This is a genomic window from Cellulomonas fimi, assembly GCF_012952065.1.
Taxonomy (GTDB): domain Bacteria; phylum Actinomycetota; class Actinomycetes; order Actinomycetales; family Cellulomonadaceae; genus Pengzhenrongella; species Pengzhenrongella fimi_A.
This window is the reverse complement of record NZ_JABCJJ010000006.1, coordinates 1-56,583: the sequence shown is the minus strand read 5'-3', so window position 1 is coordinate 56,583 and position 56,583 is coordinate 1. Positions and strand designations below refer to the sequence as shown.

Sequence of the window (56,583 nt, the reverse complement as noted above, 5' to 3'; positions counted from 1 at the left end):
TCGGGCATGAAGTACCAGGACGGGCCGGTGTCGAACCGGAACCCGTCGAGCTCGAGCGTCCCCGCCCGCCCGCCCACGCGCTCGTGCCGCTCGAGCAGCGTCACGTCGGCCCCGCCGCGCGCGAGCAGCGAGGCCGTCGCCAGCCCCCCGATCCCGCCGCCGACGACGACGACGCGCCGCCCCCGCCCCGCGCCGTCGGGCCCCGGCAGCGCCGTCACGAGACGACCGCCGTCATGCCGTGCGACCGACGACGCGCGCGCTCACGGCGGCACGCGCGTCGACCGCCTCGTGGGCGACCGCCCGCGCGACGACCGACACCTTGGTCCGACCCGGCAGGTGAACCCGGCGGGCCAGCAGCTCGCGGGGCGGCGTGGCCGCGAGCTCGGCGGTGAGCCGGTCGTAGAGGCCGAGGGTCGCGGCGACCGCGAGCCGGGCGCGCGGCGGCAGGCTGGGGAGCGCGGCGCGCGCGGTCGCGACGTCGGCGGCGATCTCGGCGAGGATCGCGTCGAGCGTCGGCTGGTCGAGGTTCTCGGGCGTGACCCCGGGGAAGTAGCGACGACCCAGCTCGGCGTAGTCGGCGCCGAGGTCGCGCAGGAAGTTGATCTTCTGGAACGCGGCACCGAGCGCGCGCGCCCCGGCCTGGGTGGCGGCGTCGGGCACGGTGAGCGGGTCGCCCGGCCGACGGGCGGCGTCGAGGAAGACCGCGAGGCACATGAGCCCGACCACCTCCGCCGAGCCGTAGACGTAGCGCTCGTAGCTCGCGCGGTCGTGCTCGCGCACGGTGAGGTCCGTGCGCATCGACGCGAAGAACGGGTCGACGAGATCGTGGCCGATGCCCGTGCGGCGCGCGGTCTGCGCGAAGGCGTGCACCACGAGGTTGGTCGAGTAGCCGGAGTCCAGCGCACGAGCCGTCTGGTCCTCGAGCTCGTCGAGCAGCGCGGCCGCGTCGTCGCCGCGGCGGGTGTCGACGATCTCGTCGGCGATCCTGACCAGCCCGTAGACCGCCTCGATCCCGCGGCGGGCGCTCCTGCCGAGGAGCTTCGTGCCGATGCCGAACGACGTCGAGTAGCCCGCCAGCACGGCCCGGCTCGCCCGCGCGGCGGTCTCGTCGTAGAGCTCCACGCCCGTGCGCGGACGCATCAGCGGGCGTCCCGCGAGCGCGCGCGCCGTGCCTGAGCCATCCGGTGTCTCCTCGTGCCGATCGGGATCCTCAGCATACTGAGCATCTTTGCACCGAGCATCTTTGCACCGAGCATCTCTGCACCAGCTGAGCACCTCTCGACCCGCCACCGGCGGCGGTTGCTCGTACGCTCGGCCCATGACGTGGCTCGTGACGGGCGGGGCGGGGTACATCGGCGCGCACGTGGTGCGGGCGTTCGGCGACGTGGGACTGCGCACGGTGGTGGTCGACGACCTGTCGAGCGGCCACGCGCAGTTCGTGCCCGACGACGTGCCCCTGGTCCGCGGCCCGATCGGCGACACCGCGCTCGTCCGCCAGGTGCTGGCCGAGCACCAGGTGACCGGCGTCGTGCACGTCGCGGGCTTCAAGTACGCCGGGGTGAGCGTCGAGCGCCCGCTGCACACGTACGAGCAGAACGTCACCGGGACGCTGTCCGTGCTCGAGGCGATGGCCGCCGAGGGCGTCGACGCGATCGTCTTCTCCTCGAGCGCGGCGACGTACGGGACGCCGCACACGGACCTCGTCACGGAGGAGACCCCGACGAGCCCCGAGTCGCCGTACGGCGAGTCCAAGCTGATCGGCGAGTGGCTGCTGCGGGACCAGGCGCGCGCCGTCGGGTTGCGGCACACGTCGTTGCGGTACTTCAACGTCGTCGGGTCGGGCTACCCGGACGTGTGCGACACCAGTCCCCACAACCTGTTCCCGCTCGTGCTGGACGCGCTGGTCGCGGGCCGGACGCCGCGGATCAACGGCGTCGACTACGACACCCCGGACGGGACGTGCGTCCGCGACTACATCCACGTGGCGGACCTCGCGGTGTCGCACGTCGCGGCCGCCCGACGGCTCGAGGCCGGCGAGCCGCTCGAGCCCGTCTACAACCTGGGCAGCGGCGACGGCGTCTCGGTCCGGCAGATCATGACCGCGATGGCGGACGTGACAGGTATCCGCTTCGAGCCCGAGACCGGCCCGCGGCGTCCCGGTGACCCGGCGCGGATCGTGGCGTCGGGCGACCTGGCGGCCCGGGACCTCGACTGGCAGATGCGCCACTCGCTCGAGGACATGGTGCGCAGCGCGTGGGACGCCCGTCGCGCCGCGGCCGACGCGGACGCGGAGTCCCACGACCCGACCGCCTGATCCGCCACCGCTTGCCTGATCCGCCACCGCCCGACGGACGTGTCAGACCTGCCGCGGTCCACGGCACGCGCACGGCCTGACACGCCCGTCGCCCCCCCGACGTGTCAGACCTGCCGCGGTCCACGGCACGCGCCCGGCCTGACACGCCCGTCGCCCCCCCCCCCGAAGTGTCAGACCTGCCGCGGTCCACGGCACGCGCCCGGCCTGACACCTTCGTCCACGCCTCGACGTGTCAGACATCACGCGGTCCACGGCGCGCGCCCGGTCTGACACCTCGTGTGCGGGAGGGGGTCGGGGTGGGGCGTCGGGTCAGCGACCGAGGGTGCGCAACTGCGGCAACCGGCTCGCAGCCTCCTCGAGGACCGCTTCCGAGCCCGCGTAGACCCCCTCCGCGCGCGGCCAGTGCACGACGACGTCGGTGAAGCCGAGCGCGGCCGCTCGCTCGACGCCCTCCTCGAGCACCGCGAACGACTCGAGCGAGAAGACCGGCGCACCATCGATGTTGAGGTACCGCTCGAGGGTCGCAGGATCGCGACCGGCTTCCCGGGCGACCTCCTCAAGCTGCTCGACCATCTCGGCCAGCCCACGCCACCAGCGCTCCTGCGCCTGGGCGACGGTGCGCCTCGGCTGTCCCTCGTCGTCGGGCATCGAGGGCCCGAACGTCGCCCACCCCTGGCCGTGCTTCGCGGCCACCGCCATCGCGCGCGGACCGTTCGCCGCGACGACGAAGGGCACGCGCGGCTGCTGCACGCACCCGGGGAGCATGCGCGCTCCGTGCGCCTCGTAGAACTCGCCGACGTGGTCGGTCATCGGCTGCGTCAGCATGAGGTCGAGCAGGGCGGTGAACTCGGCGAACCGGCGCGTGCGGACCGCCGGCGTGGGCGGCGCGCCGAGCACCCGCGCGTCGAACCCCGTGCCCCCCGCGCCCACGCCCAGGAGCAGCCGCCCCTCGCTCACGTCGTCGAGACCCATGACGTCCTTCGCGAACGGGACCGGGTGCCGGAAGTTGGGGCTCGCCACCCACGTGCCCAACCGGATCCGTTCGGTCACGGCGGCCGCCGCCGCGAGCAGGGGCACGGTCGCGAACCACGGCTCGTCGACGAGCGAGCGCCAGGACAGGTGGTCGTAGGTCCACGCGTGGTCGAACCCGTACTCCTCGGCGCGGAGCCAGCGGCGACGCGCCTGCGGCCATCGCTCCTGCGGCAGGAGCACGACGCCGAACCTCGTCCCGGCCGTCATGCCCAGCCCAGCTCGTGCAGGCGCTCGTCGTCGATGCCGAAGTGGTGCGCGATCTCGTGGACGACCGTGATCGCGACCTCGTCGACCACCTCGTCGCGCGACTCGCACATGGCGAGGGTCGGCCGCCGGAAGATCGTGATCCGGTCGGGCAGCGAGCCAGCCGCCCAGAACTCGCCTCGCTCGGTCAGCGGGAAGCCCTCGTAGACGCCCAGCAGGTCGGGGTCCTCGGGCGGGGCGTCGTCCTCGACCAGCACCACGACGTTGTCCATCTGCGCCGCGAGCTCGGTCGGGATCTCGTCGAGCGCATCCCGGACGGCGTCCTCGAACTCGGCGCGCGACATGTCGACCACCCGCTCATCCTGCCCCGCGCCGACCCGCTTTGGTTCTTCCGGCCCATCTGCCCTATGCTTTCCGAGGTCTTACGACGCCTTCGACGTCAAGGGCGTTGCTCGCCCCCATCGTCTAGCGGCCTAGGACCCCGCCCTTTCACGGCGGTAGCACGGGTTCGAATCCCGTTGGGGGTACTGTTCCAGTGCGTGATGTTCGCAGGTTCCTTGTGCTGCACAAGGCCCCGTAGCGCAGTTGGTTAGCGCGCCGCCCTGTCACGGCGGAGGTCGCGGGTTCGAGTCCCGTCGGGGTCGCTGACATGCGCCCGGCCCACCAGGCCGGGCGCAGTCGGTTCGGCCATGTAGCTCAGTTGGTAGAGCGTCCGACTGAAAATCGGAAGGTCAGCGGTTCGACCCCGCTCGTGGCCACCACCCGGACCGCAGGTCGCGCATCGCGTGACCTGCGGTTCTTTGCGTCTGCAGGACCGAACGGATCGCGCAGAGCGGACGTTGCCGACACACTAGGGGCGGGAGCTCGGCGACTCGAGGGATGTGATCAGCGTGGACGACACGCAGTGGACGACACCAGGCACAGGCGGGCGGCCGTCGCTGGGTGAGCTGTTCAGCCGGCTGTCGGAGCAGTCCTCCCGCCTCGTGCGCGCGGAGATCGACCTGGCCAAGGCAGAGCTCGCCCAGAAGGCGAAGGCGAGCGGCATCGGCGCGGGCCTCCTCGCCGGGGCGGGCTTCTTCGGCTTCTTCGCCTTCGCGGTGCTCCTCACGACGGCGATCCTGGCGCTCGCGCTCGTCGTCGAGCCGTGGCTGGCCGCGCTGATCGTCGCCGTCGCGCTGCTCGTGATCGCCGCGGTCCTGGCCCTGCTCGGCAAGCGCTCGCTCGATCGAGGCATGCCGCCGGTGCCGCAGCGCGCGACCGAGAACGTCAAGCAGGACGTCAACGCCGTCAAGGAAGGTCTCCGTTCATGAGCAGCCCCGCCGGCAGCCCCACGCCCCGTGACATCGAGGCCGAGCTCGAGCGCAACCGCGCCGAGCTGGCCGCCACGATCGACGAGCTGACCTACCGGCTCGATCCGCGCGTCAAGGCGAACGAGGCCGTGGGCCGGGCGAAGCAGATGCTGCACGACGCCGGCACGGACCCCGCGACGGCACCCGAGGCGCGGAACCGGGCACGCGTGGTGCTGGGCGTCGCCGCGGCGGCGGTTCTTGGCCTGGTCGTCGCGGTAGCCCGCAAGGACTGATCCCCACCCAGGCCGGCGCCGACCGCCAAGCGCGCCGATCGCGACGAACGCGACGAACGCCGAGTGCGACGCTTTCCCGGCTCCTCATGGCGAGGGGGCGGCGCAACGTCTCACTCGGCGTCGAGATCGAGGTCGAGGCCGACTCGGGGCGAGCAGACCAAGGGGCGAGCAGACCAAGGGGCGAGCAGACCAAGGGCGAGCAGACCGGCGTGGGCGGGACAGACGAAGGGCACGTCCGTGACGGGACGTGCCCTGTGGAGCCCGGTCAGCGCTGGAGGGGGCGCCGGGTCGAGGCGTCAGTCGGTGGGGCGCTGGTTGGGGACCCCGTTGAGGAGCTCGCGCACCTCGGTCTCCCGGTAGCGACGGTGGCCACCCAGCGTCCGGATCGAGGTCAGCTTTCCTGCCTTGGCCCAGCGCGTGACGGTCTTGGGGTCCACGCGGAAGAGCGTGGCGACCTCCGACGGGGTGAGCAGGGCTTCGGACTCCGGAGCCGACATGGGTTGCCTCCTAGGCGATCGAGTAGGCCATGACCCGGCAGGCGTTCAGAAATTTCACCCGACCGGGAAGGTCATACCTACTGGTATAGCAAACCGGGCGAAGCGACGCGCATCGGGCCCAGCGTCGCCCGCGCCACTCCACACGCACGCCACACGGCGTCGAAAGCGGTCGTCACGGCGCCCTACCGGGCATTCGACCCGAATCGGACACGTGTGCGACGCGGGGTGCTGCGCCGCGCGCGTTCGCTGCCAGCGTAACGCGGTCCACGATCCGAGACATTGGCGCGCGGCCTGCGAGGCCGACCGAGCGCCGGCCCCGCACCCCGGATCACGGCGCTGCCGACGGCTTCGGACGGCGTCCCGGACCCCCCGCCGGGCCCAGCGCGCGAGTGGTCGGAATGCCCGCGGACCATGTAACGTTCATCCGGAGCAGACAATTTTTCAGCACCCCGGGGCCGCACGTGTCGAGCACGGAGCCAGCCCCGCTTCTACGTGAGGGGGTCGAGGCCATGGGGCGCGGCCGTCAGAAGGCTAAGCAGACCAAGGTCGCCCGGGAGCTGAAGTACTTCAGCCCCGACACGAACTACCGGGCGCTCGAGCAGGAGCTCACGAGCCCGGGCCGGACCGACCTGGTCACGGACAACCGCAGGGCCCCCGTCGACGCGAAGGACGAGCCCGACGCCGACGTGTACTCACGCTGGGACGAGCGCTGACCTCAGCGCCCCCTGTCGCGCGTCGACGGCGGACCACGCGCCACCGTCAGGTCGTCCGGTAGCTCCCGGTCATCCGCACCGCGCCGCCCTTGACCCCCTTGGAACCGCGCACCACGTCGCGACCCTCGGCGCCGTCGTCGGGCCCGATGGTCCCCAGCACCCAGGCCGGGAGCCCGCGGCCGGCGAGGTGGGCGAGCGCGGCGTCGGCCCCCGCGGGTGACGTGACCGCGACCATGCCGACGCCCAGGTTGAGGGTCGCCTCGAGGTCGTCCCACGGGACGCCGCCCAGCGAGCGCACGACGTCGAAGATCGGCGGGACCGTCCAGCTGGCCCGGTCGACGCGCGCCGCGAGCCCGACCGGCAGCACCCGGGCGAGGTTCGCGGCGAGCCCGCCGCCGGTGACATGGCTGTACGCGCGCACCTCGGCCGCGGCGTCGCGGGCCAGCGAGAGCAGGTCCGCCGCGTACACGCGCGTCGGCTCGAGCAGCTCGGCACCCAGCGTGCGGCCGAGCTCCGGGACGTCGCGGTCGAGGGACCAGCCCGCCACCTCGACCACCTTGCGGACCAGCGAGTACCCGTTGGAGTGCAGGCCGGACGACGCGACGGCCAGCACGACGTCGCCCTCGCGCACCTTCTCCGGTCCGAGCAGGTCGGCCGCCTCGACCACGCCGACGACGGCACCCGCGACGTCGTAGTCGTCCGGACCCAGCAGGCCGGGGTGCTCCGCGGTCTCCCCGCCGACGAGCGCGACACCCGCGACCTCGCACGCCGCTGCGATCCCCCGGACGACGTCCGCGATGCGCTCGGGCACGACGCGGCCGCACGCGATGTAGTCGGTCATGACGAGCGGCTCGGCGCCGCACACCACGATGTCGTCGACGACCATCCCGACCAGGTCGAACCCGATCGTGTCGTGGACGTCCATCGCCTGGGCGATCGCGACCTTCGTGCCGACCCCGTCGGTGGACGAGGCGAGCAGCGGGCGGTCGTACGCCTTGAGCGCGCTCGCGTCGAACAGCCCGGCGAACCCGCCGACGCCGCCGAGCACCTGCGGCCCGTGCGTGCGCGCGACCGCGGCCTTCATCAGCTCGACCGCGCGGTCCCCCGCGGCGGTGTCGACCCCGGCCGAGGCGTACGTCACCCGGCGGGGCGCATCCGACGTCGTCACGGCTGCTCGAGCGCCGTCGCGCCCCCGCTCGACGCGACGAGGGTGCGCAGGCCGTCCTCCGGGGCGCCCAGCGGCAGCTCGCTCTGGTCGACCAGGTAGTTGCCGATGCGGGCGGCCGGCGGCAGCTCGATCGGGTAGCTGCCCGTGAAGCAGGCGGCGCACAGCTGCGCGGCCGGCTGCTGGGTCGCCGCGATCATGCCTTCGAGCGAGATGTAGCCGAGCGAGTCGGCGCCGAGGGACTGGCCGACCTCCTCGGGACCCAGGCCGGTCGCGATGAGCTCGGCCCGGGACGCGAAGTCGATGCCGTAGAAGCACGGCCACTTCACGGGCGGCGACGAGATCCGCACGTGCACCTCGGCAGCGCCGGCCTCGCGCAGCATCCGGATCAGCGCGCGCTGGGTGTTGCCGCGGACGATCGAGTCGTCGACGACGACGAGCCGCTTGCCGCGGATCACGTCCCTGAGCGGGTTGAGCTTGAGGCGGATGCCGAGCTGGCGCAGCGTCTGGGACGGCTGGATGAACGTCCGCCCCACGTAGGCGTTCTTGGTCAGCCCCTGCCCGAACGGGATGCCGGACTCCGCCGCGTAGCCGACCGCCGCCGGCGTCCCCGACTCGGGCACCGGGATCACGAGGTCGGCGTCGACGGGGAACTCGCGCGCGAGCTGCCGACCCATGTCGACCCGCGCCGCGTGCACCGACCGGCCCGCGATCGCCGTGTCCGGCCGGGCCAGGTAGACGTACTCGAAGACGCAGCCCGCGCGGTCGGCGGGCGCGAACCGCTGGCTGCGCAGCCCGTCGGCGTCGATCGCGACGAGCTCGCCGGGCTCGATCTCACGGACGTACGACGCGCCCACGATGTCGAGCGCCGGCATCTCGCTCGCGACGACCCAGCCGCGCTCGAGGCGGCCGAGCACGAGCGGCCGGACGCCCTGGGGGTCCCGCGCCGCGTAGAGGGTGTGCTCGTCCATGAAGACGAGCGAGAAGGCCCCGCGGAGCCGGGGGAGCACCTCGAGGGCCGTCGCCTCGAGCGTGTGGTCGGGGTCCCCGGCGAGCAGCGCGGTGACGAGGGCCGTGTCCGTCGTGTTCCCGCGGGCCAGCTCGCCGCGCCGCTGCGAGCCGTAGCGCTCGGCGACCAGGTCGACCAGCTCGGCGGTGTTGGTGAGGTTCCCGTTGTGGCCCAGGGCGATCGTGCCGCCGGCCGTCGCGCCGAGCGTCGGCTGCGCGTTCTCCCACGTGCTCGCGCCGGTGGTCGAGTAGCGCGTGTGCCCGATGGCGAGGTGCCCGGTCAGCGCGTTGAGCGCGGTCTCGTCGAACACCTGGGAGACGAGGCCCATGTCCTTGTAGACGAGCAGCTGCTCGCCGTTGGAGGTCGCGATGCCGGCCGACTCCTGACCCCGGTGCTGGAGCGCGTAGAGGCCGAAGTAGGCGAGCTTGGCGACCTCTTCGCCGGGCGCCCAGACGCCGAAGACCCCACACGCGTCCTGCGGGCCCTTCTCGCCGGGGAGGAGGTCGTGGGAAAGAAGTCCGTCTCCGCGGGAAGCCACGATTCCATGGTCGCACAGGGGGCCGACGTCGACGCGGGGGTCCCAGGGTGTGAACGCCTCAGCGGTGATGCACGCCACGGCGGTCGGCGAGCACCGCGGCGCCGGCGCCGAACAGCGCTCCGAACGACGCGAGCCCCACCACGACGATGCCGATCACGGCGCCGCGGGGGCCGCCCTGCTGGTACGGCGCGAGCAGTCCGGCGACCAGCCCGACGACGGCGCCCAGCAGTGCGCCCGCGCGCACGAAGGCGGCGTACCGCGGGGCGCGGCGGACGGTGGCCGGCTCGGCGATGCGCTCCAGGGTCTCGACGTCGGGCGTCAGGTGCGGATCCGGCGTCTCGCCGGGCGTCTCGCCGGGCGTCTCGCCGGGCGTCTCGTCCGGTGTCACGCCTCGCGCGGCGTCGGGGGCGCCGGCGGCGTGCTCGTCGCGGTGGTCGTCGGGGCTCGTCACGGCAGGCGACCCTACCCGCCCGCACGTACCCGCCCGCACCTACCGCCCGCACCTACCCGCTCGCTCCTGCGATGCCGCGATCGCGCACGGCCTGCAGCGGGAGGAGCGAGGCGAGGTCGGCCCGCTCACCCGACGCCGACACCCGGCCCTGCCCGACGGCGTCGACCCAGCGCAGCTCGCCCGTCACCAGCGCGAGCCACGTCGCGGGGTCTGTCTCGACGACGTTGGGCGGCGTGCCGCGCGTGTGCCGCGGGCCCGCGACCGCCTGCACCGCGCCGTCGGGCGGGACCCGGACCTCGACCGCCTTGCCCGGCGCGACGTCGGCGAGCTCCTCGAGCGTGAACCGCACCGCGGTCCGCACGGCCTCGCGCGGGGCGCCTCCCGGGTCGGCCCGCCACACGGCGAGCGCCGCCCGACCCGCGGCCGGGTCGGTGCGGCGGCGGGGTGGCATGACGTCCAGGCTAACCAGGGTCGACGTCCCGGCCCTCGACCGATCCCCGGATCCGCTCCGCGCACCGGCGCCGGCTCACCCTTCACCATGACGCCGGCGCTGGCGGGCCCTGTCAGAGCACCACGGTCCTGTCAGATGACCCCGAGCGCGAGCATCGCGTCCGCGACCTTGGTGAAGCCCGCCACGTTCGCGCCCAGCACGTAGTTCCCGGGCTGGCCGTACTCCTCGGCGGTCTCGGCGCAGCGGTCGTGGATACCGATCATGATCTCGGCGAGCCGGTCCTCGGTGTGCGCGAACGTCCACGAGTCGCGCGACGCGTTCTGCTGCATCTCGAGCGCCGACGTCGCGACGCCGCCCGCGTTCGCGGCCTTGCCCGGCGCGAACAGGACGCCGGCCTCCTGGAGGAGCGCGACGGCGTCGGGCGTCGTCGGCATGTTGGCGCCCTCCGCGACCGCGACGAGACCGTGCCCGACGAGGCCGCGCACGTCGTCGACCGTGAGCTCGTTCTGCGTCGCGCACGGCAGCGCCACCTCGACCGGGACGTCCCAGATCCGGCCGCCCTCGACGAACTTCGCGGAACCACGACGGTCGGCGTAGTCGCTCACGCGGCCGCGCTCGACCTCCTTGACCTCACGCAGCAGGTCGACGTCGACGCCCGCCTCGTCGACCACGTAGCCGGACGAGTCCGAGAACGCGACGACGCGAGCGCCCTGGTCCTGGGCCTTGGCGATCGCGTAGGTCGCGACGTTGCCCGAGCCCGAGACCGAGACGCGGAGCCCGTCGAGCGACTGGCCGGCCGTCGCGAGCATGCGCTCGGCGAACAGGACCGTGCCGAACCCGGTCGCCTCGGTGCGGACGAGCGAACCGCCCCAGGTGAGCCCCTTCCCCGTGAGCACGCCGGACTCGTAGCGGTTCGTGATCCGCTTGTACTGGCCGAACATGTAGCCGATCTCGCGGCCGCCGACGCCGATGTCGCCCGCGGGCACGTCGGTGTACTCACCGATGTGCCGGTAGAGCTCGGTCATGAGCGACTGGCAGAACCGCATGACCTCGCCCTCGGTCTTGCCGCGCGGGTCGAAGTCCGAGCCGCCCTTGGCCCCGCCGATCGGCATGCCCGTCAGGGCGTTCTTGAAGATCTGCTCGAAGCCCAGGAACTTGACGATGCCGAGGTAGACCGACGGGTGGAACCGCATGCCGCCCTTGAACGGCCCGAGCGCCGAGTTGAACTCGACGCGGAACGCGCGGTTGATCTGCACCTGGTTGTGGTCGTCGACCCACGGCACCCGGAAGATGATCTGCCGCTCGGGCTCGCAGACGCGCTGGAGCACCGCGGCGTCGGCGTACTGGGAGTGCTTGCGGATCACGGGGCCGAGGGAGTCGAAGACCTCACGGACGGCCTGGTGGAACTCCGCCTCGCCAGGGTTACGTGCCAGGACCTGGGCGAAGACGGGCTCGAGCTGCGGTTCCACGAAAGTTGTCTGCCTATCGCTGGGAGTCAGGAGAAGTATCGGGGCAAGGTGCCCTCGAACGCCTCACGAGCTTCGGTGAGCGGGATCGAGAACAGGCCCTCGACCTCGACGGCCGGTCCGGCCTCGGGGTCGCCCTGCCCGGCGTCGTCGGTGGTGACGCCGAGCTTGAGCAGGGGGAACCCGCGCGCGCCGCACAGGTCCTGGAAGCGGACCTCCTCGGACCGCGGGACGGCGACGAGCACACGCGCGGTGGACTCGGAGAGCAGGGCCTCGAACGGCGTGACGCCGTCACGCTCGCACAGCGCGTCGATCGACACGCGCACGCCGGTGCCGTGGCGGAGCGAGGCCTCGACGAGCGCCTGCGCCAGCCCGCCGTCGGACAGGTCGTGCGCCGCGTCGACCAGGCCGTCGCGCGAGGCGTTGGCCAGGATCTCGGCGAGCCGGCGCTCCGCCCCGAGGTCGACCCGCGGCGGCAGCCCGCCCAGGTGGCCGTGCACGACGTCGGCCCACGCGGACCCGTCGAGCTCGGCACGCGTGGTGCCGAGCAGGTAGACCGCCTGGCCGGGCGTCGTCCACCCCGATCCGGTGGCCCGCGCGACGTCGTCGAGGACTCCCAGGACGCCGACGACGGGGGTCGGGTGGATGGACGAGTCGATGCGGCCCGGCTCCCCGGTGCCGTTGTACAGCGAGACGTTGCCGCCGGTCACGGGCACCTCGAGCGTCTGGCACGCGTCGGCGAGCCCGCGGATCGCCTCGACCAGCTGCCACATCGCGTCCGGGTCCTCGGGCGAGCCGAAGTTGAGGCAGTCGGTGACGGCGAGCGGCCGGGCGCCGGTCGTCGCGACGTTCCGGTGGGCCTCCGCGAGCGCGAGCTGCGCGCCCGCGTACGGGTCGAGCTTGGCGTAGCGACCGTTCGCGTCGGTCGCGAGCGCGACGCCCAGGCCCGTGCGCTCGTCGACGCGGACGACGCCGCCGTCGTCGGGCTGGGCCAGCTTGGTGTTGCCCTGCACGAAGCGGTCGTACTGGTCGGTGACCCACGCTTTGGAGGCGAGGTTGGGCGAGGCGAGCAGGCGCAGCACGGTGGCGCGGAGCTCGTCGGGCGTCGCGGGGCGCTCGAGCCCGGCGGCCTCGGTCGTGTCGGCCTGGAGCGCGTCCTGCCAGGAGGGGCGCGCGTAGGGACGGGCGTAGACCGGGCCCTCGTGCGCGACCGTGCGCGGGTCGACGTCGACGATCCGCTCGCCGTGGTGGTCGATGACGAGCCGGCCCGTGTCGGTGACCTCGCCGATCACCGCGGTCTCGACGTCCCACCGCGCGGTGATGGCGAGGAACTCGTCGAGCCTGTCGGGGCGGACGACCGCCATCATGCGCTCCTGCGACTCCGACATGAGGATCTCGCCAGGCGTCAGGGTGGGGTCGCGCAGCAGGACGCTGTCCAGCTCGACGAACATGCCGCCGTCGCCGTTGCTCGCGAGCTCGCTCGTCGCGCACGAGATGCCGGCCGCGCCGAGGTCCTGGATGCCCTCGACGACCTTCGCGGCGTAGAGCTCGAGGCAGCACTCGATGAGCACCTTCTCCATGAACGGGTCGCCGACCTGGACGCTCGGGCGCTTGCTCGGCTTGGTCTCGTCGAACGTCTCGGACGCGAGGATCGAGGCCCCGCCGATGCCGTCGCCCCCGGTCCGCGCGCCGAAGAGCACGACCTTGTTGCCGACGCCGGACGCGTTGGCCAGGTGGATGTCCTCGTGCCGCAGCACGCCGAGGCACAACGCGTTGACCAGCGGGTTCCCCTGGTACGACGGGTCGAACACCACCTCCCCGCCGATGTTCGGCAGCCCCAGACTGTTCCCGTAGCCGCCGACGCCCGACACCACCCCGTGCACGACGCGGGCCGTGTCCGGGTGCTCGATCGCGCCGAAGCGCAGCTGGTCCATGACGGCGACCGGGCGGGCGCCCATCGAGATGATGTCGCGCACGATGCCGCCGACGCCGGTCGCGGCGCCCTGGTACGGCTCGACGAAGCTCGGGTGGTTGTGGCTCTCGACCTTGAACGTCACGGCCCAGCCGTCGCCGATGTCGACGACGCCGGCGTTCTCGCCGATGCCGACGAGCAGGTGCTCCTTCATCGCCTCGGTCGTCTTCTCGCCGAACTGGCGCAGGTGGTTCTTGGACGACTTGTAGGAGCAGTGCTCCGACCACATGACCGAGTACATCGCGAGCTCGGACGCGGTGGGGCGCCGCCCCAGGATGTCGATGACGCGCTGGTACTCGTCCGGCGTGAGACCGAGCTCGGCGTACGGGAGCTGGACCTCCGGGGTCGCGGCGGCGTGCTCGACAGTGTCGAGCGGCGTGCGGTGCGGTGCGGTGGTCATCGAGCCCCTGCCGAGAGGAAGTGCGGGAGAGCTTCCAGGCTACCGGCGCGTCGCCGGGTGGACGGACGCGGTACCGGGTACCGGACACCCGCCCGCGCGAGGGACACTGCTCGGATGATGGACCTGCACACGCTCGCGCTGTTCGCGCTGGCCGCGCTCGCGCTCATCGTCGTGCCGGGACCGTCGGTCGGGTTCATCCTCGCGACGACGCTCCGGCGCGGGCGGTCGGCCGGGCTCCGTGCGACCGCCGGGATCGAGCTCGGCTACCTCGTGCACGTGACGGGCGCCGTCGTCGGGGTCTCCGCCGTGATCGCCGCGAGCGCGACCGCCTTCACCGTGGTCAAGGTCGTGGGCGCCGCCTGGCTGCTGTGGCTCGCGGTCCGCACGTGGCGCGCGCGCACGCCCGGGACCGTGGACCAGTGGGGAGCCGGGCCGGTCGGTGCGGGTGACGGCTCGGCTGCGGGTTCTGAGCTCGCGGGCGCTGAGCAGGCGGCTGCCCCGGGCGGCGGCGAGCTCCGAGCCGGACTCCTGGTCGGGGCCCTGAACCCCAAGACCGCGCTGTTCTACCTCGCGTTCCTGCCGCAGTTCGTCCGGCCCGACGCCGGGCCGCCGTGGCTGCAGCTCCTCACCCTGGGCCTGGTGTTCATCGGGCTGGCCTGGGCCGTCGACTCGCTGTGGGCCGTCGGCGGCGAGGGGCTGCGGCGGCTACTTCCGCGCGTCCGGCTCGCGCTGCTCGACCGCGTCTCGGCGGGCGTCTACGCGGCCCTCGGGCTCGTGACGCTGACCGCACGCCGGGTCGCGTGAGGCGCCCGGCAGGCGTCGGGCTCGCGCTCGTCGCGCTGGTCGGCCTGGCCGCGTGCGCGCCGTCGACCCCGGACGCACCGACCGACGCGAGCACCGGCGAGGTCGCGCCCGGCCCCTCCGACCCCGCCACGTCCCCAGCGCCCGCCGTACTGCACGCGACGTCGTCCGCCGACGACGTCCGCGCCGCCGGCGCGTCCCTGACCTCGGGTCCGGTCACGCTCGCTCTCGCGGCCCTCGGCACCGCCGAGGTCGAGGCCGGGCTCGACGGTTCGCTCGTGGTGTCGCTGGCCGTGCCCGACGCCGAGGGTCCGTTCGCGCTGGTCGCCGCCCCGGCGGGATACCGGTTCGAGACGTCGGCCGACGGTTCCGTGGCCGTGCTCGACGCCGCCGGGGAGCTCGCCGGAGGCCTCGCGCGACCCGGCGTCGGGGGCACGGGATCGGGCGGTGCGGCGTTCGAGTCGCCGGCACCCGACCTCCTGCGGCTCGTCCCCGGCCCCGGTCCCGCGACCGAGCGGGTCACGATCTGGTTCGGCACCACGCTCGTCGAGTCGCTCTCGTGGGGTGAGCGCGAGGGCGGACGGTCCCTCGCCGTCGACCCCACCGACTGGGCGCGCGCAGCCGGGCCCGCCGTCCAGGAGGCGACGTGGGCGGCGGTCGTCGCGGCCGAGCCCGAGGCCGACACGGCCGGGATGCGTGCCCAGTTCCTCTGCCACGCGCTCGGCGCGCGCGACAAGGAGACGTGGAACCTCGAGCCCTGGCGCCCGGAGGTCGACAGCCTCGAGATGCTGGCCGCCCGCTGCAACCCGACCTGACCCGGCAGGGCACCGGCGACAAGCCACGCCCAGGCAAGCCGGCCGGCCGAGTTCGCTGGTCCCGGCGTCAGTTCGCTGGTCAGGATCAGCGAACTCGGCACCGGACCAGCGAACTCGCGGACGCCCGGCGGAGGGCCCGCCCGGCGGCCGTGCGGCGGCGGCGGCGCGTCAGGCGGTCACGGCCTCGGTCTCTGTCGCGGCCCTGGTCTCGGTCGCGGCCTCGGACTCGGTCTGCTCGGTCTGCTCGGTCTGCTCCGTGGCCTCCGACTTGAGCGTCGCCGTGCCGACCGGCACCTTCCCGAGGGACGGCTCGGCGATCGCCGTGTCGGTCGACCGGGGCAGCAGCTTCTCGGCGATCGGCGCGTCACCCGACGCACGCTGCGCCCGGTAGTAGGCCCGCGCCTCGTCCTGCCGCTCGCGCTCGATGCCCGTCGCGATGGTCGCCCGCACGTGCTGCGGGCCGTACCCGAACGCGTCCACGAGGTCCTGCGCGTGGGGGCGCAGGCGGGCGAGCAGCCGGTCGATGTACGACGTGACCGTGCGCGCCCGTCCGGCCGACATCCGCCCGTTGATGAGGTACCACGCGAGGTTGCGCTCGATGACGCTGAGGCCGAACAGGTCGCGGAGCCAGGTGAGCACCTGCCGGGTGCCCGCGTCGTCGACCTTCGCCAGGCCCGCCGTGAACGCCTTCCACTGGAGCAGGTCGGCGTGCGCGCGCGCCGCCTCGATGAGCTCGTGCTGGTGGGCGTTGAACAGCGCGGCCGCGTCCTCGCGCGACGCCTTCGAGGCGGGTCGCAGCGCGTTGGCGATCTCCGCGACCATCGTGTCGACCCGGTCCGTGAGCAGCTCGCGCTGCGTCTCGGCGTCGCGCAGCTGACCCGCCGACCGGCGCACGTTGCCGCCGTCGGCCAGCGTCTGCACCGCGCGCAGCAGCGGCGTCCTGTGCAGGGCGGCGTCGGCCGCCCGGTTGGCGACGAAGCGTGCGACGCCGCCCGCGTCGATGTCCTTGAACTCGCGCGCGTAGTCGGCGAGCAGGCGCTTGGCGACGAGCTGGAGCAGGACGGTGTTGTCGCCCTCGAACGTCACGTAGACGTCCATGTCGGCGCGCAGGCCGGTGAGCCGGTTCTCCGCCATGAAGCCCGCACCGCCGCATGCCTCACGCGCCGTCTGGAGGGTGCGGAGCGCGTGCCACGTCGACGTCGGCTTGAGGGCCGCGGCCATGGTCTCGAGGTTCTCGCGCGTCTCGTCGGTGTCCTCCTCGCCCGAGAACACCCGGTCGAACGCCTCGAGCAGCTCCTCGTGCGCGAACGTCGACGCGTAGGTCTCGGCCAGCAGCGGGAGCAGACGGCGCTGGTGCTCGGCGTAGTCGAGCAGCACGACCTCGTCGGTGTCCGAGCCGGCCGTGAACTGGCGCCGCTCGTTGCCGTACGTGATCGCGATGATGAGGGCGAGCTTGCTCGCGTTGACGGCGGCGCCGTCGAGCGAGACCCGGCCCTGGACGAGCGTGCCGAGCATGGTGAAGAACCGGCGGCCGGGGCTCGCGATCGGCGACGAGTACGTGCCGTCCGCGGCGACGTCGCCGTACCGGTTGAGCAGGTTGGTGCGCGGGACGCGGACGTGGTCGAAGTGCAGGCGACCGTTGTCGATGCCGTTGAGGCCGCCCTTGAGACCGTCGTCCTCGCCGCCGACCCCGGGCAGGAACTCCATCGTCGCGGCATCCCGGATCGGCACGTAGAACGCGTGCACGCCGTGGTTCACACCCGTGGTCACCAGCTGGGCGAACACCACCGCGGCGACGCCGTGCTCGCCCGCGTTGCCGAGGTAGTCCTTCCACCCGGCGCGGAACGGCGTGTGGAGGACGAACTCCTGGGCGTCCGGGTCGTACGTCGCGGTCGTCGCGATGCTCGCGACGTCCGAGCCGTGCCCGATCTCCGTCATCGCGAACGCGCCGGGCACCTCGACCGACATGGCGCCCGGCAGGAAGCGACGGTGGTGCTCCTCGGTGCCGAGGTGCAGGATCGCGGAGGCGAACAGCCCCCACTGCACCCCCGCCTTGATCTGCAGCGACGGGTCCGACACGACGAACTCCTCGAACCGCGCCAGGCTGCCCGCGTGGTCGTCCTTGCCGCCCAGCGCTGCCGGGAAGGCCCGGAGGACGTCGGCCTCGGCCGCCAGCAGCTGGAGCTGCTCGAGCACGCGCGCACGGTGCTCCGCCATGGTCTGACCCTCGATCCGGGTCAGGCGCGGGTCGGCGCCCCAGGCGCGGGCGGCACGGCGCATCTCCGCCCAGCGGCCGAGCAGGAGGTTCTCGAGCGCGGGTACGTCGATGGTCGGGCTCTCGGTGGCGAGGTCGGAGCGGTCGGTCGTGGTGCTCATCAGGACTCCTGTCCGGGTGCGGGTGCGTGAGTCGTCGACGCGGTCGTGCCGTTCTCGGCCGCGGCGGGGGGCGCCGGGTGGTCCGCCGTGGTGGTCGCGGGGGCGCCGTCGGCCCCGGTGGGGGTGCGGCCGCGCGCGAGGATGCCGACCGGCCCGGCCCACAGCCAGGCCGCGACCTGCGCCGTGAGCGCCTCGCGGTCGAGCGCTCCGGGCTCGTCCCGGTTGCGGAGCCAGCGCTCACCGGCGCCGCGCACGAACCCGACCGCGCCTGCCCCCCAGGTGTCGGCCATCACGCGGTTCGCCGGGTCGGCCGGGGAGCCGGCCTCGGTCAGCGCGCGCGCGAACGGAGCGGCGACGAGGTCGGTGACGGCCTCGAGGAAGTGGCCCAGGGGCGACGACGGCTCGAGCGACCCCTCGCGTGTCACGAAGAAGTACACGTTGGGCGACGACTCGATCATCTCGAGGTACACGCCGACCATCGCGCGCAGCGCCTCGCGCGGCGTCGCGTGGGAGTTGAGCGCGCCCTCGAGCGCCTCCTGGATCTCCACGACGACGTCCTTCGCGACGGCGAGCTGCAGCCCGCCCTTGTCGTGGAAGTACCGGTAGACGATGGACTTGGACGTGCCGGCGGCGGCGGCGATCTCCTCCATCGAGACGTCGGGCCCGCCGTGGTGCACGACCTTGCGCGCCACCCGGACGAGCTCGGCGCGGCGGGCCTCGCGGTGGTCGGCCCAGCGCGTGGAGCGACCGTCGCGGGTGGCGTCGGTCGGGGAGAAGGAGGAGGCCGTCGTCGTCGAGGGCCCGGGTGTGATGCGGCTCACGAGACGGATGGTATCAGGTACTGTAGGTGCTGGAAACTGTCGCGAGGGCGCCCGACACGTTCGGCGGCACCGTCCACGCCCGCACCTCACGAACACTCGACGACGACGCGAGAGGACCTGCCATGGCAGCACCCCGCACGAACTCCACCACCCCCTCGGGCGCGCCGCGCCCGGCCACTGCTGCGACCCCCGGCACGACCGCCGGGGTGCCGGGCCCGCTCGCGCCGCGTCGCGCCGTCGTCGTCGGCGGCAACCGCATCCCGTTCGCCCGCGCGGGGGGTGCCTACGTACGCGCGAGCAACCAGGACATGCTGACCGCGGCGATCGACGGCCTGGTCGCGCGGTTCGGCCTCCAGGGCGAGCGCATCGGCGAGGTGGCCGCGGGCGCGGTGCTCAAGCACTCGCGCGACTTCAACCTCGCGCGAGAGTCCGTGCTGGGCTCGGCGCTCTCGCCCGAGACGCCCGCGTACGACCTGCAGCAGGCGTGCGCGACCGGGATCGAGGCGGTCGTCCAGCTCACCAACAAGATCCGGCTCGGGCAGATCGAGTCGGGGATCGCGGGGGGCGTCGACTCGACGTCGGACGCGCCGATCGCGGTGAGCGACCGGCTGCGGCGCGCGCTGCTCGACCTGTCGCGCGCGAGGACCACGGGGGCGAAGCTCGCCGCCGTCGCGAAGCTCCGCCCGAAGGACCTCGCCCCCGCCGCGCCTCGCACCAACGAGCCTCGCACCGGGCTGTCGATGGGCGAGCACCAGGCGCTCACGACGGCGCAGTGGAACATCACGCGCGAGGCGCAGGACGAGCTCGCGCTCGCGAGCCACCAGCGGCTGGCCGCCGCGTACGACGCCGGGTTCTTCGACGACCTCGTGACGCCGTTCCGCGGCCTGCCGAAGGACCAGAACCTGCGCGCGGACACGTCGCTCGAGAAGCTCGCCAAGCTCAGGCCGACGTTCGGCCTCGGCCTGAGCACCCCGGCGACGATGACCGCCGGCAACTCGACGCCGCTGACCGACGGCGCCTCGACCGTGCTGGTCGCCTCCGACGAGTGGGCCGCGGCGCACGACCTGCCCGTCCTCGCGACGTTCGTCGACGCCGAGGCGGCCGCCGTCGACTTCGTGCACGGGAAGGACGGGCTGCTCATGGGTGGCGCGTTCGCCGTCCCGCGGCTCCTCGCCCGCAACGGGCTGACGCTCGACGACTTCGACATCGTCGAGATCCACGAGGCGTTCGCCGCGACCGTGCTCAGCACGCTCGCGGCGTGGGAGGACGAGGAGTTCTGCCGCGCGCGGCTCGGGCTCGAGGGCGCGTTCGGCAAGGTCGACCGCGACCGGCTCAACGTGCACGGCTCGTCGCTCGCGGCCGGCCACCCCTTCGCCGCGACCGGCGGGCGCATCGTCGCGACGGCCGCGAAGATCCTCGCGGAGAAGAAGGCCGCGCTGGACCCGTCCGAGGGCGACCGGCCCGTCCGCGCCCTGATCTCGATCTGTGCCGCCGGCGGCCTGGCCGTCACCGCGATCCTGGAGGCAGCGTGACCGACACCTACCTGAACCTCGTCAACACGGGGCTCACGAAGAAGCTGGCCAAGAAGCTCGGCCTGCCCCGGCCGGTGCCGCTGGTGCGCTGGAAGCCCGGGCAGCCGCTGGTCGCCGGGCCGGTGCTCGTCGTCGGCTCGGAGCACAGCGAGAAGGACGCCGACGCCGTCGCGACCACGCTGCTCGAGTGGGACCTCGACGTGCGGCGCACGGTCGAGCCGGGGCAGCGGTACGCGGGCGTCGTCGTCGTGCTCACCGGGATCCAGCACCCCGACGAGCTGGGCGGGCCCGTCCTGAGCGTCGGCGGGATGCTGCGCGAGCAGCTCGCCCCGGCCGGGCGGGTCGTCACGCTCTCCCGGCCGGCGGTCGCGGACGACGCGCCCGCCGTGGCCGCGGCCCGGCAGGGCGTCGACGGGATCCTGCGGTCGCTCGCCAAGGAGCTGCGCGGTGGTTCCACGGGGAACGGGATCGTGCTGTCCGACGGCGTCGGCGTGGGCGCACCGTCCGTGCTCGGCGCGCTGCGGTTCTTCCTGTCGACGCGGTCGGCGTTCGTGGACGGGCAGCTGCTGACCGTCGACAGCCCGGCCGGGTCGGTGCCGCAGGACTGGGAGCGGCCGCTGGTGGGGCGGGTCGCCGTGGTCACGGGTGCGGCGCGTGGGATCGGCGCCGCGATCGCCGAGACGCTCGCGCGCGACGGCGCGACGGTCGTCGTGGTGGACGTGCCCGCGGCGGGCGAGTCGCTCGCGCAGGTCGCCAACCGGGTGCGGGGGACGGCGCTGCAGCTCGACATCACCGCGCCGGACGCGGGCGAGCGCATCGTCGAGCACGCGGTGAAGCGGCACGGCCGGATCGACGTCGTGGTACACAACGCCGGGATCCTGCGGGACAAGCTGCTCGCGAACATGAAGCGCGACCGCTGGGACTCGGTCATCGCGGTCAACATCGCCGCGCAGCTGCGGATCAACGAGCAACTGCTCACGTCGGGCGAGTTCACGCACGAGCCACGGATCGTCTCGCTCGCCTCGACGAGCGGCATCGCGGGCAACCGCGGGCAGACGAACTACGGGGCGTCGAAGGCCGGCGTCATCGGTATGGTCCGCGCGACCGCGCCGCTGCTCACCGCGTTCGGCGGCACCGCGAACGCCGTCGCACCCGGGTTCATCGAGACGGACATGACGGCGAGGATCCCGCGCGTCCCGCGCGAGGTCGCGCGGCGGGCGAGCTCGCTCCAGCAGGGCGGCAAGCCGGTCGACGTCGCGGAGACGGTCGCGTTCCTCGTCTCGCCTGCCGCGGGCGGCATCGTCGGCCGCACGCTGCGGGTCTGCGGGCAGAACCTGGTGGGCCAGTGAGCGCTCGGGCGGCGGCCCGGCGCGTGCCCGGAGGGATCTGAGCGTGGGACGAGCAGAACCCTCCGGAGGCCGCCCGCTGGTCGAGGTCGCGCTGCCCGGGGTGCCGGGGCTCGGCGGGCTCTACGCGCGCGGGCTCGCGGCGTCGGCCCGGAAGGCGGTGGGGGCGCGTGTCGGCGCCCTGGGGATCGGCGGCCGTGCGCGCGGCGCCTTCGGGGCCGGCGGCGGCCTGCCCGACGTCGCGTACCTGGTTCGCGACGTCCGCGCGGACGCCGAGCGGCTCACGGAGTACCAGCACCTGCTCGGCGAGAGCGCGTCCGACGTGCTGCCGGCGGGGTTCGTGCACGTGCTCGCGTTCCCGGTAGCGACCGCGCTCATGACGCGCGCGGACTTCCCGCTGCCGCTGCTCGGGATGGTTCATCTCGCGAACCGGGTCGAGCAGCGGCGGCCGGTGACCCTCGGGGACACGCTCGACGTGCGAGCCCATGCCCGCGGGCTGCGCGCGCACCGGTCGGGCACGCAGGTCGAGCTCGTCACGGAGGTCCGGGTCAGCGGGACGGGCGCGGACTCCGTCCCCGCGTGGCGCGGGGTGTCGACCTACCTCGCGAGGGGTGTCCGGATCGCCGGTCTCGACACCTCGACACCCGACGTGTCCGACGTGTCAGACGTGTCAGACGTGTCAGACGTGTCAGACGTGTCAGACGATGCGCGCTCCAGGGACCGCGGCGGGTCTGACACGTCGCGGGAGCGCGCGCCGACCTCCCACGTGTCAGACGAGGCGCGCGTCGGGGACCGCGGCGGGTCTGACACGTCGCGGCGATCGGCGTTCGAGCCGCCGTTGCCGACGGGACAGTGGCGCCTCGCGGCGGACGTCGGCCGCCGCTACGCGGGCGTGTCGGGCGACGTCAACCCGATCCACCTGTCGGCGCCGACGGCCAGGACGCTCGGCTTCCCGCGCGCCATCGCGCACGGGATGTACACGGCGTCGCGCGCGCTCGCGACCGTCGGGGCGGCCCGCACCGACGCGTTCACGTGGTCCGTCGAGTTCGCCAAGCCGGTCCTGCTGCCCGGCACGGTCGCGGTGCGTGTGGCCGAGGAGCGTGACCGTTTCGAGTACGCGGTCTGGAACGGTCGGTCGGGCAAGCTCCACCTCACCGGAGACGTCGTCCCGCACTGAGGCTCCCTCCCGGGCGGCTCTCGGCGCGGGCGACTCCGCCTCGACGCGCGGCTCGACGTGGCGCCCAGGGCAGCTGTCCGTCCGCGCGGAGCATGGGAACCGTGGTGCAGGAGGTGCTGCCCAGAACCGGCATCCGGCCCCACGCGCCCCAGCCGTCACATGCTCCGCGCGGACGGACGGGCGACCGCGGGAGATCGGCGCTGCGGGAGATCGGCGCTGCGGGGGATCGGCGCTGCGGAGGGAACGGCGCTGCGGAGGGAACGGCGCTGCGGGAGATCGGCGCTGCGCGTGGGATCGTCGTCGGGTGGAACCGCGCCTCGCCGACGTGAGCCTCCCGGACCTGCCGCCCCTCGCGGGCGACCTCGCGCCGGACGGCGAGTACGACGGCGTCGAGCTCCGCGACCGCGACCTCACCGGGCAGGACGCCGAGAACGCGCGATTCCTCGACGTACGCATCACCGGCTCAGTGCTCGACGACGTCACGCTGAGCCGGGCCCAGCTCGCCGGCTCGGTGCTGGACGACGTCCGGGCCAGCGAGCTCGACGCCGTCGGGTCGGTGTGGCGCGACGTGGTCCTGACGGGCTGCCGGCTCGGCGCGGTCACGGCCCACGCGTCCCAGCTGACGCGCGTCCGGATCAGCGGAGGCAAGCTCGACTACGTCAACCTGCGGGACGCGGCCCTGACGGACGTGCTGATCGAGGACTGCTTCGTCGGCGAGCTCGACCTCGGCGGCGCGCGCCTGACACGAGTGCGGCTCGCCGGGGTGCGTGTCGGTCAGCTCGACGTGACGCGGGCCCGGTGCGACGGCTTCGACCTGCGCGGCGGCGATCTGCGCGAGGTGCGCGGCGTCGCGGACCTGCGCGGCGCCGTCGTCGGCGAGCAACAGCTGATCGAGCTGGCGCCCGCGCTGGCCGCCCATCTGGGGATCGTCGTCCGGTCGGGCTGACACGCGGGGCGACCGGAGCACGACCTGCTCCCTCACGCACCCGCGCCCGGTCTGCGTCCGCGTTCAGGCGACCAGGGCGCGCACGACGGAGGTGAACATCGCCAGGCCGTCGGTCCCCGTGCGCGGACCGGTCGCGCCGTCGGGTCCGTAGCCGGGCTCGACCGCGTGCTCGGGGTGCGGCATGAGGCCGACGACGTTCCCGGCGGCGTTCGTGATCCCGGCGATGTCGTGGCGCGAGCCGTTCGGGTTGTCGTCGGCGTAGCGGAAGACGACGCGGCCCTCGGCCTCGAGCTCGGCGAGCGTGCGCTCGTCGGCGACGAACTGGCCGTCCTGGTTCTTGAGCGGGACCGTGATGCGCTGGCCGGCGCGGTAGTCGCGGGTCCAGGCGGTGTCGGCGTTCTGGACCGTGAGCACCTGCTCGCGGCACAGGAACGTGCGGCCGTCGTTCTTGATCATCGAGCCCGGCAGCAGGTGCGCCTCGCACAGGATCTGGAAGCCGTTGCAGATGCCGAGGACGGGCAGGCCCCCGCGCGCGGCGTCGACGATCGAGCTCATCAGGGGCGCGAAGCGGGCGATCGCCCCGGCACGCAGGTAGTCGCCGTACGAGAAGCCGCCGGGCAGGATCACGGCGTCGACGCCCTGGAGGTCGGGATCGGCGTGCCAGAGGGCGACCGCCTCGCCGCCCGCCAGCCGGACCGCGCGCGCGGCGTCCCGGTCGTCGAGCGTGCCGGGGAAGGTGACGACGCCGACGCGCATCAGAGCGCGGGCCCCGTCGAGGCGGCGGTCGTGGAGCCGGCGGTCGCGGCGGCGTCGGCCTCGATGTCGGCGACGCGCACGACGTCCTCGATGACCGGGTTCGACAGGACGGTCTCGGCCGCCTCCTGGGCCGCGGCGAGGACGTCGGGGGTCACGTCGCCCTCGACCTCGAGCTCGAACCGCTTGCCCTGGCGCACGTTCGTGAACTGACCGAAGCCGAGCCGCGGGAGCGCACCGGCGACGGCCTTGCCCTGCGGGTCGAGGATCTCGGGCTTCGGCATGACATCGACGACGACTCGTCCCATGCGGGGCACTCCTGTGAACGGGGGATGAGCGGGTGGGGCTTCCTCAGGATACCGAGTGCGGCGACCTGGCCCCCGAGCCGTCCACGTCCGCCCCACGACCTGGCAGAGCTGCGTGACGCTCACGCCTCACGTGGTTCTCACAGGCCAATGAGCGGGGGCTCCGACAGGTTCGGGAGCGGGTTCGGCACGAACCCGGGGTACGGGCACAGCTCGACCGCCGGGCGATCCGGCTCGGGCGTGCGACCCCGGCTCGCGATCCACCACACGTCCGCGAGCGCGATCGACGTGCCGCCGTCGGGCAGGCCACGCACCACCGCCGTCGCGAGCAGGAACGTCGGCAGCAGCACGGCGACCCCCACGCCGATCGGGACGCTCAGCCACAGCACGAGGCGGCCGCTGATCTCGAGCCACGCGACCGTCGCTCCGACGGCCACCCAGTAGGCGAGCCGGAGGACGCCGCGGACGCCGAGCGGTCGGAGCTCGCGGTGCACTTGGTCGACGCCGAGCGGCAGGAGCCGCCGCAGTCGCCGGTGCCCGACGACGGCGCCCACCATCCCGACCGCCAGTGCCACGGCGAGGACGGTCAGCCAGACGACGCGGTCGTCACCCACGGGTCCGACGAGCGACTGGATTCCGCCCACGTAGCCGGGCGGCGCGGGAGACGGAACTGGTTCCCACACGAGCAGGATGATCTTCGGGGCGGCCGCCACGGCGGTGAACGTGAGGAGGCCGAGCGCCAAGAGGAGCCCGACGGCGCCGGGGAGCCCGGTGCGCGCATCGACCCGCTGCCGGGGCGCGTAGACCTGGACCAGCGCGCCGGGGACCAGCGGTTCGCCGTGGCGCAGCTGTGCGTGCTTGAGCAACGCCTGGCCGCGCCGGTACCCGGACCCGATGACGAGGGACCCGAGCAGGAGCGCGACGAAGAACGCCAAGAACCAACGTGGTGGAGGCCAGCCGTTCACCACGGTGAAGAACGGGACCATCCACCACTGCGTCGTCAGGTACTGCCGCACCGGGTACACCGCGCCCTGGATGTCGTCGTACGCCCACGGGCGGTACGGCTGCGGGAGGCGGCGGTCGAAGAACCGGTACAGGACCCACGGCCCGACCGGCGGGTGCTCGCGCCATCGGGTCGCCCAGCCTCCGCGGACCAGACCGAGCACCTCCCTCCGCGCGAGCCGCGTCGCATCGCGCGGAGCCAGGTCGACCAGCACCTCCACGAGCTCCGCTCCCCGTGCCGTCCGCCAGCGCCGTGGGTACGCGCGCATCCACAGCGCGACGGACCGCGCGAACCGCGGGTCGACCCCGCGCGCCGCCATCACGCACCGCCGAGCGCGGGAGAAGCGCCGAGCACGCGCTGCGCCCGGCGGGCGAGCGCCCGCAACCGAGCGGTCTCTGCCGCGAGCGCCTCGTGACCGGACTCGGTCAGCCGGTAGTAGCGCCGCAGCCGTCCGTCGACGACGACCTCACCGGACGCCTCGGCGTACCCCGCTACGACGAGCCGGTCGAGGATGCCGTAGAGCGTCCCGGCGCCGAGGTTCACCGCACCGTCGGAGAGGACGCGCACGGCCTGCACGACGCCGTACCCGTGCCGTGGCTCCTCGGCGAGCGCGAGCAGCACGAGGTAGGCCTGCTCGGTCATCCTGAACGCCGTCACAGGCCGATATATATCGCGCGACAACCTATGCCGACAAGAGGCTGCCTCACGGCGCCACGACCGTCATCCCCGCGGCCGCCGACGCGCCGCCCATCGCCCGGAGCGCGTCGGGCGCCGCGTCCAGCCCGATGACCCGCCCGACCAGCCGCTCCGGTCGCAGCTCACCGGACGCGATCCGGTCGAGCATCGGGGGGTACTCGTGCGCCGCCATGCCGTGGCTGCCGTACAGCTCGAGCTCCCACGCGACCACCCGGTCCATCGGCAGCGGCGGCCGCGCCTGCCCGCCGAGCAGCAGCCCGACCTGGACGTGCCGGCCGCGCCGCCGCAGCCCGAGCACCGACGCGATCGCCGTCACCGGGCTCCCGAGCGCGTCGAGCGACGCGTGCGCGCCACCTCCCGCCGACCCGCCGGCCGACCCGTCGACCGACCCGCCGGTCGCCGCCCGGACTGCCGCCGCGACGTCGTCGGGCGAGCCGGTACCGCACGCCCGCGGGTCGAGGACCACCTCGGCCCCGAACGACCTCGCCGCCTGCCGCGCCGCCGCCGACACGTCCAGGGCGACCACGCGCGCGCCGTCGGCCACGGCCACCATGACCGCAGACAGCCCGACCCCGCCGCACCCGTGCACGGCCAGCCACTGCCCGGGGCGCACCCGCGCATGAACCGTCACCGCCCGGTACGCCGTCGCGAACCGGCACCCCAGCGCCGCCGCGGTCACCGGCGACATGCCGTCCGGCAGCCGCACGAGGTTGACGTCCGCATGATCCAGCGCGACGTACTCGGCGAACGACCCCGCATGCGTGAACCCGGGCTGTGTCTGCCGCTCGCACACCTGCTGCTCTCCCGCGAGGCACGCGGCGCACGACCCGCACGCACACACGAACGGCACGGTCACGACGTCGCCCACCCGCCAGCCGCGCACCTGAGCCCCGACCTCGGCCACGGTCCCCGCCAGCTCATGGCCCGGGACGTGCGGGAGGGCGATCCCGTCGTCGTGCCCCTGCCAGCCGTGCCAGTCGCTGCGGCACACGCCCGTCGCGGCGACGCGGACGACGACACCGTCGGCCGGGCACCGCGGCACCGGCACCTCGCGCACCTCGAGCGGGCCCGCGAACTCGTCGAGGACGACGGCGCGCATCGTCGCCGGCAGCGATTCCGACGACGTCACCGGCCCACCCCGTCCCACGTCCATCGCCCCGCGACGAGCGTCCCCGCCACCGGCATCGCGCGCAGACCCGCGGCGTCGACCTCGGAGGGATCGGCGTCGAGCACGACGAGGTCCGCGACGTCACCCACCGCCACCTCGGCGCGACCCCCGGCCGAGGCCGCGAGCGCGACGTCGAGGCTCAGCCCCTGCTCCGGGTGCCAGGGCTCGCGCCCGTCCCGTGTGCGGTGGACCGCCGCCGCGATCGCGAGCCACGGGTCGAGCGGCGCGACCGGCGCGTCCGACCCCAGCGCGAGCGTCACCCCGGCGTCGTGCAGCGCCGCGTACGCGAAGGCCCGGTGGGTGCGACCGACCCAGTACCGGTCCGCGACGTCGCGGTCGTCGAGCGCGTGCTCCGGCTGGATGCTCGCGACGACCCCGAGCGCGGCGAACCGCGTCAGGTCCCCGCGCGACACGAGCTGCGCGTGCTCGATGCTGCCGCGCGCGCCCGTCGCCTCGAACGCGTCGAGCGCGAGCGCGTTCGCGTGGTCGCCGATCGCGTGGATCGCGCACGCGAGCCCGTGCCGCGTGGCCTTCGCCATGAGCAGGCGCAGCTCCTCGGGCGGAACGGACAGCACGCCGTGGGAACCCGCAGCAGCCCCGAGCCCGGGGTACGGGTCGTGGCAGTAGGCCGTCCGCGTGTTGAGCGACCCGTCGGTGATCACCTTGAGCGGCCCCATCGTGAGCAGCCCGCCGGTGCCGCCGACGACGTCGCCCGTGGCCAGCTCCTCCGCCACCGGCCGGTCGAGGTACTCGGGCCACGCGGACGCCGCGACGCGCACCCCGTCGGTCGGCCGCGTGCCGCTCATCCGCCGGCGCCACGCGGTCAGGTTGTCCGCGAGCTCGAAGTCCACGACCTGGGTGACGCCGCGCGCCGCCGCGCCGCGCACCGCCTGGTCGACCCAGTCGTCGAGCACCGCCTCGGGCACGGCGACCGCGGCCTCGCTGATCGCGAACCACTCGCGCTCGCGCAGCACCCCGGTCGGATGCCCGACGACGCCGTGCCGCACCAGCGCGGCCGTGCTCAGCCAGGCGCAGTGGTAGTCGCCCGACACGAGCACCACGGGCGTGTCCCGCGCACCGACCCGCTCGAGGGCGTCGTCGAGCAGCGCCGCGGTGGGGGCGTTCGGCCAGAGCCCGTCGCGGAACCCGTACGCGACGAGCGCGGCGCCGGCCGGCGGAGGGTCGGTGCGGACCCGCTCCTGCACGAGCCGGACCACCTCAGCGGCCGACCGGGCGGCGGAGAGGTCGATCCGCCGGAGGGTCATGGCCCACTGGTTCAGGTGCACGTGCCCGTCACGCAGGCCCCGCATGAGCGTGCGACCACCGAGCGCGACGTGCTCGACGGCGCCCGCGGACGATCGGGAGCCGTGCGGGGTGACGGCCGCGACCCGGCCGTCACGCACGAGCACGTCGACGAGCGCCGAGGTGCCCAGCGGTCGCGCCCCCGTCAGCAGCACCGATCCAACCGCCACCGCACATCTCCTCATGTCTTCGCGCGCAGGCTCGGGCGGAGGCCGTCGGACCGGACGCGAGCTCGCGCGCACGGTACCCCGGTCCTCACAGCCGCGCGCGCGACTGCTGAGGTCGTCGTGACAGGTGAGCAGGCCGTCGAGCCTCACGAGTCACTCCCGTCACCGATGCGGCTGTGAAGTCCGACAGCCCACGCGTCAGAGCGCGAGCGCGCGTCCCGTCAGGCGCTCGTACGCCTCGAGGTACCTGCCGCGCGTCCGCTCGACGACGTCGTCGGGCAGCGGGGGCGGCGGGGTGTCGGAGGCGCGGTCCCAGCCCGACGCCGGGGACGTCAGCCAGTCGCGCACGAACTGCTTGTCGAAGCTCGGCTGGGCCCGGCCGGGCGCCCAGCCGTCGGCGGGCCAGAAGCGGGACGAGTCCGGGGTCAGCACCTCGTCGCCGAGGACGATCCGCCCCGCGGCCGGACCCTCGACCAGACCTTCGACAGGACGCCCGAACTCGAGCTTGGTGTCCGCGAGGATGACGCCGCGCTCACGCGCGACCGCCTCGGCGCGCGCGTACACCGCGAGGGTCAGGTCCCGCAGGTGCGCCGCGTCCTCGGCGCCGACCTGCGCCGCGACGACGTCGAAGCTGACGTTCTCGTCGTGCTCGCCGACCGCGGCCTTGGTCGCGGGCGTGAAGATCGGCGCGGGCAGGCGGGACCCGTCGACCAGCCCGTCCGGGAGCGGCACGCCGCACACGCTGCCGCGCGTCCGGTACTCGACGAGCCCCGAGCCGGTGAGATACCCGCGCGCCACGCACTCGACCGGGAACATCTCGAGCCGGCGACAGACCATCGCGCGCCCGGCGACCGCCGCCGGCACGTCGCGGCTCACGACGTGGTTCGGCACGAGGTCGCTCAGCTGGTCGAACCACCACAGGCTGAGCTGCGTGAGCACGACCCCCTTGCCCGGCACCGGCGTCGCGAGCACGTGGTCGTACGCGCTGACGCGGTCGCTCGCGACGACGAGCACGACGTCGCCGTCGGGGTGCGGCTCGGTCGGCACGTAGAGGTCGCGGACCTTGCCCGCGTAGGTGTGCCGCCAGCCCGGCAGCTCCGTCGGCCCGGTCACGTCGACACCTCGTCCTCGGAGCTCGCGTCGAGGTCCGCGTCGACCGGTGTGCGGACGGTGCCGGCCGCCGCATCCGCCGCGATGTCGGTGCGGTGGTGGCTGCCCGTGAGGCTGATCCGCTCGGTGCCCGCGTACGCGGCGGTGCGCGCCGCCGCGAGGTCCGCGCCGACCCCGACCACCGACAGGACGCGACCGCCCGAAGCGACCAGCGTGCCGTCGTCGGACACCGACGTCCCCGCGTGGAGCACGCGGACCCCGGGGACCTCCTCCGCCTCCGCGGTCCCCGTGACGGGGTCACCCGCGCGGGCGGCGGCGGGGTAGCCGTGCGCGGCGACCACGACGGTCACCGCGGCCTCGCGACGCCAGCGCAGGGGCGGCAGGTCGGCGAGTGTGCCGGTGGCCGCAGCGTGCAGGACAGGCGCGAGCGGGGTCTCGAGCCGGGCCAGCACCACCTGCGTCTCCGGGTCGCCGAAGCGCGCATTGAACTCGACGACGCGCGTGCCGCGGCTCGTGAGCGCGAGCCCGACGTAGAGCACACCGGCGAACGGCGTGCCGCGGCGCGCCATCTCGTCGACGGTCGGCTGCGCGATGCGCGTCACGACCTCGTCGACCAGGCCCTGAGGCGCCCACGGGAGCGGCGAGTACGCCCCCATGCCGCCGGTGTTCGGGCCGGCGTCGCCGTCGAGCGCGCGCTTGAAGTCCTGCGCCGGCGCGAGCGGGACCACCGTCGCGCCGTCGGTCAGGCAGAAGAGGGAGACCTCGGGGCCGTCGAGGTACTCCTCGACCACCACCGTACCGTCGGGCCGCTCGACGCAGGCGCGGCCGTGCGCGAGCGCCTCGGCGCGGTCCGCGGTGACCACCACCCCCTTGCCGGCCGCCAGCCCGTCATCCTTCACGACGTACGGCGGCCCGAACGCGTCGAGCGCGTCGGCGACCTCGTCCGGCGTCGTGCAGACGTGGGCCATCGCGGTCGGCACGCCCGCCGCCGCCATCACGTCCTTCGCGAAGGACTTGGAGCCCTCGAGCGCGGCGGCCTCGCCGCTGGGCCCGAAGCAGGCGATCCCCGCCGCGCGGACGGCGTCGGCCACGCCGGCGACCAGCGGAGCCTCGGGCCCGACGACGACGAGATCCGCCCCGAGCGACGTCGCGAGCGCCGCGACGGCGCCCGGGTCGGTCGGGTCGACGGCGTGCAGCTGCGCGATCTCACCGATCCCGGGATTTCCCGGCGCGGCATGGAGCGACACCGTGCTCGCAGACGCCGCAACGGCCGCCGAGGCCCCGACCGCCGGCCCACCGGCCAGCGCACGGACGAGGGCGTGCTCACGGGCGCCGGTCCCGATGACGAGGATCTTCACGGTGCGTGAGCCTAGTCGCCGCCGCATGAGTCGCGGCTGCACGGCAGAGGTCCCGCATGATCACGCCCCCTGGCGGTGATCATGCGGGACCTCGTGGCGCCCTGCTGGTCGGGCTGGTCGGGCGGGTCGGGCTGGTCGGGCGGGTCGGGTGCGTCAGGCGCCGGCGAGCCGGTCGCGCAGCGCGACGAGCTGGTCGCTCATCTCGGTCGGCAGGTTGGCACCGAACTGCCCGAAGTACTCCTCCGTCAGGTCCGCCTCGGCGAGCCACGACCGCGGGTCCACCTCGAAGAGGGCGCGGACGTCCTCGTCGGGCAGGTCGAGACCCTCGAGCCGCAGGGCGCCGTCGGCCGGGAGGTACCCGACCGGTGCAGGGACCGCGTCTGCGGTGCCTTCCACCCGGCGCAGGATCCACTCCAGGACGCGCGAGTTCTCGCCGAACCCGGGCCACAGGAAGCGGCCGTCCTCACCCTTGCGGAACCAGTTCACCTGGAAGATCAGCGGGCGACCGGCCTCCCCGAGCTTGCGCCCCATCCGGAGCCAGTGGCCCCAGTAGTCCGCCATGTTGTAGCCGCAGAACGGCAGCATCGCGAACGGGTCGCGGCGCAGCGCGCCGACCGTGCCCTCGGCGGCGGCCGTCTGCTCGGACGAGATCGTCGCGCCCATGAACACCCCGTGCGCCCAGTCGAACGACTGCGCGACGAGCGGCACGTTGGAGGCGCGGCGCCCGCCGAAGAGGATCGCGTCGATCGCGACGCCCTCGGGCGCCTCCCAGTCGTCGGCGATGGTCGGGCACTGGCTCGCGGCGACTGTGAAGCGCGAGTTGGGGTGCGCGGCGGGACGACCGGCGTCGGGCGTCCAGTCCTGGCCGAGCCAGTCCGTCAGGTGCGCGGGCTTCTCGTCGGTCAGGCCCTCCCACCACACGTCGCCGTCGTCCGTCAGGGCGACGTTCGTGAAGATCGTGCGCTCGGTCATCGTCGCGATGGCGTTCGGGTTCGTCGCGTAGCCCGTGCCGGGCGCGACGCCGAAGAAGCCCGCCTCGGGGTTGATGGCGCGCAGCCGGCCGTCGGGACCCGGACGCATCCACGCGATGTCGTCGCCGATCGTCTCGACCTTCCAGCCCGGGATCGTCGGGCTGAGCATCGCGAGGTTCGTCTTACCGCACGCCGACGGGAAGGCGGCGGCGACGTGGAACGCGCGGCCCTCGGGCGACGTGACCTTGAGGACGAGCATGTGCTCGGCCAGCCAGCCCTCGTCGCGCGCCATGACCGACGCGATGCGCAGCGCGAAGCACTTCTTGCCGAGCAGCGCGTTGCCGCCGTAGCCCGAGCCGAAGGACCAGATCTCGCGGGTCTCGGGGAAGTGGGCGATGTACTTGGTGTCGTTGCACGGCCACGACGAGTCGAGCGGGCCGCCCTCCTCACCGATCGTGCCGTCCTCGGCCACGAGCGGCGCACCCACCGAGTGCACGGCCGGCACGAACGCGCCGTCGGTCCCGAGCAGCGCGAGCGCCTCCCGGCCCATGCGCGTCATCGTCCGCATGCTGACCGCGACGTACGCCGAGTCGGTCAGCTGCACGCCGAGCTGGGAGATCGGGCCACCGAGCGGACCCATGGAGAACGGCACCACGTACATGGTCCGGCCACGCATCGAGCCGGCGAACACGCCCTCGAGCTCGCCGCGCATGGCGACCGGCTCGCGCCAGTTGTTCGTCGGCCCCGCGTCCTCCTCGCGCTCGGAGCAGATGAACGTGCGGTCCTCGACGCGCGCGACGTCCGACGGCGCCGAGCGGGCCAGGAAGCTGTCCGGACGCTTCTCGGGGTTGAGCCGCTGGAACGTGCCGCGCTCGACGAGGAGGTCGGTGAGGCGGCGCCACTCGTGCTCCGAGCCGTCGCACCACTCGATGCGCGCGGGCTGCGTGAGCTCCGCGACGCGCGCGACCCAGGCCAGCAGCACCGCGTGCCTTGTCGGTGCGGTGCTGCCGAGGCCGTCGACGACCGGCCGCTCGAGGCGCGTGCGGCGGGCGTTGGCCAGTGGACTCTCGAGCATGGTCATGGGTCTGAGCTCCCAACGAGACGCGTCTTTCGGGTGTGAGCTCAACCTTCCCGCAATATTCGACCTCCGACCACGCGGAAGCTCAGAAAGATCGTCGATTCTTCATCTACAGTCAACTCATGCCCCCCGCCCCGCGAGTCAGCCCGATCGGCCCCGCCCCCCGCACCGGCACCGGCACCGCCCCCCGCACCGGCACCGCCCCCCGCACCGCCACCGCCGACGACGCCGCAGCCGAGACCGCGCGCGCCGTCGCCCCCGACCTCATCACCCTGGGCCGACGCATCCGACACTTCCGCACCGAGCGGTCGCTCACGCTCGACCAGCTCTCGGCGGCCGTGCGGACCGCGCCGAGCCAGCTCTCGCTCATCGAGAACGGCCACCGCGAGCCGCGGCTGTCGCTGCTCCGGTCGATCGCCGAGGCGCTCGAGGTCCCACTCACCGACCTGCTCGCGACCGAGCCGCCGAGCCGCCGGGCGGCGCTCGAGATCGCGCTCGACCGTGCGCAGCGCGGCTCGCTGTACGCCTCGCTCGGCCTGCCGCCGGTGAAGCCCGGGCGCAAGCTGCCGATGGAGGCGCTCGAGTCGCTCGTCGGCCTGCACGCCGAGCTGGCCCGGCGCGCGAACGAGTCGATCGCCACCCCCGAGGAGGCCCGCCGGGCGAACACCGAGCTGCGCCTGTGGATGCGGGCGCGCGACAACCACCTGCCCGAGATCGAGGAGCTCGGCGAGCAGATGGTGCGCAGCGCGGGCTACACCGTCGGCGCGCTCACGCACCGCGCGGTCGCCCGCATGGCCGAGCAGCTCGGGTTCACGATCATCCACGTCTCCGACCTGCCGCACTCGACCCGCACGGTGACCGATCTCGCCAACGGGCGCATCTACCTGCCGGTCGCGTCGATCCCCGGCGGCCACGGGCTCCGGTCGCTCGCGCTCCAGGCCATCGGGCACCGCGTGCTCGGGCACGAACGGCCCACCAGCTACGCCGACTTCCTGCGGCAACGGCTCGAGATCAACTACTTCGCGGCGTCGTGCCTGATCCCCCAGACGGCCGCGATCGAGTACCTCTCGACCGCCAAACGCGACAAGGACCTGGCGATCGAGGACTTCCGCGACGCGTTCGGCGTCACGCACGAGGCGGCCGCGCACCGGTTCACGAACCTGGCGACCGCCCACCTGGGGATCCCCGTGCACTTCCTGCGCGTAGGGGACGACGGCGCCCTGTACCGCGGCTACGAGAACGACGGGGTCGGCTTCCGCACCGACCCGACCGGCGCGATCGAGGGCCAGCTCGTGTGCCGGCAGTGGGCGGGCCGCGTGGCGTTCACGCGCCGCAACCGGACGACCGAGTTCCACCAGTACACGGACACCCCGAAGGGGACCTTCTGGTGCACGACGCAGACGGGGTCGACGTCGTCGGGCCAGTTCTCGATCACCGTGGGGGTGCCGTACGCCCACAGCAAGTGGTTCCGCGGGCGCGAGACCAAGCGCCACACCGTCTCCCGGTGCCCCGACGAGACCTGCTGCCGCCGGCCGCCCGCCGAGCTCTCGCAGCGCTGGGCCGACCAGTCGTGGCCGAGCGCGCACCTGCACGCGCAGATCCTCGCGCCGCTGCCGCAGGGCTCGTTCCCGGGCGTCGACGACACCGAGGTCTACGCGTTCCTGGAGCAGCACGCGACGTCGTGACCTGTGCCGGCCCGGACCTCGGTGGCTCAGGACCCCGCCGACTCAGGACTCAGGACCCCGCCAGCTCAGGACCCCGCCGACTCAGGCCGCGTGAGCTCGACCGCGAACGCGGCGTGCGCCGGCTGCCCGAGGATCCGGGCCACGAACGTCTCCATGTCGCCCGACGTCAACGGCCACCCGGCGGCGCCTCCCCCGTACCCGCCCGCCCAGACGCGGGTCGTCGAGCGCGTCGAACAGGGCGCGTGCGTCCGCCTGCTCGAGCGGTCGCAGGCGTACGCCGGGCGCGGTGAGCACTCCCCCGCCCGGCGTCGTCGCGACGGGCACCTGGGCGGCGCTCATGCCCCCGCTCAAATGCTCAGCCGAGAAGGTCGTGGCGGACGATCGTGGCCTCGCGATCGGGGCCGACGCCGATCGCCGAGATCCTGGTCCCCGACATCTCCTCGAGCGCGAGCACGTACCGCTGCGCGTTCGTCGGCAGGTCCTCGAACGTGCGCGCCCCCGTGATGTCCTCGGACCAGCCGGGCAGCTCCTCGAGCACGGGCCTGGCGTGGTGGAAGTCGCTCTGGTCGAGCGGCATCTCGTCGTGGCGCACGCCGTCGACGTCGTAGGCCACGCAGACCGGCACCTTCTCCAGGCCGGTGAGCACGTCGAGCTTGGTGAGCACCAGGTCGGTGAGGCCGTTCACGCGGCCCGAGTACCGGGCGATCACCGCGTCGTACCACCCGCACCGGCGCGGGCGACCCGTCGTGACGCCGAACTCGCCGCCGGTCTGCCGCAGGAACTCGCCCATGTCGTCGAGCAGCTCGCTCGGGAACGGGCCCTCGCCCACGCGCGTCGTGTAGGCCTTGATCACGCCGATGACGCGGTCGATCCGCGTCGGCCCGACGCCCGAGCCGGTGCACGCCCCGCCCGCGGTCGCGTTGGACGACGTGACGAACGGGTAGGTGCCGTGGTCGACGTCGAGCATCGTGGCCTGACCGCCCTCGAAGAGCACGGTCTTCCCGGCGTCGAGCGCCTTATTCAGCACGAGCGTCGTGTCGGCCACCATGGGGCGGACCCGCTCGGCGTACGTGAGGAGGTCGTCGACCGTCTCGTCGACCGTGATGGCGCGGCGGTTGTAGACCTTCACGAGCAGGTGGTTCTTCTGGTCGAGGGCCCCCTCGACCTTCTGCCGCAGGATCTTCTCGTCGAACAGGTCCTGGACCCGGATGCCCACGCGGCTGATCTTGTCGGCGTACGTCGGCCCGATGCCGCGGCCGGTCGTGCCGATCCGGCGCTTCCCGAGGAACCGCTCGGTGACCTTGTCCAGGGTCCGGTTGTACGGCGCGATCACGTGCGCGGCGCTCGAGACCTGGAGCCTGCTGACGTCCACGCCGCGCGCCACGAGGGCGTCCAGCTCCTGGAAGAGCACCTCGATGTCGATCACGACGCCGTTGCCGATCACGGGCACGACGCCGGGCGACAGGATCCCCGACGGCAGCAGGTGCAGGGCGTACTTCTCGTCGCCGATCACCACGGTGTGACCCGCGTTGTTCCCGCCGTTGAACTTCACGACGTAGTCCACGCGCGCCCCGAGCTGATCGGTCGCCTTGCCCTTGCCCTCGTCGCCCCACTGGGCACCGACGACTACGACGGCTGGCATGTGATCCCCACTCCCGATCGGTCTCGGTGGCTGCCTCGGTGAGACCGCGGCGCCCGGACGCGGCCGGCGGTCGTCCGGCGCCCCGCGAAAGGTTACCGCCCGGGAGCGCGCGGCACGTCAACGTTTGACCACGCGGGCGTCAACTGTTCACCCGCGGCCTTGCGCGCTGTCGTGGGCACCTGCGGTCACCGCAGCGCGGCGACCGCCTCCGGCGTCGTGCCACTGTCGACGAGCAGCCGGCGGCACCGCTCGGACTCCGCGGTCTCGCCGATCGCCTCGGCCGCCTCCGCGAGCGCGAGCACCGCCCGCAGGAAGCCCTGGTTGGGCACGTGGTCCACGGGCACGGGGCCCTGCCCGCGCCAGCCCGCGCGCCGCAGCGCGTCGAGCCCACGGTGGTAGCCGGTGCGGGCGTAGGCGTACGCCGCGATCGGGTCCGGCCGCGTCGCGCCCAGCGCCTCCTCGGCGAGCAGCGCCCAGACGTACGACGACGCGGGCTCCTGCGGGACGACGTCGCGCACGGGGCTGCCCGCCTCCAGGGCCGCGCGGGCGGCGGTGTCGGGGTGGTCCGCCGGCAGGAGCACCGGGTCGGGGCCGCTGAGGAGGGAACGGGGGCTCGGGTGGTCGTGGCTCACGGAGCCATTGTGGTCGACGCCGCGAGACGGCCGGGACGGCGACGGCGGGGACAGTGGCTGCGACGGGGACGGCGGCTGCGACGGCGACGGCAGAACGGCAGACGACGCGCGGAGCACGGGGCGCATGCACGGGCCGCTGACAGCCGGTTAGAGTCGTCCTGACCGCCGTGCGCCGCCGAGGTGCCACACCCGACGCCCCGGAGCAGGCCTCCATGATCGAGATCGCCACGTCCCCCGCGACCACGACGCTCGTCGTCGCCGGGGACCTGGATCTCGCCGAGCGCGACCAGTTCCCCGAGATCGCCGCCCGCGTGACCGGTCTGCGCCGTCAGCTGCTCGTGATCGACATGTGCCGGCTGACGTTCATGGACTCGACCGGCGCGGCGTTCCTCATCTCGCTCGCGGACTCGTCGCGGCGCCGCGGCGGCGCGACCGTGCTGCGCGGGCCGGACCCGCGCGACCTCTTCGTGCTCGAGGTGTGCGGCGCGCTCGAGCTCTTCCGGATCGACCAGGCCCACCGCTGCGAGATCGCCGCGCAGCCGACCGACTTCCGCCCGCCGCCGTCGGCGTCGGCGCCGTCGGGGCGCGAGCCGCGCCGGACCTAGCCGCTCCGGACCTCGCCGCGCCGGACCTCGCCGCGCCGGACCTAGTCGCGCCGGACCTAGCCGTGCCGACCCTGGTGAGAGCCGCCGGGTCAGCCGTCGCCGGCGGCCGGGCGGACGCGCGCCCAGACGAGCTTGCCGGTGCCGCTCGGTCGCCAGCCCCAGTCCGCGAGCCGCTCGACGATCTGGATCCCGTACCCGCCGACGCGCCCGGGGTGACCGTCGGTCGCCACGGGCGGCGCGGGGTTCGCGTCCTCGACCTCGATCCGCAGCCCGTCCCCCGTGTCGAACAGCCGCAGCGCGACGTGCCCCCAGCCGTGCAGCACCGCGTTCGCGACGAGCTCGGACACCACGAGCTCGGCGCTCGCCGCATCCGGGAGGTCCCATGCGCGGCACGTGCGCAGGACCGCGTGGCGCGCACGCCCGATCGAGGCGGGCTCGCTCGGCAGCTGCCACCGGCGCCGGCGCGGGCTGCGCTGGAGCCTGTCGTGGTCGGACTCGGGGTCGGGCACCCGCACGACGACGACGGCGACGTCGTCCTCGGGCGCGTCAGCGAGCCGCGACAGGACCTCCTCGCCCACGCCGGCGGAGTCGATCGCCACGACCTGCTCGGCCGCGTCGCACAGCGCCTGGATGCCCGCCTGGAGCGACCGGTCGCGCCGCTCGATCAGGCCGTCCGTGTAGAAGATGAGCACGTCACCGGGCCGCAGGTCGCTCCGGCCGGTCGCGCGCGGCCGGCCGCCGAACCCGACGAGCTGGCCCGGGGCGTCCGCGAGCTGGGTGGCGTGGCCGTCGCGCACGAGGAGGGCGGGCAGGTGCCCGGCCCGCGAGTACTCGAGGTCCCACCCGCTCGCGCTGCGCCGGAGCGTCGCGAGCACGAGGCTCGCAGCCCGCGGGATCCGCATGCCGGCCACGAGCTGGTCGACGCGTTCGAGCACCGGTCCCGGCGTCTCGATCTCGTACGCGTAGGCGCGCACCACCGACCGGAGCTGGCCCATGGAGGCGGCCGCCTCGACGTCGTGCCCGACGACGTCGCCGATCACGATGCCCACCACGTCGGGCGCGATCTGCAGCACGTCGTACCAGTCGCCGCCCACCTGGGCGTGCTCCGAGTTGGGCGCGTAGTACGTCCAGATGTCGAGGCCCTGGACCTCGGCCTGCTCGGGGAGCATCGCGCGCTGGAGCGTCTCGGCGAGCTCGTGCTCGCGGGCGTAGAGACGGACGTTGTCGACCGCCATGCCGACGCGCCGGGCGGTGAGGTACAGGACGGTACGCGCGCTGTCGTCGAGATCGGCGAGCCCCTCGCCCGGCCCCTCGCCCGCGGCGGCGAACGGGACGACGACGAGCAGGCCGAGGACGCGCCGTCGTCCACCGATGGGCATCACGACGACACGCGTCGGCGCGCCGGGCAGCGCGACGAGCGACGGGCGCAGCTCGCCGCTCAGCCAGCCCGACGCCGAGTCGTCGTCCGGCACCCTCGACACGTCGAGCTCGAGCGGGCCGTCGGCGACGCCGTCGAGCAGCTTCTGGACCGCGTCGGGCCCGGCGTCGGCCGCCGCGGCGGCGGCCTCGGGGAGGGGGGTCAGCTGGTGCACGGTCGCGTGCGGGGGCGGGCCGTGGCGGCGTCCGCGACCCCGGGCCGCGGCGTGGGCGTCGATGCCCTCGGCCGGGTGGAGCCCGCCGTCGTCGAGGTAGAAGCGGGCCCAGACGACCACCTCGTGCTGGAGCAGCCCGGCGATGTCGGCGAGGATGTGCGGGTCGTTGAGCTCCGTGAGCAGCTCCGACACCTGGGTCACGATCGCGAGCCCCGTGCGCGCGCGCCGCTCGACCTTGACGGCCTCGACCTGCGCCTCCTGGGTGTCGACCTGCGCCGTCACGTCGACCTGGACGCCGACCCAGTGGGTCAGCCGCCCGGCGTCGTCGTGGACGGGCGAGACCGAGACCTGGTTCCAGAACGGTCGCCCGTCCTTGCGGTAGTTGAGCACCGTCGCGGTCCCCGGTCGCTCCTCGGTGACCGCCGCGCTCAGCGGCGCCGCGGTGACGTCGTCGGTCGCCGGGCCGCGCAGCAGGTTGGGGTTACGGCCGACGACCTCCTCGGCGGTGTACCCCGTGGTCCGCGTGAACGCGTCGTTGACCCAGACGATGGGCGTGCCCGGGCGGGTCGCGTCCGTGATGACGAACGAGACGTCGGTCGCCTGGAGGGCCCGGTCCCGCACGTCGGCGAGCGAGAGCGCCGGAGGGTCGGGCGTCACGAAATTGACCACAACCGCCTCTGATCGTCTAGCGTTCGAGCGGGACATACTGACGCCTGGGGTCAGATCGTGCGTAGAGTTCCCCGAACGGCGCCACCAGAAGGAGCATCGTGCAGGACGGTAACAGCCCTACGGGCGAGGGGACGACGCCGACCGAGGCGTCGACGGCGTCGTCGTTCGGGGCGCCCGTGATGGCCTCCGAGCCCGGCTCGGTCCACGTCATCGTCGGCTCCGAGCGGACCCGCATCGTGCTGTCGGGAGAGGTCGACGCCGACCTCGGCGCGGACCTCCAGGAGGCCACCGCCGACGCCGAGCGCGCGGGGCTCCCGATCGACGTCGACGCCCACCACGTCACGTTCATGGACTCGTCCGGCGTCGCGTTCCTCGCGCGGCTCTCGACGCGCAGCCCGACGCGCGTCCGCCTGATCCGCGTGCCGCCGACCGTGCGCTTCCTCCTCGAGGTGACGCGCATCGGCGAGCTGCTCGACGTCGTCGACGAGGACCCGGGCTCGGACATGACGTTCCCGGCGGACCTGGGCGAGGAGCGCGGCTGAGCGGTCGGGCCGGCACCGTCCACCAGCAATAAGCAGCACCAGCGACGAGCGGCACCAGCGACGAGCAGGGCCCCGCGGTACGCCGCGGGGCCCTGCTGCGTCGGGTGGGCGTCGAGCCCGGGTCAGGACATGCGCGTCCCGGCCGAGCGGAGCTGCTGGCACGCCTCGACCAGCCGTGCCGCGAGCCCGGCCTCGGCGAGCTTGCCCCAGGCACGCGGGTCGTACGCCTTCTTGTTGCCGACCTCGCCGTCGATCTTCAGCACGCCGTCGTAGTTCGTGAACATGTGGCCGGCGACCGGGCGCGTGTACGCGTACTGGGTGTCGGTGTCGATGTTCATCTTGATGACGCCGTTGTCGACCGCCTCGGCGATCTCGGCCTCGCTCGAGCCGGAACCGCCGTGGAACACGAGGTCGAACGGCTTCTCCTTGCCGACCGACTGCCCGACGGCGTCCTGGATCTCCTTGAGGATCGACGGCCGCAGCTTGACCGCGCCGGGCTTGTAGACGCCGTGGACGTTCCCGAACGTCAGGGCGGTCAGGTAGCGCCCCTTCTCGCCGGTCCCGAGCGCCTTGACCGTCGCGAGGCCGTCCGCGACCGTCGTGTACAGCTTCTCGTTGATCTCGGCCATGTGGCCGTCCTCCTCGCCGCCCACGACGCCGACCTCGATCTCGAGGATCGTCCGGGCGGCACGCGAGAGCTCCAGGAGCTCCTCCGCGATGACGAGGTTCTCGTCGAGCGGCACGGACGAGCCGTCCCACATGTGCGACTGGAAGGTGGGCAGGCCGCCGTTCCTGACCTGCTCGGCCTCGAGCGCGAGGAGCGGGCGGACCCACGAGTCGAGGTTCTGCTTGGCGCAGTGGTCGGTGTGGAGCGCCACGGTCACGCCGTAGCCCTTCGCGACCTCGTGCGCGTAGGCGGCGAGCGCGAGCGAGCCCGCGACCCGGTCCTTGACCGTGGAGCCGGACGCGTACTCGGCGCCGCCCACGGACACCTGGAGGATGCCGTCGCTCTCGGCCTCGGCGAAGCCCTGGAGCGCGGCGGTCAGGGTCGAGGACGACGTGACGTTGACCGCGGGGTAGGCGAACCGTCCCGCCTTCGCGCGGTCGATCATCTCGTTGTATGCCTCGGGGGTTGCGATGCCCATCGACGGTTCTCCTCAAGCGTTGTGCGGGGGTCTGTTCACCCCGAGTCTGGCACGCCTGCGTGCTGGGCGACCCACGCGTGCATCGCGATCGCGGCGGCGGCCCCGGCGTTGATCGAGCGCGTCGAGCCGAACTGGGCGATGTGCAGGACGTCGCGCACCCCGGCGCGGGCGGCGTCGGACAGGCCGACGCTCTCCTGCCCGAAGAGCAGCACGCACGCACGCGGCAGCGCGTACCCCTCGAGCGGACGGGACCCCGGCAGGTTGTCGACCCCGAGCACGGGCAGCGCGGCGTCGTCGGCCCACGCGAGGAGGTGGTCGACGTCGGGGTGGTGGCGCAGGTGCTGGTAGCGGTCGGTGACCATCGCGCCCCGCCGGTTCCAGCGGCGTCGACCCACGACGTGCACCTCGGCCGCGGCGAACGCGTTGGCCGTGCGGACGACCGAGCCGATGTTGAGGTCGTGCGCCCAGTTCTCGATCGCCACGTGGAACGGGTGCCGGCGCGTGTCGAGGTCCGCGACGATCGCCTCGAGCGACCAGTAGCGGTACCGGTCGACGACGTTGCGGCGGTCGCCGTGGGCGAGCAGCTCGCGGTCGTAGCGGGGGTCGTCGGGCCAGGCGTCCGGCCCGCCGGGCCAGGGGCCGACGCCGATCTCGAGCGGTGCGGCGTCGGGGGGAACGGCGTCGGGTGGAGCGGCGTCGTCGTCCGTCGATTCGTCCCGCACGGCGCCCGACACTAACGGACCCGTACCCTGGAACCCGTGCTCGATCTGACGACCCTCGCCGCCCTGCCCGCCGAGCTGACCGCGGCGCTGCCCGCAGCCGGCCCGCTGCCCGCCATCGGGCCCGAGTGGATGCAGGCGGACACGCTGATCGCGTCGTTCGGGCCGTACGCGCTCATCGGCATCGTGCTCGTGGTGTTCATCGAGACCGGGCTGCTGTTCCCGTTCCTGCCAGGTGACTCGCTGCTGTTCACGGCCGGGCTGCTCGTCGCGCAGGACGAGCTGAACTTCCCGCTGTGGCTGCTGTGCCTGCTGATCTTCCTCGCGGCGTTCATCGGTGACCAGGTGGCGTACTTCATCGGACGCAAGGCCGGGCCCAAGCTGTTCAACAAGCCGGACTCGCGGATCTTCAAGCAGCAGTACATCGACCAGACCTACGCGTACTTCGACAGGTACGGCGGGCGGACGATCATCGTGGCCCGGTTCGTGCCGTTCGTGCGGACCTTCGCGCCCGTCGCCGCCGGGATCGGGAAAATGAACTACCGGCACTTCGTCTCGTACAACGTCATCGGTGCGCTGCTGTGGGGCGTCGGCGTCACGGTGCTCGGGTACTTCCTCGGGCAGATCACGTTCGTCAAGGACAACATCGAGGCGATCCTCGTCCTGATCGTGGGACTGTCCCTGATCCCGGTCGCGGTCGAGCTGCTGCGGGCCCGCAGCGCGAAGCGGAACCCGGCGTACGACGAGCAACACGAACGCGCGCGGGTCGAGCGCGAGGACATCGGAGGCTGACGGCGTGACGCGCGAGATCCACAGCTGGCTGTCCGACATGGACGGCGTGCTCGTCCACGAGGGTCACGCGATCTCCGGCGCGGCGGAGTTCGTCGCGGCGCTGCGGGACAAGGAGCGGCCGTTCCTGATCCTCACGAACAACTCGATCTTCACGCCGCGGGACCTTCGGGCCCGCCTCGCCGCCACCGGGATCGACGTGCCGGAGGGCGCCATCTGGACCTCGGCGATGGCGACCGCGAGGTTCCTCGACGACCAGGTGCCGGGCGGCAGCGCGTACGTGATCGGCGAGGCGGGGCTCACGACCGCGCTCTACGAGGCGGGGTACACGCTCACGGATGCGGACCCCGACTACGTCGTGCTCGGCGAGACCCGCACGTACTCGTTCGAGGCGATCACCAAGGCGATCCGGCTCATCCAGGGCGGCTCGCGGTTCATCGCCACGAACCCCGACCCGACCGGGCCGAGCGCCGCCGGCGACCTGCCCGCGACCGGTGCCGTGGCGGCACTCATCACGCGCGCGACCGGGCGCGACCCGTACTTCGTCGGGAAGCCGAACCCGATGATGTTCCGGTCGGCGCTCAACCGGATCGACGCGCACTCCGAGCACACCGCGATGGTCGGCGACCGCATGGACACCGACATCGTCGCCGGGATCGAGGCGGGGCTGGCGACGTACCTGGTGCTCACGGGCTCGACCCGGGCCGACGACGTCAACCGCTTCCCGTTCCGCCCCGGCGCGGTGGTCGACTCGATCGCGGACCTGGTCGCGCTCGTCTGAGCCCTTCTGCCCGGCACCCCCGCCCGCTCCACCGGACGTGTCAGACCGTGCGCGCGGCCACGCCCGCGCCACGCCTGACAATCCCCCGCTCCACCCGACGTGTCAGACCGTGCGCGCCCCGGAGCGCGCGCTGCGTCTGACACCTCAGCGGGTCACAGGCCCAGGTCCGCGAGGTCGTAGAGGGAGTGGTACGGGACGCCGAGCGCCTCGATCCTCTCCCGCGCACCGGTCGCCCGGTCCACGATGACCGCGACGCCGAGCACCTCCGCGCCCGCCTCGCGCGCGGCCTCGACCGCGGCGATCGGCGACGCCCCCGTCGTCGACGTGTCCTCGAGCACGACGACACGGCGCCCCGCGATGTCGGGTCCCTCGACCCGGCGCTGCATACCGTGCGCCTTCGCCTCCTTGCGCACCACGAACGCGTCGAGGTCCTGCCCCCGCGACGCCGCCGCGTGCAGCAGCGCCGTCGCGACCGGGTCGGCCCCGAGCGTGAGGCCGCCGACGGCGTCGACCTCCGCCGTGCCGAGCCCGACCTCCTCGAGCCGGTCCAGCAGGACGTGCCCGACCAGCGGCGCCGCCCGGTGGTGCAGCGTGACGCGACGCAGGTCGACGTAGTAGTCGGCCTCGCGACCGGACGACAGGGTCACGCGCCCGCGCACGACGGCGAGCTCGACGATCAGGTCACGGAGCTGCTCTCGCGGCGTCGGGGAGAGCAGGGTGGGGTCGGGTCCGGTCACGTGCGACAGGGTACCGACGCGTCCTCAGCTCGAGACCGTGCTCAGCTCGAGACGCCGTCGTCGGGCGCCTCGACCGCCTTGCGGTACTTGCCGATCGCACGGACCGCGCTCCGTGGCAGCATCCGCACGACGCCGGACACCACCCGGTAGCGCAGGCTCGGGGTGGAGATGACGACGCCGCGGCGCACGTCCGCGAGCGCGGTCGCCACCACCGAGTCGGCGTTGAGCCACGCGATCTCGGGGTACGACGTCATGTCGACGTTCCCGCGCTCGTGGAACTCGGTGTGGACGAACCCGGGGCACAGGACCGTCGCGGAGACGCCGGTGCCCTTGAGCTCGACCGCGAGACCCTCGGTGAACGACCGGACCCAGGCCTTGTGCGCCGAGTACGTGCCCGAGGCCATCAGCGCCGCCACCGACGCGACGTTGAGGATCGCTCCCCGCCCGCGCCCCGCCATCGTGCCCGCGGCCGCGTGGGACAGCACCAGGACCGCGCGGACCATGACGTCGAAGGCGCGCTCCTCGCGCGCGACGTCGCCCCCGACGAACCGCTGGTGGATCGCGAAGCCCGCGTTGTTGACGAGCAGACCCACGGGCCGCTCGCCCGAGCGCAGCCGCTCGGCGACCCGCTCGACGTCGTCCCGCTCGGACAGGTCGGCCGGGAGGACCTCGACGTGCACGCCCGCTGCCGCGTGGAGCTGGGCCGCGAGGCGCTCGAGCCGCTCGCTGTCGCGTGCGACCAGCACGAGGTCGTGGTGGGCCGTGGCGAGCTGCCACGCGAACTCCAGGCCGAGGCCGGCGCTTGCGCCGGTGATCAGTGCGGTAGCCATGGCGGTCAGCCTACGGGTGGCCCCCGACACCCGTCCCGCAGACCGGGGCGTCGCGCGGGCCGACGGGAGACGACGCCGAGGCCTGTGGGTAGCCCCGGCTAGCCTGACGCCATGCGCCTGGCCACGTGGAACATCAACTCGGTCCGCTCTCGCACGGACCGCGCGATCGCCTTCCTCGAGCGCACGGGCACCGACGTGCTCGCGCTCCAGGAGACCAAGTGCAAGGACGAGCAGTTCCCCCGCGAGGCGTTCGAGGCAGCGGGCTATGAGGTCGCGACGTTCGGCTTCAGCCAGTGGAACGGCGTCGCCGTCGTGTCGCGCGTCGGGCTGCACGACGTCGAGCGAGGCTTCCCCGGGCAGCCCACCTTCGGCGAGGTGCCGGTGCTCGAGGCGCGGGCGATCGGTGCGACCTGTGGCGGGGTGCGGGTGTGGAGCCTCTACGTGCCGCACGGACGCGCGCTCGGCAACCCGCACTACGACTACAAGCTCGAGTTCCTCCGGCAGCTCAAGGACCGCGCGGCCGAGTGGATCTCGCCCGAGTCAGGTGACCCGATGGCGCAGGTCGCGCTCATGGGCGACTGGAACGTGGCGCCGACGGACACGGACGTCTGGGACCTGGCCGCGTTCGCCGGACAGACGCACGTCACCCCACCCGAGCGCGCGGCGTTCGCCGCCTTCGCGTCCGCCGGCTACACCGAGATCACGCGCGAGCTCGTCCCCGAGGAGCGCCGGTACACCTACTGGGACTACCAGCGGCTCCGGTTCCCCCGGAACGAGGGCATGCGGATCGACTTCGCGTACGTGTCGCCGACGGTCGCCAAGCGCGCCGAGGTGGTGACGATCGAGCGCGACGAGCGCAAGGGCAGGAGCCCCTCCGACCACGTCCCGGTCGTCCTCGACCTCGCCGAGTGAGTACGACGACGGAGGAGCAGGCTGCCGCGCGTGGGGGCGGAACGAGGGCCGACCGGGGGATTCCGTCGGGCCACCGGGCGGAATCCCACCGGGCGCAATCCCACCGGGTCGTCCCGGTGAGCCCCCGACCGCCACTAGGTTCATCGGCATGAGCACGCCGCCCACCGCGCCGCCGCCGGCCACACCGGACGACGCGGGTCACTCCGTGCCGCCGCACGCGGCGCCGCCCCCGCCGCCGCCGTACGGCAGCACTCCGGCGTACGGCAGCGCGCCGGCGTACGGCAGCGCGCCGGCGTACGGAACGACTTCGCCCTACGACGCCGGGCCCGCGTACGCCGCGCCCGCGTACGCCGCGTCGTCGCCCTACGTCGTCGCACCCGGCTACGGCGCTCCGCCGGGTTACGGGCCGCCGCCGACCAACGGCCTGGCGATCGCGTCGCTCGTCACGAGCTTGTCCGCGTTCCTCGTGGGCCTGACGGCGCCGGTCGGCCTCGTGCTGGGCATCGTCGCCCTGCGGCAGATCAAGCGCGACGGCACCCAGGGACGGGGGCTCGCGATCGCCGGCGTCGTCGTCGGCGGGCTCGTGACGCTCGCGGGGCTGCTCCTCACGGCCTTCCTCGTCGCGTGGTTCAGCGTGGCGTTCGACGACGCGTCCGGCGGCTTCGCCGCGAGCTTCGAGGAGGGCTGGGAGGAGGGCCTGCGCGAGGGCGCCGGTGCGGGCCGCGACACCGGCGGGGACTGGGGCTCGCCGGGTCAGGTCGACGCCACCTCGCTCCTGGTCGGCGACTGCCTCCGCGAGCCGATCGGCTGGGGCGACGACGCGATCGACGCCGTCACGGTGGTCTCGTGCTTCCTGCCGCACGGTGAGGAGGTCATCGCATCGGCACAGTCGGGGGCCATGACCTTCCCGGGGGACGAGGCGCTCGAGGTCGAGGCGGACGCCTGGTGCCTCGAGGAGGCGGAATCCGCCGTGACCGCCGGGCACTGGGACGAGGGCGGCTACTACACCTGGCTCGTGCCGTCGGAGGAGTCCTGGGACCAGGGGGACCGGACGCTGCTGTGCCTCGTCGGCAACGACCTGAGCGAGATCACCGGCTCCTACCTCGAGGGAACGGCGAACCTGGCGCCGTGAGCCACGAGTACTTCGCCGCGCCGGACGCGCCCTACTACGCACCCGGCTGGCAGCCGGCTCGGCCCCCGGTCGACGGGTTCGCGGTCGCCGCGTCCGTGACCGCGCTGCTCGGGATCGGTGTCGTGGGGATCGGGCTCGGGATCGCCGCACTCCGCCGGATCGGACGAGGCGCGTCGCGCGGGCGCGGGCTCGCGATCGCGGGGGTCGTGATCGGCGCTGCGTGGACGCTCGCGCAGGTCGTCCTCGTCGTGCTCGCGGTCCAGCTCGCGGGGCTGGCCCAGCCGCTCGGGCTCGACGTCGCCGAGCCGGTCGACGCCCGCGCGCGTCAGCTCGTCACCGGTCACTGCGTCGGCGCACTACCGCCCGACGGGGAGATCGACGTCGTGCAGGTCGTGCCGTGCGGTGAGCCGCACGCCGCTCAGGTCGTGTCCGAGTACCGGTTCGCGGCCGACGCGCGCTGGCCCGGCCAGGTGGCCGCCGACCGTCGCGTCGCCGTCGGTTGCGAGGTGACCGACGCCGAGGCCGACGCCGGCGTGACCGCGCTGGTCTGGGCGCCGACCGAGGACTCGTGGGCGCGCGGCGACCGGACCGGGCTGTGCCTCCTGCGCACGCCCGACCCGGTCACCGGCTCGTTCCTCGACGGCACGGTGGACCTCCCGCGCTGACCCGCGCTCACCCACGCCGACCCGCGCTCACCCGCGCTCACCCGCGCGCCGAGGGTGACGTTCCGCCGGTCATCGGGCGCGGATGAGCGGCGGAACGTCACCCTGACACGACGAGCGGACCGTCGTCAGCGGACGGCGAGTGCGAGGCCCTCGCCGGTGTCCGGGGCGGCGCGGTCCACGACGACGGTCTGGCCGTCGTGCACCTCCCCGGCGAGCAGCATCCGGGCGAGCCGGTCGCCGATCTCGCGCTGGACGAGCCGCCGCAGCGGCCGGGCGCCGTACGCCGGGTCGAAGCCCTCGATCGCGAGCCACTCGCTCGCCGCGTGCGTGACCTCGAGCGTGAGCCGCCGCTCGGCCAACCGGTCGCCGAGCCGCGCGACCTGCAGGTCCACGATCTGCCCGAGCTCCGCGAGCGACAGCGCGTCGAACAGGACCACGTCGTCGAGCCGGTTGAGGAACTCCGGCTTGAAAGCACCTCGGACGGCCCCCATCACGGCCTCGCGCTTGGCCGCGTCGTCGAGCAGCGGGTCGACGAGGAACTGCGACCCGAGGTTGGACGTCAGCACGAGGATCGTGTTGCGGAAGTCCACCGTGCGGCCCTGCCCGTCGGTCAGGCGCCCGTCGTCGAGCACCTGCAGCAGGATGTCGAACACCTCGGGGTGCGCCTTCTCGACCTCGTCGAGCAGCACGACCGAGTACGGCCGTCGCCGCACCGCCTCCGTGAGCTGGCCGCCCTCCTCGTAGCCGACGTACCCGGGCGGCGCCCCGACGAGCCGGGCGACCGAGTGCTTCTCGGAGTACTCCGACATGTCGATGCGCACGATGGCGCGCTCGTCGTCGAACAGGAAGTCCGCGAGCGCCTTGGCGAGCTCGGTCTTGCCGACGCCCGTCGGGCCGAGGAACAGGAACGAGCCCGTGGGCCGGTCCGGGTCGGAGACGCCCGCACGAGCGCGGCGGACGGCGTCGGACACGGCCTGGACCGCCTTCCGCTGGCCGATGAGGCGCTCGCCGAGCACCTCCTCCATCCGGAGCAGCTTGCCGCTCTCACCCTCGAGCAGGCGCCCGGTGGGGATGCCGGTCCAGGCGGCCACGACCTCGGCCACCTCGTCGGCCCCCACCTTGTCGGCGATCATCGGCTCGCGGGCCGGGCCGACGGCGCCCTCGAGCGTCGCGCGCTGCTCGCTCTCCTCGGCAGCGGCGATCTCCTTCTCGATCGTGGGGATCTCGCCGTAGTTGAGGCGGCTCGCGGTCGCGAGGTCACCCTCGCGGAGTGCGCGCTCGGCCGCGCCGCGCAGCTCGTCGAGCTTCGCGCGCAGCTCACCGACCCGGTTGTGCCCGGCCTTCTCGGACTCCCATCGCGCGGTCAGGGCGCCGAGCTCCTCGCGCCGGTCGGCGAGGTCGGCGCGGATCTTCTCGAGCCGCTCGGCCGACGCCGGGTCGTCCGCGTTCTCGAGCGCGAGCTCCTCCATGAGCAGGCGGTCGACCGCGCGACGCAGCACGTCGATCTCGACGGGCGACGAGTCGAGCTCCATGCGCAGGCGCGACGCCGCCTCGTCGACCAGGTCGATCGCCTTGTCGGGCAGCTGGCGCCCGGGGATGTACCGGTGCGAGAGCGTCGCGGCCGCGACCAGCGCGGCGTCCGCGATCGTCACCTTGTGGTGCGCCTCGTACCGCTCCTTGAGCCCGCGCAGGATCGCGATCGTGTCCTCGACGCTGGGCTCGTCGACGAAGACCTGCTGGAACCGGCGCTCGAGCGCGGGGTCCTTCTCGATCCGCTCGCGGTACTCGTCGAGCGTCGTGGCGCCGACGAGGCGCAGCTCGCCGCGCGCGAGCATCGGCTTGAGCATGTTGCCCGCGTCCATGCTGCCCTCGGCCGCACCGGCGCCGACCACGGTGTGCAGCTCGTCGATGAACGTGACGACCTGCCCGTCGGAGCCCTTGATCTCCTCGAGCACCGCCTTGAGGCGCTCCTCGAACTCGCCGCGGAACTTGGCGCCCGCGACCATCGCCGCCAGGTCGAGCGACACGAGGCGCTTCTCCTTGAGCGAGTCGGGCACGTCCCCCGCGACCATGCGCTGAGCGAGCCCCTCGACGACCGCCGTCTTGCCGACGCCCGGCTCGCCGATGAGCACCGGGTTGTTCTTGGTCCGGCGCGAGAGCACCTGCACCACGCGGCGGATCTCGTTGTCGCGCCCGATGACGGGGTCGAGCTTGCCGTCGCGCGCCGCCTGCGTGAGGTCGACGCCGTACTGCTCGAGCGCCTTGAACGTGCCCTCAGGGTGGGGGCTCGTCACGCGCGCCGACCCGCGCACGGCCGGAAGGGCCTCGCGCAGCACCTCCGGCCGCGCGCCGACCGAGTGCAGCGCCTGGGCGGCGGACGACCGCCCCGCCGCGATCCCGAGCAGGAGGTGCTCGGTCGAGATGTACTCGTCGCCGAGCGCCTGCGCCTCGGTCCGGGCGGCGTCGAGCACGGCCGAGGTCGCGCGCGACGGCGTCGGCTGGGTGACGGCCGACCCGCTCGCGGCAGGCAGCGCGACGAGTGCCGCACGGACGTGGCGTCCGAGCGCCGAGCGGTCCGCGCCGACGGCGTCGAGGAGGCCGGCCGCGATCCCGTCCTGCTGGGCGAGCAGTGCGTTCAGCAGGTGCGCCGGCTCGAGCTGCGGGTTGCCCGCGGCGGTCGCCTGCTGGATGGCGTCGCTGAGGGCTTCCTGCGTGCGGGTGGTGAGCTTGGCGTCCATGGGTCCTCCGGTCCTCCGGTTCTGCGGCTGGTCGGGTCGCGCACTGCCCGACGGCGGCGCTCCAGTCGGTACAACTCCCGCAGAGTTGAGCGTGTTCCACTCAATTCTGCCGCCTCGCCGCCGCGTCCGCGTGTCGTGGCCGCTACGGAGCCGCTGCTGTCCTTCGGCGAGGGAGGGTCGACGACGTCCGAGGAGTCGCGAGGCCCGGAGCTCCACCCCCCCGGGCCAGGGCCGTTCAGGTGACGCCGGGGAGCCGCCCGCGCGCCGCCAGAGGTCCCGTGTCACGATCGCCGGTGGTCATACCATCTGGCGGGCGCCCCGCTGAACCGCAAGCCCCGCTGAACCGCAAGCCCCGCTGAAGCCACCGGAGAGGACCCCGTGACCGTACGCCCAGTCGGTGCGGCGCCCACGACCGAGGCGGAGTCCGGGGCAGAGGCGGAGTCCGGGACAGAGGCAGAGCCCGAGGCAGAGGCGGAGCCCGAGGCAGAGTCGCTCCTGTTCACTCGCAGCACGGACGGCGTCGTGATCACGGCCGAGGACGGCTCGGTCCTGTCGGCGAACCCGGCGGCGTGCCGCCTGCTCGGACGGGACCAGGACGAGGTGCGCGGCCTGAGCCGCGCCGCGGTGCAGGACCCGACCGATGCCCGCTGGCCCGGGGCGATCTCGCTGCGGGACTCCGAGGGGTACTTCCGCGGCGAGCTGCGCCTGCGGCGCCCCGACGGCTCGACCGTCGAGGTGGAGGTCACCTCGACGGTCGTGCCGAGCGACCCCGAGCGTCGGGCGATCGTCCTGCTGCACGACCGCTCGCGGCTCGCCGAGCTGGTCGAGCGCGCGGGCGACATGCAGCGGGCCGCCGCCACCGTGATCGACACGCTCGAGTCCATCAGCGACGCGTACTTTGCGGTCGACAAGAACTGGATGGTCACCTACGTCAACGGTCGCGCCGAGCAGCTGATGCGGATCGACCGGTGGGCGACCGTGGGCACCGACTTCTGGGAGAGCTTCGCGGAGCTCGTCGGCACGACGTTCGAGCGGCACTACCGCACCGTCATGCGCACCGGCGAGCCCACGGAGTTCGAGGCCTTCTACAACCCGACCACCCTCCGTTGCGAGGTGCGCGCCTACCCGCTGCACGGCGGCGGCATGGCCGTGTACTTCCGCGACGTCGCCGAGCGGTACGCCGCCCGGCAGGAGCGCGAGCTGCTGCTGAGCCGCGAGCGCTCGGCCCGCGCGGCGGCCGAGCGCGCCCAGGTCGAGCTCGCCGAGCGCGCGACCCATGACACCGTGACCGGCCTGCTCAACCGCTGGGGCCTGCTCGAGCAGATCGCGCGCACGCTCACCGAGAACCCGCACGCCTCGCTGTCGGTGATGTTCATCGACCTCGACCGGTTCAAGCTGGTCAACGACACGCTCGGCCACGTCGTGGGCGACCAGCTGCTCGCGGTCGTCGCCGATCGGCTGCGGTCGCTCGTGCGCTCGAGCGACCTGCTCGCGCGGTTCGGCGGGGACGAGTTCGTCATCGTGCTGCAGGACTCGCCCGTCGACCGCGTCGAGGACCTCGCGCGCCGGATCGTCGCGACGAGCGGTGAACCGGTCGCCGTCGGGCGTGCGCTGCTGCCCGTGACGGTCAGCGTCGGGATCGCGCGCGCCGACGCGGCGTCGGACATCGACACCCTGCTCCGCGAGGCGGACGCCGCGCTCTACCGCGTCAAGGACGCGGGGCGGGACGGCTTCGCCTGGTTCGACGAGGGGCTGCACCGCGAGGTCGTCGAGCGGGTCGGCATCGAGCGGGACCTGCGCCAGGCGCTCACGCACCGCGACGAACTGACGCTGCACTACCAGCCGGCGTTCAGCCTCACGACGGGCTCCGTGTCGCACGTCGAGGCGCTCGCGCGCTGGCACCACCCCGAGCGAGGGCTCATCCACGCGTCCGACTTCGTGGCGGTCGCGGAGGAGTCCGGACTGATCCTCACGCTCGGGGAGCGTGTCATCGCGCACGCGGCGGCGCAGGCGGCGCGGTGGGCCCACGTGCCCGACATGCGGGTCTGGGTCAACGTCTCGGCCCGCCAGCTCGCGCTGCCCGGCCTCGAGGAGATCCTCGTCCGGCACCTCGCGGCAGCCGGCGTCCCGCCCGAGCGGTTCGGCATCGAGGTGACCGAGTCGACCGTCGCCGACGGCGGGCGGCTCGTCGAGAACCTGCGCGCGGTGCAGGACCTGGGGATCGCGGTCGCGATCGACGACTTCGGGACCGGCTACAGCTCGCTGTCCCGCCTGGCTCGCATGCCCGTCGACGTCATCAAGATCGACCAGTCCTTCGTCGCGGCCGTCGGCACCCCGACGGGCGACGCGATGCTCACCGGCATCGTCAGCCTCGCCCACTCGATCGGGGCGCACGTGATCGCCGAGGGGGTCGAGACCACCGAGCAGCTGCATGCGCTCACCGACGTCGGCGCCGACGCCGTCACCGGCTACCTCCTGGCCGCACCGACCGCGCCCGACGACGTCACGTGGGGGAGCGCGGTCGCGCTCCCGCTCCCACTCCCGCTCCCGCTCCCGCTCCCGCACGCGAGGATGCAGCGGTGATGCGCGGAGTGGGAGGAGACCGGGACCTTCGTCGGCCCTCGTGACCGGCCGGGTACTGGCAGGATCAGCAAGGAACCGCGGCGTCGGCTCGAACCCGACGCTGCCCCGCAGGAGAGAGGACCGCGCATGTCGATCATCGTCGGGTACACGGACAAGCCCGAGGGGCAGGCGGCACTGCGGCACGCCATCACCGAGGCGGGCGCGCACGGTGACGACCTCGTCATCGTCAACATCGGCTCGGGCGCTCACCCCGAGGACACGATGGTGCGGTCGAGCGACCTGGAGAAGGTCGGCGCCGACCTCACCCAGCAGGGCGTCAAGCACACGATCCGGCAGCTGGTGCGCGGCAAGGAGCCGGCCGAGGAGCTCGTCGGCCTCGCGGAGGAGCTGGGCGCCTCGATGATCGTCATCGGCCTGCGTCGTCGCAGCCCGGTCGGCAAGCTGCTCCTCGGCAGCAACGCGCAGCAGATCCTGCTCGATGCGAACTGCCCGGTGGTCGCGGTCAAGGCCTGACGGCGCGCAGGACCTGTCAGAGCCCGGTGCCCCCGTGAGGGTCGCCGGGCTCTGACAGCTCTGGAACGGCAGGCTGTGGCGCCGTCAGCTCGGTGACGTCGTCAGCTCTCCCGCGCCGTCAGCCCTCGAGGACGAACGTCACCTCGAGCATGACCTGGTACGCCGTGATCCGGCCGTCCGAGATCTCGACCTTCTGGTCCTTCACCCAGGCGCCCTGGACGTTGCGGAGCGTGCTCGATGCGCGCTCGATCCCGCCCTGGATCGCGTCCTCGAAGCTCGTCTCCGACCGTGCGCTGATGTGCGTGATGCTCGCGACCGTCGTGGCCATGGCAGTGCCTCCTCGATGCAGGGGATCCGGACGATCCAGCCTCGTTGCGCCCGGTGCGGCACGCAACAGGTGGCGGTCTCGCCCGGTGGCCGAGGCGCGTGGGAGAGACGCCGAGCGGGAGCGCATGCCACGATCGCGCATGGCCCCGCACCCGCCTGAGACCCGCCAAGCCGGCACCCAGGACACGGCCGGCACCCACGACGCTGCGCCGGACGTCCTCGGCCCCGGGTGGACCGCCCGCACCCTCCTCCTTCGCCCCGACGCCGAGGGCGAGGTCGTCGCGACCCTGGTGCGCCGGGACGCCGTCGGACCCCCGACCCGGCGCGCGGTGCTCTACGTCCACGGGTTCGTCGACTACTTCTTCCAGACGCACCTCGGCGACGCGTGGGCCGAGCAGGGCTACGACTTCTACGCGCTCGATCTGCGCAAGTACGGGCGTTCGCTGCGCCCGTGGCAGACGCCCAACTACGTGACCGACCTGCGCGACCACCTCGAGGAGCTCGACGCCGCCGCCCGGATCGTCCGCGAGCGCGACGGCCACGACGTCCTCGTGGTGCTCGGGCACTCGACCGGTGGACTGCTCGCCAGCCTGTGGGCCCACGCCGAGCGTGGGCGTGGCCTGATCGACGCGGTGGTGCTCAACAGCCCCTGGTTCGAGCTCAACCGGAGCTGGGTCTACCGGGGGCCGGTGACGCGGGCGGTCGACGTCGTCGGTCGCGTGGCGCCGCAGCTGGTGGTCGGGAGGCTCGGCTCGGACTACGGCAGGAGCCTCCACCGTGAGTCGGGCGGTGCGTGGGACTTCGACCTCACCTGGAAGCCGCACCAGGGCTTCCCCGTGCGCGCCGGGTGGCTGCGCACCGTGCGACGCGCGCACCGGCGGATCGCCCAGGGCCTCGAGATCGACGTGCCCGTGCTGGTCTGCTGCTCGACGGCGAGCGGCCCCTACGACCGCTGGCACCCCGACCTCGGGACGACCGACAGCGTGCTCGGCGTCGAGGACATGGTCGCGCGGGCGCCTGGCCTGGGGAGCGACGTCACCGTCGTCCAGATCCCCGACGGCGTCCACGACCTCGCGCTGTCAGGTCCCGTCGCGCGGCAGCGCTTCTTCGACGAGATGTTCGCGTGGACGGCCGAATGCGTGCGTCGTGGGCCGGCGCAACTCAACCGACAGTGACCGGCCGAAAGCCCGAGCGGCCCTCACCGTCAGGTCGGTGAGGCGCGTCTCGCGTGCGCGCGGCCACAAGGCGGGACCGTGGTCACCATGGGAGGCGCCCTCGCGTACCGCCGGCGCCACGGCGATGTCGTGGTCGACGAGCGCACGATCGCCTTCGATGGCGCATCCACGACGGCATCGGTGGCTCAGGAGGACTCGAGCCGGGCGGAGGCTCGGAGAGCGACTATCCCTTGGTCGTCGCACGGCGGCGACGTCCTGGAGGTCACCGGCGAAGCTGCGACGCTCCTCGCACACCGGTCGACTCGTGATCACCGCCCGTGGCGGCATCGTCACGTCGCGAAGTTCCCACGGGGCCCCGAACACGACTTCCGCCGGCTCGCTGCCATCGTCCGGTGACGCGCGAGGGTCACCGTGGTGCGGCTGGGCGATGGCGCCGGCCGGGCCGGCTTGGCGGTCACACCGAGTTCAGGATCGGGTCTCTTCGGTGTCGATCGCATTGTGATCTATCACTGCTCTCGGCATGCCTGACATGAAGATGGCTGCCAGGCCACGGGCGCTACGGGCGTCAGCCGGTGGCGGGTAGTGGGTTGAGGGTGACGTCGTAGCCGAGCTGGCGGAGTTGGGTCAGGGCGCGCTGCTTGGTCTTGTCCG

Annotated in this window: 52 protein-coding genes and 3 tRNA genes (1 of these 55 only partly in view); 24 read left to right on the top strand and 31 right to left on the bottom strand. The window is 73.5% G+C overall.

Annotation, left to right across the window (positions count from 1 at the left end; genetic code table 11):
* Positions 1-218, bottom strand: the 5' portion of a protein-coding gene (gene crtI, locus HIR71_RS05690; RefSeq protein WP_311836116.1) for a phytoene desaturase family protein. The gene continues 1,525 nt to the left of window position 1, outside the view; the window shows 218 of its 1,743 coding nt (coding positions 1-218); it begins with the start codon at positions 216-218; its stop codon lies off the left edge, out of view.
* Positions 219-231: 13 nt separating this feature from the next.
* Entirely contained in the window at positions 232-1,140 is a 909-nt protein-coding gene (locus HIR71_RS05685) for a phytoene/squalene synthase family protein (protein ID WP_169324089.1), read from the bottom strand.
* Positions 1,141-1,318: 178 nt separating this feature from the next.
* Between HIR71_RS05685 and galE the strand changes: the two genes are divergently transcribed.
* Entirely contained in the window at positions 1,319-2,314 is a 996-nt protein-coding gene (gene galE / locus HIR71_RS05680; protein WP_169324088.1) for a UDP-glucose 4-epimerase GalE, read from the top strand.
* A 309-nt stretch (positions 2,315-2,623) separates the two neighbouring features.
* On the opposite strand, the gene HIR71_RS05675 is transcribed toward galE, so the two are convergent.
* Together HIR71_RS05675 and HIR71_RS05670 are read right to left on the bottom strand one after the other, a co-directional pair.
* On the bottom strand, positions 2,624-3,553 hold the full coding sequence (locus HIR71_RS05675; protein ID WP_169324087.1) for an LLM class flavin-dependent oxidoreductase: 930 nt from the start codon (positions 3,551-3,553) through the stop codon (positions 2,624-2,626).
* Positions 3,550-3,894 (bottom strand): metallopeptidase family protein, encoded by a 345-nt coding sequence (locus tag HIR71_RS05670; protein WP_169324187.1) that lies wholly within the window; start codon positions 3,892-3,894, stop codon positions 3,550-3,552. Before HIR71_RS05670 ends, HIR71_RS05675 begins: the two co-directional genes overlap by 4 nt.
* Before the next feature lie 110 nt (positions 3,895-4,004).
* On the opposite strand from HIR71_RS05670, the gene HIR71_RS05665 reads away from it, so the two are divergent.
* The 5 genes from HIR71_RS05665 to HIR71_RS05645 all read left to right on the top strand — a co-directional run bounded on the left by HIR71_RS05665 (position 4,005) and on the right by HIR71_RS05645 (position 5,132).
* A tRNA-Glu gene (locus tag HIR71_RS05665) sits at positions 4,005-4,077 on the top strand.
* A gap of 43 nt (positions 4,078-4,120) precedes the next feature.
* Positions 4,121-4,194: transfer RNA gene (locus HIR71_RS05660), tRNA-Asp, on the top strand.
* 41 nt (positions 4,195-4,235) lie between these two features.
* Positions 4,236-4,311 (top strand) — tRNA-Phe (locus HIR71_RS05655).
* 129 nt (positions 4,312-4,440) lie between these two features.
* Positions 4,441-4,860 carry a phage holin family protein gene (locus tag HIR71_RS05650; protein ID WP_169324086.1) on the top strand — a complete coding sequence of 140 codons (420 nt, stop codon included), beginning with the start codon at positions 4,441-4,443 and terminating at the stop codon, positions 4,858-4,860.
* Positions 4,857-5,132, top strand: a complete 276-nt coding sequence (locus tag HIR71_RS05645; protein ID WP_169324085.1) for a DUF3618 domain-containing protein — start codon at positions 4,857-4,859, stop codon at positions 5,130-5,132. Before HIR71_RS05650 ends, HIR71_RS05645 begins: the two co-directional genes overlap by 4 nt.
* A 296-nt stretch (positions 5,133-5,428) precedes the next feature.
* Here the strand turns inward: HIR71_RS05645 and HIR71_RS05640 are convergent, their stop codons facing one another.
* Complete coding sequence (locus HIR71_RS05640) at positions 5,429-5,629, bottom strand: BldC family transcriptional regulator (protein WP_169324084.1); 201 nt, start codon at positions 5,627-5,629, stop codon at positions 5,429-5,431.
* 509 nt (positions 5,630-6,138) lie between these two features.
* Here HIR71_RS05640 and HIR71_RS05635 point away from each other — a divergent pair.
* Positions 6,139-6,342 (top strand): DUF3073 domain-containing protein, encoded by a 204-nt coding sequence (locus tag HIR71_RS05635; protein WP_169324083.1) that lies wholly within the window; start codon positions 6,139-6,141, stop codon positions 6,340-6,342.
* Between the two features lie 46 nt (positions 6,343-6,388).
* Here the strand turns inward: HIR71_RS05635 and purM are convergent, their stop codons facing one another.
* The 6 genes from purM to purL form a co-directional block, all read right to left on the bottom strand.
* A complete protein-coding gene (gene purM, locus HIR71_RS05630; RefSeq protein ID WP_169324082.1) occupies positions 6,389-7,510 on the bottom strand; it encodes a phosphoribosylformylglycinamidine cyclo-ligase in 1,122 nt (373 codons plus the stop codon).
* On the bottom strand, positions 7,507-9,054 hold the full coding sequence (gene purF, locus HIR71_RS05625; RefSeq protein ID WP_169324081.1) for an amidophosphoribosyltransferase: 1,548 nt from the start codon (positions 9,052-9,054) through the stop codon (positions 7,507-7,509). Before purF ends, purM begins: the two co-directional genes overlap by 4 nt.
* A gap of 58 nt (positions 9,055-9,112) precedes the next feature.
* A complete protein-coding gene (locus HIR71_RS16395) occupies positions 9,113-9,505 on the bottom strand; it encodes a magnesium transporter (protein WP_211373835.1) in 393 nt (130 codons plus the stop codon).
* Between the two features lie 52 nt (positions 9,506-9,557).
* Complete coding sequence (locus HIR71_RS05615) at positions 9,558-9,956, bottom strand: sterol carrier family protein (protein ID WP_169324080.1); 399 nt, start codon at positions 9,954-9,956, stop codon at positions 9,558-9,560.
* Positions 9,957-10,087: 131 nt separating this feature from the next.
* The gene (gene gdhA, locus HIR71_RS05610; RefSeq protein WP_169324079.1) at positions 10,088-11,425 is read right to left on the bottom strand and encodes an NADP-specific glutamate dehydrogenase; all 1,338 of its coding nucleotides are present in this window, start codon (positions 11,423-11,425) and stop codon (positions 10,088-10,090) included.
* A 26-nt stretch (positions 11,426-11,451) separates the two neighbouring features.
* Positions 11,452-13,794 carry a phosphoribosylformylglycinamidine synthase subunit PurL gene (gene purL / locus HIR71_RS05605; protein WP_169324078.1) on the bottom strand — a complete coding sequence of 781 codons (2,343 nt, stop codon included), beginning with the start codon at positions 13,792-13,794 and terminating at the stop codon, positions 11,452-11,454.
* Between the two features lie 114 nt (positions 13,795-13,908).
* Here purL and HIR71_RS05600 point away from each other — a divergent pair, with 114 nt between their 5' ends.
* Complete coding sequence (locus tag HIR71_RS05600) at positions 13,909-14,598, top strand: LysE family translocator (RefSeq protein ID WP_169324077.1); 690 nt, start codon at positions 13,909-13,911, stop codon at positions 14,596-14,598.
* Positions 14,595-15,410: a DUF2599 domain-containing protein gene (locus HIR71_RS17370; protein WP_211373834.1), complete on the top strand. Its 816-nt coding sequence runs from the start codon at positions 14,595-14,597 to the stop codon at positions 15,408-15,410. Before HIR71_RS05600 ends, HIR71_RS17370 begins: the two co-directional genes overlap by 4 nt.
* Positions 15,411-15,578: 168 nt before the next feature.
* Here the strand turns inward: HIR71_RS17370 and HIR71_RS05590 are convergent, their stop codons facing one another.
* Positions 15,579-17,786 carry an acyl-CoA dehydrogenase family protein gene (locus HIR71_RS05590; protein WP_169324076.1) on the bottom strand — a complete coding sequence of 736 codons (2,208 nt, stop codon included), beginning with the start codon at positions 17,784-17,786 and terminating at the stop codon, positions 15,579-15,581.
* Positions 17,786-18,598: a TetR/AcrR family transcriptional regulator gene (locus tag HIR71_RS05585; protein ID WP_169324185.1), complete on the bottom strand. Its 813-nt coding sequence runs from the start codon at positions 18,596-18,598 to the stop codon at positions 17,786-17,788. Before HIR71_RS05585 ends, HIR71_RS05590 begins: the two co-directional genes overlap by 1 nt.
* Positions 18,599-18,729: 131 nt before the next feature.
* On the opposite strand from HIR71_RS05585, the gene HIR71_RS05580 reads away from it, so the two are divergent.
* The 4 genes from HIR71_RS05580 (at position 18,730) to HIR71_RS05565 (ending at position 23,608) form a co-directional block, all read left to right on the top strand.
* Positions 18,730-20,139: an acetyl-CoA C-acetyltransferase gene (locus tag HIR71_RS05580; RefSeq protein WP_169324075.1), complete on the top strand. Its 1,410-nt coding sequence runs from the start codon at positions 18,730-18,732 to the stop codon at positions 20,137-20,139.
* Positions 20,136-21,488: a 3-oxoacyl-ACP reductase gene (locus HIR71_RS05575; RefSeq protein WP_169324074.1), complete on the top strand. Its 1,353-nt coding sequence runs from the start codon at positions 20,136-20,138 to the stop codon at positions 21,486-21,488. Before HIR71_RS05580 ends, HIR71_RS05575 begins: the two co-directional genes overlap by 4 nt.
* A gap of 43 nt (positions 21,489-21,531) precedes the next feature.
* Positions 21,532-22,662 (top strand): MaoC/PaaZ C-terminal domain-containing protein, encoded by a 1,131-nt coding sequence (locus HIR71_RS16715; RefSeq protein WP_311836114.1) that lies wholly within the window; start codon positions 21,532-21,534, stop codon positions 22,660-22,662.
* A 304-nt stretch (positions 22,663-22,966) separates the two neighbouring features.
* On the top strand, positions 22,967-23,608 hold the full coding sequence (locus HIR71_RS05565) for a pentapeptide repeat-containing protein (protein ID WP_169324073.1): 642 nt from the start codon (positions 22,967-22,969) through the stop codon (positions 23,606-23,608).
* 63 nt (positions 23,609-23,671) lie between these two features.
* Here the strand turns inward: HIR71_RS05565 and purQ are convergent, their stop codons facing one another.
* The 9 genes from purQ to HIR71_RS05520 form a co-directional block, all read right to left on the bottom strand.
* Positions 23,672-24,364 carry a phosphoribosylformylglycinamidine synthase subunit PurQ gene (purQ, locus tag HIR71_RS05560; protein WP_169324072.1) on the bottom strand — a complete coding sequence of 231 codons (693 nt, stop codon included), beginning with the start codon at positions 24,362-24,364 and terminating at the stop codon, positions 23,672-23,674.
* Positions 24,364-24,669: a phosphoribosylformylglycinamidine synthase subunit PurS gene (gene purS, locus HIR71_RS05555; protein ID WP_169324071.1), complete on the bottom strand. Its 306-nt coding sequence runs from the start codon at positions 24,667-24,669 to the stop codon at positions 24,364-24,366. The genes purQ and purS overlap by 1 nt, the downstream gene beginning before the upstream one ends.
* Positions 24,670-24,806: 137 nt before the next feature.
* A complete protein-coding gene (locus tag HIR71_RS05550) occupies positions 24,807-25,988 on the bottom strand; it encodes a hypothetical protein (protein ID WP_169324070.1) in 1,182 nt (393 codons plus the stop codon).
* Entirely contained in the window at positions 25,988-26,311 is a 324-nt protein-coding gene (locus HIR71_RS05545) for a PadR family transcriptional regulator (protein ID WP_169324069.1), read from the bottom strand. Before HIR71_RS05545 ends, HIR71_RS05550 begins: the two co-directional genes overlap by 1 nt.
* A 61-nt stretch (positions 26,312-26,372) precedes the next feature.
* Positions 26,373-27,464 (bottom strand): zinc-dependent alcohol dehydrogenase family protein, encoded by a 1,092-nt coding sequence (locus HIR71_RS05540; protein WP_169324183.1) that lies wholly within the window; start codon positions 27,462-27,464, stop codon positions 26,373-26,375.
* Between the two features lie 26 nt (positions 27,465-27,490).
* Positions 27,491-29,005, bottom strand: coding sequence for an amidohydrolase (locus HIR71_RS05535; RefSeq protein WP_311836113.1), 1,515 nt, complete (start codon positions 29,003-29,005; stop codon positions 27,491-27,493).
* Positions 29,006-29,200: 195 nt separating this feature from the next.
* The gene (locus tag HIR71_RS05530) at positions 29,201-30,115 is read right to left on the bottom strand and encodes a phosphoribosylaminoimidazolesuccinocarboxamide synthase (protein WP_169324067.1); all 915 of its coding nucleotides are present in this window, start codon (positions 30,113-30,115) and stop codon (positions 29,201-29,203) included.
* Positions 30,112-31,470, bottom strand: coding sequence for a phosphoribosylamine--glycine ligase (purD, locus tag HIR71_RS05525; RefSeq protein ID WP_169324066.1), 1,359 nt, complete (start codon positions 31,468-31,470; stop codon positions 30,112-30,114). Before purD ends, HIR71_RS05530 begins: the two co-directional genes overlap by 4 nt.
* Before the next feature lie 153 nt (positions 31,471-31,623).
* On the bottom strand, positions 31,624-33,522 hold the full coding sequence (locus tag HIR71_RS05520; protein ID WP_472595086.1) for a phosphoenolpyruvate carboxykinase (GTP): 1,899 nt from the start codon (positions 33,520-33,522) through the stop codon (positions 31,624-31,626).
* 119 nt (positions 33,523-33,641) lie between these two features.
* Between HIR71_RS05520 and HIR71_RS05515 the strand changes: the two genes are divergently transcribed.
* On the top strand, positions 33,642-35,204 hold the full coding sequence (locus HIR71_RS05515; RefSeq protein WP_169324064.1) for an XRE family transcriptional regulator: 1,563 nt from the start codon (positions 33,642-33,644) through the stop codon (positions 35,202-35,204).
* A gap of 355 nt (positions 35,205-35,559) precedes the next feature.
* On the opposite strand, the gene HIR71_RS05510 is transcribed toward HIR71_RS05515, so the two are convergent.
* The gene (locus tag HIR71_RS05510) at positions 35,560-36,846 is read right to left on the bottom strand and encodes an adenylosuccinate synthase (protein ID WP_169324063.1); all 1,287 of its coding nucleotides are present in this window, start codon (positions 36,844-36,846) and stop codon (positions 35,560-35,562) included.
* A gap of 185 nt (positions 36,847-37,031) precedes the next feature.
* Entirely contained in the window at positions 37,032-37,478 is a 447-nt protein-coding gene (locus tag HIR71_RS05505) for a DUF3151 domain-containing protein (protein WP_169324062.1), read from the bottom strand.
* A 212-nt stretch (positions 37,479-37,690) separates the two neighbouring features.
* Here HIR71_RS05505 and HIR71_RS05500 point away from each other — a divergent pair, with 212 nt between their 5' ends.
* A complete protein-coding gene (locus HIR71_RS05500) occupies positions 37,691-38,083 on the top strand; it encodes an STAS domain-containing protein (protein ID WP_249051597.1) in 393 nt (130 codons plus the stop codon).
* 89 nt (positions 38,084-38,172) lie between these two features.
* Here HIR71_RS05500 and HIR71_RS05495 read toward each other — a convergent pair whose 3' ends face one another.
* Complete coding sequence (locus HIR71_RS05495) at positions 38,173-40,332, bottom strand: SpoIIE family protein phosphatase (protein ID WP_311836112.1); 2,160 nt, start codon at positions 40,330-40,332, stop codon at positions 38,173-38,175.
* A gap of 110 nt (positions 40,333-40,442) precedes the next feature.
* On the opposite strand from HIR71_RS05495, the gene HIR71_RS05490 reads away from it, so the two are divergent.
* Positions 40,443-40,886, top strand: a complete 444-nt coding sequence (locus HIR71_RS05490) for an STAS domain-containing protein (RefSeq protein ID WP_311836111.1) — start codon at positions 40,443-40,445, stop codon at positions 40,884-40,886.
* 122 nt (positions 40,887-41,008) lie between these two features.
* Here HIR71_RS05490 and fbaA read toward each other — a convergent pair whose 3' ends face one another.
* Positions 41,009-42,031 (bottom strand): class II fructose-bisphosphate aldolase, encoded by a 1,023-nt coding sequence (fbaA, locus tag HIR71_RS05485; protein WP_169324060.1) that lies wholly within the window; start codon positions 42,029-42,031, stop codon positions 41,009-41,011.
* A 35-nt stretch (positions 42,032-42,066) separates the two neighbouring features.
* On the bottom strand, positions 42,067-42,753 hold the full coding sequence (locus HIR71_RS05480) for a TrmH family RNA methyltransferase (RefSeq protein WP_169324059.1): 687 nt from the start codon (positions 42,751-42,753) through the stop codon (positions 42,067-42,069).
* Positions 42,754-42,789: 36 nt separating this feature from the next.
* On the opposite strand from HIR71_RS05480, the gene HIR71_RS05475 reads away from it, so the two are divergent.
* Entirely contained in the window at positions 42,790-43,542 is a 753-nt protein-coding gene (locus HIR71_RS05475; protein ID WP_311836110.1) for a VTT domain-containing protein, read from the top strand.
* A 4-nt stretch (positions 43,543-43,546) separates the two neighbouring features.
* Positions 43,547-44,320 (top strand): HAD-IIA family hydrolase, encoded by a 774-nt coding sequence (locus HIR71_RS05470; RefSeq protein WP_169324058.1) that lies wholly within the window; start codon positions 43,547-43,549, stop codon positions 44,318-44,320.
* A 152-nt stretch (positions 44,321-44,472) separates the two neighbouring features.
* Here the strand turns inward: HIR71_RS05470 and pyrE are convergent, their stop codons facing one another.
* Both pyrE and HIR71_RS05460 read right to left on the bottom strand, forming a co-directional pair.
* Entirely contained in the window at positions 44,473-45,057 is a 585-nt protein-coding gene (gene pyrE, locus HIR71_RS05465; RefSeq protein WP_311836109.1) for an orotate phosphoribosyltransferase, read from the bottom strand.
* A gap of 41 nt (positions 45,058-45,098) precedes the next feature.
* Positions 45,099-45,887: an SDR family NAD(P)-dependent oxidoreductase gene (locus HIR71_RS05460; protein WP_169324057.1), complete on the bottom strand. Its 789-nt coding sequence runs from the start codon at positions 45,885-45,887 to the stop codon at positions 45,099-45,101.
* 111 nt (positions 45,888-45,998) lie between these two features.
* On the opposite strand from HIR71_RS05460, the gene HIR71_RS05455 reads away from it, so the two are divergent.
* The 3 genes from HIR71_RS05455 to HIR71_RS05445 all read left to right on the top strand — a co-directional run bounded on the left by HIR71_RS05455 (position 45,999) and on the right by HIR71_RS05445 (position 48,596).
* The gene (locus HIR71_RS05455) at positions 45,999-46,799 is read left to right on the top strand and encodes an exodeoxyribonuclease III (protein ID WP_169324056.1); all 801 of its coding nucleotides are present in this window, start codon (positions 45,999-46,001) and stop codon (positions 46,797-46,799) included.
* 148 nt (positions 46,800-46,947) lie between these two features.
* Complete coding sequence (locus tag HIR71_RS05450) at positions 46,948-47,931, top strand: DUF4190 domain-containing protein (RefSeq protein WP_169324055.1); 984 nt, start codon at positions 46,948-46,950, stop codon at positions 47,929-47,931.
* A complete protein-coding gene (locus tag HIR71_RS05445) occupies positions 47,928-48,596 on the top strand; it encodes a DUF4190 domain-containing protein (RefSeq protein WP_311836108.1) in 669 nt (222 codons plus the stop codon). Before HIR71_RS05450 ends, HIR71_RS05445 begins: the two co-directional genes overlap by 4 nt.
* Positions 48,597-48,721: 125 nt before the next feature.
* On the opposite strand, the gene clpB is transcribed toward HIR71_RS05445, so the two are convergent.
* Entirely contained in the window at positions 48,722-51,334 is a 2,613-nt protein-coding gene (gene clpB, locus HIR71_RS05440) for an ATP-dependent chaperone ClpB (protein ID WP_169324054.1), read from the bottom strand.
* Between the two features lie 378 nt (positions 51,335-51,712).
* On the opposite strand from clpB, the gene HIR71_RS05435 reads away from it, so the two are divergent.
* Both HIR71_RS05435 and HIR71_RS05430 read left to right on the top strand, forming a co-directional pair.
* The gene (locus tag HIR71_RS05435; RefSeq protein WP_169324053.1) at positions 51,713-53,917 is read left to right on the top strand and encodes a putative bifunctional diguanylate cyclase/phosphodiesterase; all 2,205 of its coding nucleotides are present in this window, start codon (positions 51,713-51,715) and stop codon (positions 53,915-53,917) included.
* 126 nt (positions 53,918-54,043) lie between these two features.
* Entirely contained in the window at positions 54,044-54,430 is a 387-nt protein-coding gene (locus tag HIR71_RS05430) for a universal stress protein (RefSeq protein WP_169324052.1), read from the top strand.
* 118 nt (positions 54,431-54,548) lie between these two features.
* Here the strand turns inward: HIR71_RS05430 and HIR71_RS05425 are convergent, their stop codons facing one another.
* Positions 54,549-54,758: a dodecin family protein gene (locus HIR71_RS05425; protein WP_169324051.1), complete on the bottom strand. Its 210-nt coding sequence runs from the start codon at positions 54,756-54,758 to the stop codon at positions 54,549-54,551.
* 139 nt (positions 54,759-54,897) lie between these two features.
* Between HIR71_RS05425 and HIR71_RS05420 the strand changes: the two genes are divergently transcribed.
* A complete protein-coding gene (locus HIR71_RS05420) occupies positions 54,898-55,932 on the top strand; it encodes an alpha/beta hydrolase (protein WP_169324050.1) in 1,035 nt (344 codons plus the stop codon).
* The last annotated feature ends 651 nt before the right edge of the window (positions 55,933-56,583 follow it).

What these genes read in the sequence shown, in the direction of transcription:
- HIR71_RS05520 (WP_472595086.1), bottom strand. Translation starts at nt 33,522, where the DNA reads ATGACCATGCTCGAGAGTCCACTGGCCAACGCCCGCCGCACGCGCCTC.
- purQ (WP_169324072.1), bottom strand. Translation starts at nt 24,364, where the DNA reads ATGCGCGTCGGCGTCGTCACCTTCCCCGGCACGCTCGACGACCGGGAC.
- HIR71_RS05455 (WP_169324056.1), top strand. Translation starts at nt 45,999, where the DNA reads ATGCGCCTGGCCACGTGGAACATCAACTCGGTCCGCTCTCGCACGGAC.
- HIR71_RS05425 (WP_169324051.1), bottom strand. Translation starts at nt 54,758, where the DNA reads ATGGCCACGACGGTCGCGAGCATCACGCACATCAGCGCACGGTCGGAG.
- HIR71_RS05510 (WP_169324063.1), bottom strand. Translation starts at nt 36,846, where the DNA reads ATGCCAGCCGTCGTAGTCGTCGGTGCCCAGTGGGGCGACGAGGGCAAG.
- galE (WP_169324088.1), top strand. Translation starts at nt 1,319, where the DNA reads ATGACGTGGCTCGTGACGGGCGGGGCGGGGTACATCGGCGCGCACGTG.
- HIR71_RS05500 (WP_249051597.1), top strand. Translation starts at nt 37,691, where the DNA reads ATGATCGAGATCGCCACGTCCCCCGCGACCACGACGCTCGTCGTCGCC.
- HIR71_RS05640 (WP_169324084.1), bottom strand. Translation starts at nt 5,629, where the DNA reads ATGTCGGCTCCGGAGTCCGAAGCCCTGCTCACCCCGTCGGAGGTCGCC.
- clpB (WP_169324054.1), bottom strand. Translation starts at nt 51,334, where the DNA reads ATGGACGCCAAGCTCACCACCCGCACGCAGGAAGCCCTCAGCGACGCC.
- purL (WP_169324078.1), bottom strand. Translation starts at nt 13,794, where the DNA reads ATGACCACCGCACCGCACCGCACGCCGCTCGACACTGTCGAGCACGCC.
- HIR71_RS05460 (WP_169324057.1), bottom strand. Translation starts at nt 45,887, where the DNA reads ATGGCTACCGCACTGATCACCGGCGCAAGCGCCGGCCTCGGCCTGGAG.
- HIR71_RS05590 (WP_169324076.1), bottom strand. Translation starts at nt 17,786, where the DNA reads ATGAGCACCACGACCGACCGCTCCGACCTCGCCACCGAGAGCCCGACC.
- HIR71_RS05545 (WP_169324069.1), bottom strand. Translation starts at nt 26,311, where the DNA reads ATGACCGAGCAGGCCTACCTCGTGCTGCTCGCGCTCGCCGAGGAGCCA.
- HIR71_RS05515 (WP_169324064.1), top strand. Translation starts at nt 33,642, where the DNA reads ATGCCCCCCGCCCCGCGAGTCAGCCCGATCGGCCCCGCCCCCCGCACC.
- HIR71_RS05670 (WP_169324187.1), bottom strand. Translation starts at nt 3,894, where the DNA reads ATGTCGCGCGCCGAGTTCGAGGACGCCGTCCGGGATGCGCTCGACGAG.
- HIR71_RS05645 (WP_169324085.1), top strand. Translation starts at nt 4,857, where the DNA reads ATGAGCAGCCCCGCCGGCAGCCCCACGCCCCGTGACATCGAGGCCGAG.
- HIR71_RS05540 (WP_169324183.1), bottom strand. Translation starts at nt 27,464, where the DNA reads ATGCGCGCCGTCGTCCTCGACGAGTTCGCGGGCCCGCTCGAGGTGCGC.
- HIR71_RS05580 (WP_169324075.1), top strand. Translation starts at nt 18,730, where the DNA reads ATGGCAGCACCCCGCACGAACTCCACCACCCCCTCGGGCGCGCCGCGC.
- HIR71_RS05550 (WP_169324070.1), bottom strand. Translation starts at nt 25,988, where the DNA reads ATGGCGGCGCGCGGGGTCGACCCGCGGTTCGCGCGGTCCGTCGCGCTG.
- HIR71_RS05675 (WP_169324087.1), bottom strand. Translation starts at nt 3,553, where the DNA reads ATGACGGCCGGGACGAGGTTCGGCGTCGTGCTCCTGCCGCAGGAGCGA.
- HIR71_RS05450 (WP_169324055.1), top strand. Translation starts at nt 46,948, where the DNA reads ATGAGCACGCCGCCCACCGCGCCGCCGCCGGCCACACCGGACGACGCG.
- HIR71_RS05420 (WP_169324050.1), top strand. Translation starts at nt 54,898, where the DNA reads ATGGCCCCGCACCCGCCTGAGACCCGCCAAGCCGGCACCCAGGACACG.
- HIR71_RS05615 (WP_169324080.1), bottom strand. Translation starts at nt 9,956, where the DNA reads ATGCCACCCCGCCGCCGCACCGACCCGGCCGCGGGTCGGGCGGCGCTC.
- HIR71_RS05430 (WP_169324052.1), top strand. Translation starts at nt 54,044, where the DNA reads ATGTCGATCATCGTCGGGTACACGGACAAGCCCGAGGGGCAGGCGGCA.
- HIR71_RS05600 (WP_169324077.1), top strand. Translation starts at nt 13,909, where the DNA reads ATGATGGACCTGCACACGCTCGCGCTGTTCGCGCTGGCCGCGCTCGCG.
- HIR71_RS05685 (WP_169324089.1), bottom strand. Translation starts at nt 1,140, where the DNA reads ATGCGTCCGCGCACGGGCGTGGAGCTCTACGACGAGACCGCCGCGCGG.
- HIR71_RS05635 (WP_169324083.1), top strand. Translation starts at nt 6,139, where the DNA reads ATGGGGCGCGGCCGTCAGAAGGCTAAGCAGACCAAGGTCGCCCGGGAG.
- purS (WP_169324071.1), bottom strand. Translation starts at nt 24,669, where the DNA reads ATGGGACGAGTCGTCGTCGATGTCATGCCGAAGCCCGAGATCCTCGAC.
- fbaA (WP_169324060.1), bottom strand. Translation starts at nt 42,031, where the DNA reads ATGGGCATCGCAACCCCCGAGGCATACAACGAGATGATCGACCGCGCG.